The 57671-nt window shown below is 54.4% G+C and carries 52 protein-coding genes and 3 pseudogenes (2 of these 55 cut by a window edge); 17 read left to right on the forward strand and 38 right to left on the reverse strand.

Annotated features, from left to right (window positions below; genetic code table 11):
- From REH51_RS08320 to REH51_RS08330, 3 genes are all read left to right on the forward strand, one after another.
- Positions 1-1084, forward strand: the 3' portion of a protein-coding gene (locus REH51_RS08320; RefSeq protein WP_009723200.1) for a TonB-dependent siderophore receptor. Its footprint begins 1019 nt before the window's first position; 1084 of the gene's 2103 nt are visible here — the last part of the coding sequence; its start codon lies off the left edge, out of view; the stop codon is at positions 1082-1084.
- 179 nt (positions 1085-1263) lie between these two features.
- On the forward strand, positions 1264-2157 hold the full coding sequence (locus tag REH51_RS08325; RefSeq protein WP_498937549.1) for an ABC transporter substrate-binding protein: 894 nt from the start codon (positions 1264-1266) through the stop codon (positions 2155-2157).
- Between the two features lie 84 nt (positions 2158-2241).
- Positions 2242-3750 (forward strand): YifB family Mg chelatase-like AAA ATPase, encoded by a 1509-nt coding sequence (locus tag REH51_RS08330; protein WP_498937551.1) that lies wholly within the window; start codon positions 2242-2244, stop codon positions 3748-3750.
- Here REH51_RS08330 and REH51_RS08335 read toward each other — a convergent pair.
- A complete protein-coding gene (locus REH51_RS08335) occupies positions 3747-4715 on the reverse strand; it encodes an alpha/beta hydrolase (protein WP_234667971.1) in 969 nt (322 codons plus the stop codon). The genes REH51_RS08330 and REH51_RS08335 overlap by 4 nt on opposite strands.
- 207 nt (positions 4716-4922) lie before the next feature.
- Here REH51_RS08335 and REH51_RS08340 point away from each other — a divergent pair, with 207 nt between their 5' ends.
- Both REH51_RS08340 and REH51_RS08345 read left to right on the forward strand, forming a co-directional pair.
- Entirely contained in the window at positions 4923-7097 is a 2175-nt protein-coding gene (locus tag REH51_RS08340; protein WP_498937554.1) for a malate synthase G, read from the forward strand.
- A gap of 67 nt (positions 7098-7164) precedes the next feature.
- Positions 7165-7599: a PaaI family thioesterase gene (locus tag REH51_RS08345; RefSeq protein ID WP_009723205.1), complete on the forward strand. Its 435-nt coding sequence runs from the start codon at positions 7165-7167 to the stop codon at positions 7597-7599.
- Here REH51_RS08345 and REH51_RS08350 read toward each other — a convergent pair.
- Positions 7596-7973: a DUF423 domain-containing protein gene (locus tag REH51_RS08350; protein ID WP_009723206.1), complete on the reverse strand. Its 378-nt coding sequence runs from the start codon at positions 7971-7973 to the stop codon at positions 7596-7598. The genes REH51_RS08345 and REH51_RS08350 overlap by 4 nt on opposite strands.
- Before the next feature lie 216 nt (positions 7974-8189).
- Here REH51_RS08350 and thiS point away from each other — a divergent pair, with 216 nt between their 5' ends.
- The 3 genes and pseudogenes from thiS to trmB all read left to right on the forward strand — a co-directional run bounded on the left by thiS (position 8190) and on the right by trmB (position 10029).
- Positions 8190-8411: a sulfur carrier protein ThiS gene (thiS, locus tag REH51_RS08355; RefSeq protein ID WP_009723207.1), complete on the forward strand. Its 222-nt coding sequence runs from the start codon at positions 8190-8192 to the stop codon at positions 8409-8411.
- A gap of 40 nt (positions 8412-8451) precedes the next feature.
- Positions 8452-9243 (forward strand): annotated as a pseudogene (locus REH51_RS08360) (thiazole synthase); the annotation flags it as partial.
- Between the two features lie 15 nt (positions 9244-9258).
- Positions 9259-10029, forward strand: a complete 771-nt coding sequence (gene trmB, locus REH51_RS08365) for a tRNA (guanosine(46)-N7)-methyltransferase TrmB (RefSeq protein ID WP_498937737.1) — start codon at positions 9259-9261, stop codon at positions 10027-10029.
- 30 nt (positions 10030-10059) lie between these two features.
- Here the strand turns inward: trmB and REH51_RS08370 are convergent, their stop codons facing one another.
- Positions 10060-11061 (reverse strand): 2-hydroxyacid dehydrogenase, encoded by a 1002-nt coding sequence (locus tag REH51_RS08370; RefSeq protein ID WP_498937556.1) that lies wholly within the window; start codon positions 11059-11061, stop codon positions 10060-10062.
- 845 nt (positions 11062-11906) lie between these two features.
- Entirely contained in the window at positions 11907-12821 is a 915-nt protein-coding gene (locus tag REH51_RS08375) for an AEC family transporter (protein ID WP_009723212.1), read from the reverse strand.
- Between the two features lie 106 nt (positions 12822-12927).
- On the opposite strand from REH51_RS08375, the gene REH51_RS08380 reads away from it, so the two are divergent.
- Both REH51_RS08380 and REH51_RS08385 read left to right on the forward strand, forming a co-directional pair.
- Positions 12928-13431, forward strand: coding sequence for a hypothetical protein (locus REH51_RS08380; RefSeq protein WP_009723213.1), 504 nt, complete (start codon positions 12928-12930; stop codon positions 13429-13431).
- Positions 13432-13436: 5 nt separating this feature from the next.
- Positions 13437-14045, forward strand: a complete 609-nt coding sequence (locus tag REH51_RS08385; RefSeq protein WP_498937558.1) for an SCO family protein — start codon at positions 13437-13439, stop codon at positions 14043-14045.
- Positions 14046-14115: 70 nt separating this feature from the next.
- On the opposite strand, the gene REH51_RS08390 is transcribed toward REH51_RS08385, so the two are convergent.
- The 7 genes from REH51_RS08390 to REH51_RS08420 all read right to left on the reverse strand — a co-directional run bounded on the left by REH51_RS08390 (position 14116) and on the right by REH51_RS08420 (position 20538).
- Positions 14116-15165: an alpha/beta fold hydrolase gene (locus REH51_RS08390; RefSeq protein ID WP_498937560.1), complete on the reverse strand. Its 1050-nt coding sequence runs from the start codon at positions 15163-15165 to the stop codon at positions 14116-14118.
- Positions 15166-15846, reverse strand: coding sequence for a BamJ family beta-barrel-assembly machinery protein (gene bamJ, locus REH51_RS08395; protein WP_009723216.1), 681 nt, complete (start codon positions 15844-15846; stop codon positions 15166-15168). It abuts the gene before it with no gap.
- A 134-nt stretch (positions 15847-15980) separates the two neighbouring features.
- Positions 15981-16424 (reverse strand): universal stress protein, encoded by a 444-nt coding sequence (locus REH51_RS08400; protein WP_009723217.1) that lies wholly within the window; start codon positions 16422-16424, stop codon positions 15981-15983.
- 21 nt (positions 16425-16445) lie between these two features.
- The gene (locus tag REH51_RS08405) at positions 16446-17729 is read right to left on the reverse strand and encodes a TRAP transporter large permease (protein ID WP_009723218.1); all 1284 of its coding nucleotides are present in this window, start codon (positions 17727-17729) and stop codon (positions 16446-16448) included.
- A gap of 28 nt (positions 17730-17757) precedes the next feature.
- Positions 17758-18336 carry a TRAP transporter small permease gene (locus REH51_RS08410; RefSeq protein ID WP_009723219.1) on the reverse strand — a complete coding sequence of 193 codons (579 nt, stop codon included), beginning with the start codon at positions 18334-18336 and terminating at the stop codon, positions 17758-17760.
- Between the two features lie 297 nt (positions 18337-18633).
- Positions 18634-19680, reverse strand: a complete 1047-nt coding sequence (locus REH51_RS08415) for a TRAP transporter substrate-binding protein (protein ID WP_009723220.1) — start codon at positions 19678-19680, stop codon at positions 18634-18636.
- Positions 19681-19935: 255 nt separating this feature from the next.
- Positions 19936-20538 (reverse strand): TIGR02444 family protein, encoded by a 603-nt coding sequence (locus REH51_RS08420; protein WP_234667970.1) that lies wholly within the window; start codon positions 20536-20538, stop codon positions 19936-19938.
- On the opposite strand from REH51_RS08420, the gene abc-f reads away from it, so the two are divergent.
- The gene (abc-f, locus tag REH51_RS08425) at positions 20537-22483 is read left to right on the forward strand and encodes a ribosomal protection-like ABC-F family protein (protein ID WP_498937561.1); all 1947 of its coding nucleotides are present in this window, start codon (positions 20537-20539) and stop codon (positions 22481-22483) included. The two genes, REH51_RS08420 and abc-f, sit on opposite strands and share 2 nt — an antisense overlap.
- A gap of 24 nt (positions 22484-22507) precedes the next feature.
- Here abc-f and dtd read toward each other — a convergent pair whose 3' ends face one another.
- The 10 genes from dtd to REH51_RS08475 form a co-directional block, all read right to left on the reverse strand.
- On the reverse strand, positions 22508-22945 hold the full coding sequence (dtd, locus tag REH51_RS08430) for a D-aminoacyl-tRNA deacylase (protein WP_009723223.1): 438 nt from the start codon (positions 22943-22945) through the stop codon (positions 22508-22510).
- A 78-nt stretch (positions 22946-23023) separates the two neighbouring features.
- Positions 23024-23605, reverse strand: coding sequence for a chalcone isomerase family protein (locus REH51_RS08435; RefSeq protein WP_009723224.1), 582 nt, complete (start codon positions 23603-23605; stop codon positions 23024-23026).
- Between the two features lie 73 nt (positions 23606-23678).
- Positions 23679-24524 (reverse strand): universal stress protein, encoded by an 846-nt coding sequence (locus REH51_RS08440; protein ID WP_009723225.1) that lies wholly within the window; start codon positions 24522-24524, stop codon positions 23679-23681.
- Positions 24525-24681: 157 nt separating this feature from the next.
- Positions 24682-25512 (reverse strand): bifunctional hydroxymethylpyrimidine kinase/phosphomethylpyrimidine kinase, encoded by an 831-nt coding sequence (thiD, locus tag REH51_RS08445; RefSeq protein ID WP_498937563.1) that lies wholly within the window; start codon positions 25510-25512, stop codon positions 24682-24684.
- Positions 25513-25669: 157 nt separating this feature from the next.
- Positions 25670-26779, reverse strand: coding sequence for a TRAP transporter substrate-binding protein (locus REH51_RS08450; RefSeq protein WP_498937565.1), 1110 nt, complete (start codon positions 26777-26779; stop codon positions 25670-25672).
- 185 nt (positions 26780-26964) lie between these two features.
- A complete protein-coding gene (locus REH51_RS08455; RefSeq protein ID WP_498937566.1) occupies positions 26965-28368 on the reverse strand; it encodes a TRAP transporter large permease in 1404 nt (467 codons plus the stop codon).
- Positions 28368-28928, reverse strand: coding sequence for a TRAP transporter small permease subunit (locus REH51_RS08460; RefSeq protein ID WP_009723229.1), 561 nt, complete (start codon positions 28926-28928; stop codon positions 28368-28370). The genes REH51_RS08455 and REH51_RS08460 overlap by 1 nt, the downstream gene beginning before the upstream one ends.
- 102 nt (positions 28929-29030) lie before the next feature.
- Positions 29031-29861, reverse strand: coding sequence for an endonuclease/exonuclease/phosphatase family protein (locus REH51_RS08465; protein WP_009723230.1), 831 nt, complete (start codon positions 29859-29861; stop codon positions 29031-29033).
- A 2-nt stretch (positions 29862-29863) separates the two neighbouring features.
- Positions 29864-30496 (reverse strand): thiol:disulfide interchange protein DsbA/DsbL, encoded by a 633-nt coding sequence (locus REH51_RS08470; RefSeq protein ID WP_009723231.1) that lies wholly within the window; start codon positions 30494-30496, stop codon positions 29864-29866.
- 105 nt (positions 30497-30601) lie between these two features.
- Entirely contained in the window at positions 30602-31231 is a 630-nt protein-coding gene (locus REH51_RS08475; protein ID WP_498937568.1) for a c-type cytochrome, read from the reverse strand.
- 310 nt (positions 31232-31541) lie between these two features.
- On the opposite strand from REH51_RS08475, the gene yihA reads away from it, so the two are divergent.
- Positions 31542-32177, forward strand: a complete 636-nt coding sequence (gene yihA / locus REH51_RS08480; RefSeq protein WP_009723233.1) for a ribosome biogenesis GTP-binding protein YihA/YsxC — start codon at positions 31542-31544, stop codon at positions 32175-32177.
- Positions 32178-32285: 108 nt separating this feature from the next.
- Here yihA and REH51_RS08485 read toward each other — a convergent pair whose 3' ends face one another.
- The 8 genes from REH51_RS08485 to REH51_RS08520 all read right to left on the reverse strand — a co-directional run bounded on the left by REH51_RS08485 (position 32286) and on the right by REH51_RS08520 (position 40835).
- Positions 32286-33023 carry an HAD family hydrolase gene (locus REH51_RS08485; protein ID WP_009723234.1) on the reverse strand — a complete coding sequence of 246 codons (738 nt, stop codon included), beginning with the start codon at positions 33021-33023 and terminating at the stop codon, positions 32286-32288.
- Between the two features lie 2 nt (positions 33024-33025).
- Positions 33026-33934, reverse strand: coding sequence for a tyrosine recombinase XerC (locus tag REH51_RS08490; protein WP_498937570.1), 909 nt, complete (start codon positions 33932-33934; stop codon positions 33026-33028).
- Positions 33927-34637, reverse strand: coding sequence for a DUF484 family protein (locus REH51_RS08495; protein WP_009723236.1), 711 nt, complete (start codon positions 34635-34637; stop codon positions 33927-33929). Before REH51_RS08495 ends, REH51_RS08490 begins: the two co-directional genes overlap by 8 nt.
- A gap of 16 nt (positions 34638-34653) precedes the next feature.
- On the reverse strand, positions 34654-35487 hold the full coding sequence (gene dapF, locus REH51_RS08500) for a diaminopimelate epimerase (protein WP_009723237.1): 834 nt from the start codon (positions 35485-35487) through the stop codon (positions 34654-34656).
- Complete coding sequence (gene lysA / locus REH51_RS08505; protein ID WP_498937572.1) at positions 35487-36758, reverse strand: diaminopimelate decarboxylase; 1272 nt, start codon at positions 36756-36758, stop codon at positions 35487-35489. Before lysA ends, dapF begins: the two co-directional genes overlap by 1 nt.
- Positions 36758-36889, reverse strand: coding sequence for an LPS translocon maturation chaperone LptM (gene lptM, locus REH51_RS08510; protein WP_009723239.1), 132 nt, complete (start codon positions 36887-36889; stop codon positions 36758-36760). Before lptM ends, lysA begins: the two co-directional genes overlap by 1 nt.
- Positions 36886-38289 carry an argininosuccinate lyase gene (gene argH / locus REH51_RS08515; RefSeq protein WP_498937574.1) on the reverse strand — a complete coding sequence of 468 codons (1404 nt, stop codon included), beginning with the start codon at positions 38287-38289 and terminating at the stop codon, positions 36886-36888. The genes lptM and argH overlap by 4 nt, the downstream gene beginning before the upstream one ends.
- A 95-nt stretch (positions 38290-38384) precedes the next feature.
- The gene (locus tag REH51_RS08520) at positions 38385-40835 is read right to left on the reverse strand and encodes a sensor domain-containing protein (protein ID WP_498937576.1); all 2451 of its coding nucleotides are present in this window, start codon (positions 40833-40835) and stop codon (positions 38385-38387) included.
- Positions 40836-40972: 137 nt separating this feature from the next.
- Here REH51_RS08520 and hemC point away from each other — a divergent pair, with 137 nt between their 5' ends.
- The 4 genes and pseudogenes from hemC to REH51_RS08540 all read left to right on the forward strand — a co-directional run bounded on the left by hemC (position 40973) and on the right by REH51_RS08540 (position 45450).
- Positions 40973-41917 carry a hydroxymethylbilane synthase gene (gene hemC / locus REH51_RS08525; RefSeq protein ID WP_009723242.1) on the forward strand — a complete coding sequence of 315 codons (945 nt, stop codon included), beginning with the start codon at positions 40973-40975 and terminating at the stop codon, positions 41915-41917.
- Positions 41914-42693: a uroporphyrinogen-III synthase gene (locus tag REH51_RS08530; protein ID WP_009723243.1), complete on the forward strand. Its 780-nt coding sequence runs from the start codon at positions 41914-41916 to the stop codon at positions 42691-42693. The genes hemC and REH51_RS08530 overlap by 4 nt, the downstream gene beginning before the upstream one ends.
- A 16-nt stretch (positions 42694-42709) precedes the next feature.
- Positions 42710-44188: pseudogene (locus REH51_RS08535) on the forward strand (uroporphyrinogen-III C-methyltransferase).
- Positions 44185-45450, forward strand: a complete 1266-nt coding sequence (locus REH51_RS08540) for a heme biosynthesis HemY N-terminal domain-containing protein (protein WP_498937578.1) — start codon at positions 44185-44187, stop codon at positions 45448-45450. The pseudogene REH51_RS08535 and the gene REH51_RS08540 overlap by 4 nt, the downstream one beginning before the upstream one ends.
- Positions 45451-45518: 68 nt before the next feature.
- On the opposite strand, the gene mscL is transcribed toward REH51_RS08540, so the two are convergent.
- Positions 45519-46016, reverse strand: coding sequence for a large conductance mechanosensitive channel protein MscL (mscL, locus tag REH51_RS08545; protein ID WP_498937580.1), 498 nt, complete (start codon positions 46014-46016; stop codon positions 45519-45521).
- Between the two features lie 395 nt (positions 46017-46411).
- Here mscL and REH51_RS08550 point away from each other — a divergent pair, with 395 nt between their 5' ends.
- Positions 46412-47440, forward strand: coding sequence for a linear amide C-N hydrolase (locus REH51_RS08550; RefSeq protein ID WP_498937582.1), 1029 nt, complete (start codon positions 46412-46414; stop codon positions 47438-47440).
- Positions 47441-47644: 204 nt separating this feature from the next.
- On the opposite strand, the gene gad is transcribed toward REH51_RS08550, so the two are convergent.
- The 8 genes and pseudogenes from gad to aroQ all read right to left on the reverse strand — a co-directional run.
- Entirely contained in the window at positions 47645-49024 is a 1380-nt protein-coding gene (gene gad, locus REH51_RS08555) for a glutamate decarboxylase (protein ID WP_498937584.1), read from the reverse strand.
- A gap of 165 nt (positions 49025-49189) precedes the next feature.
- Positions 49190-51130, reverse strand: coding sequence for an aspartate:alanine exchanger family transporter (locus REH51_RS08560; RefSeq protein ID WP_234667967.1), 1941 nt, complete (start codon positions 51128-51130; stop codon positions 49190-49192).
- 114 nt (positions 51131-51244) lie between these two features.
- On the reverse strand, positions 51245-52219 hold the full coding sequence (locus REH51_RS08565) for an MliC family protein (protein ID WP_009723251.1): 975 nt from the start codon (positions 52217-52219) through the stop codon (positions 51245-51247).
- Positions 52220-52322: 103 nt separating this feature from the next.
- Positions 52323-53864 (reverse strand): TolC family protein, encoded by a 1542-nt coding sequence (locus REH51_RS08570; RefSeq protein WP_498937586.1) that lies wholly within the window; start codon positions 53862-53864, stop codon positions 52323-52325.
- Positions 53854-55686 (reverse strand): FUSC family protein, encoded by a 1833-nt coding sequence (locus REH51_RS08575; RefSeq protein WP_498937588.1) that lies wholly within the window; start codon positions 55684-55686, stop codon positions 53854-53856. Before REH51_RS08575 ends, REH51_RS08570 begins: the two co-directional genes overlap by 11 nt.
- Complete coding sequence (locus REH51_RS08580) at positions 55679-56782, reverse strand: HlyD family secretion protein (protein ID WP_009723254.1); 1104 nt, start codon at positions 56780-56782, stop codon at positions 55679-55681. Before REH51_RS08580 ends, REH51_RS08575 begins: the two co-directional genes overlap by 8 nt.
- Positions 56779-57084 carry a YtcA family lipoprotein gene (locus tag REH51_RS08585; RefSeq protein ID WP_009723255.1) on the reverse strand — a complete coding sequence of 102 codons (306 nt, stop codon included), beginning with the start codon at positions 57082-57084 and terminating at the stop codon, positions 56779-56781. Before REH51_RS08585 ends, REH51_RS08580 begins: the two co-directional genes overlap by 4 nt.
- 463 nt (positions 57085-57547) lie before the next feature.
- Positions 57548-57671: pseudogene (aroQ, locus tag REH51_RS08590) on the reverse strand (type II 3-dehydroquinate dehydratase); it runs 314 nt beyond the window's last position.

Raw genomic sequence — 57671 nt, forward strand, 5'->3', positions numbered from 1 at the left:
TGGCAGTGATGAATCTCTAGAAGCCTGGACTATCGACAACCAGCTTGAAGCCACCATCAGCAGCGGCTTTATGGATCACACCTTGCTCGTTGGGGTCGATTATCAACAGCGAGAAAATGACGTGTCATGGCCTTCTGGGTATTTCCAACCCATTAATGCTTTCAATCCTGTCTATGGTAGCGGCCCGATTGAATTTTACGCCCCTATCCGTGAACGCCATGAGATAGACCAAACGGGTGTTTATCTACAGGATCAAATCGCCGTCGATAACTGGCGCTTCACGCTAGGCGGCCGCTACGACTGGGTGAATATCGACAATACCAACCGTGATAGCGGTGACACCAGCTCACTTAGCGATACCCAGTTCAGCGGCCGTGCTGGTGTGGTGTACCTGTTCGATAACGGTGTAGCGCCCTATGCCAGCTACTCGACCGCTTTCACGCCTACCAGTTTTGTGGATGAAAACGGCAACTTGTTAGCGCCGATGGAAGGTGAGCAGTGGGAGGTTGGCCTAAAATTCCAGCCTAACGGCAGCGCTAGCCAGTTCAGCGCAGCGCTGTTCCATATCAGCCAAGAAAACGTCGCAACCAAGGAGCAGCCATCCGACCCTTATCGCGCGGTAGGTGAAATTGAATCCCAAGGGCTGGAGCTGGAAGCACAAACCCAGCTAACCGAGGCGCTTTCTTTGCAGGCTGGCTATAGCTTTACAGATATTACCTACGCAAAAAGCGACGACGGCAATCAGGGCAACAATGCGATCTATTCGCCGCGCCATCAAGTGCAGCTGTGGGGTCAATACGCGATTAACGATGGCTGGCTGAACGGTGTAGATGTCGGGGTTGGCGTACGCCACTACGCAGATATTGCCGCCGACCGAGCCAACACTGAAACCGTCCCTGACTACACCCTGGTCGATGCCACCATTGGCTACGATCTAAGCCACATTGGCGTTGAAGGGGTCGAAACACGCCTAAATGTGAACAACCTGCTGGATAAAGAGTACGTGGCTTCCTGCAACTCGCTGGAGTACTGCTACTTCGGCGCAGAACGAGGCGTTACCGCCAGCGTTCACTATCGCTTCTAATCCATTGTTTATAAAACACTGCTTCTAAAACACTGCTTCTAAAAACGTCAGCGTCAGTGATGCCCAGGTATAGCGCCTGGGCATTTTTTTACTCAAGTTTTTCCCGAAACCAATGTTTGCAAACAATAAACATTATCGTTTAAATATACGCCTTACTTCTTGGATGGCTCCTCACCACCATGCGTCACTCCAGCTTGCTCTCTTTGCTCGCCCGCGGCGGGCTATTTGCCTTTTGCCTGCTGGCGTTTTCTACCGCCAAAGCACAGTGGGCAACTGTCGATTGGACTATTGCAGAGACCTTATTGGCGATAGACGCCCCTGTCAGCAGCGTTGCCCAGCAGAGCGACTACCACGCATGGGTGGGCGAGCCACGAATACCTAACAGTGCCACCGATATGGGGCTACGTAACCAGCCTAACCTGGAGCTATTGGCCCAAGTGCCTCCAGAACAAATATTGATATCCCCCATGTTTGCCGGGTTGACGCCGCGCCTGGAGCGGATTGCTCCTGTCAGCACCTTTTCGTTCTACTCACCGGGGAGCGATACGTGGCAAGAGATGCAGACATTAACGCGCCAATTGGGTGCGCTAACCGGACGTGACGCCCAGGCAGAAAAGCTGATCAACGACACTCAAACCCTAATGGCCAAACTACGCGACCAGCGCCCTGATAGTGCGCCGTTGCTGATGGTGCAGTTTATGGACGCCCGCCATGTACGAGTGTTTGGGGAAACCAGCCTCTACAACGCCGTACTTCAGCAACTGGCACTGCCCAATGCGTGGGATCAACCCACCAATGCGTGGGGATTTTCACTGGTGGGGATTGAAGCCTTGGCCCGCTATCCGGAGGCAACGTTAGTGATTATCGACCCACTCCCTTCAAGTATTGAGGAACAGCTCGAAAGCAGCGGTCTATGGCAGCACTTACCCAGTGTTCAGAATGCTCAACTACTACGCCTACCGCCCGTCTGGAGCTTCGGAGCACTGCCCTCTGCCCAGCGGTTTGCCCGAGAGCTGTTCGCTGCACTCGAGCCACACAGCCCAACTCAAGCGGCCGATCTAACTATTAACTAAGGTTTCTTTTCAAGCGCACGCTATTTTTAAACGTTCCAGATACCGTAGGGTTAGGTTAGGAATAAAAACTAGCGAGGGAGCGCCATGACACTAGCCATTGTGGCCACGCGCGCAGGCGTCGGGCTGGAAGCCCCCGCCGTGCATGTCGAGGTACATCTAGCAAACGGGTTGCCGGGGTTAACGCTAGTGGGCCTGCCTGAAACCGCCGTCAAAGAGAGCCGCGAGCGGGTGCGCAGCGCGCTCATCAATGCCGGATTTGATTTTCCCAATACCAAGCGGATTACCCTCAACCTTGCCCCTGCCGACCTGCCTAAAGAGGGTGGTCGCTTCGATTTGCCGATTGCGCTCGGCATTTTGGCTGCCTCCGGCCAGATTCCCGTAGATGCGCTAGAAGGCATGGAGTGCGCTGGCGAACTGGCGCTGGATGGCAAACTACGCGCCGTGCCCGGCGTATTGCCTTTTGCCCTTGCCACACGGCGCGTCAATAAAGCACTGATTATTCCACGCGCCTGTGCCGATGAAGCCGCACTAGCGGGCGATTTACCGGTGCTACCCGCCGACACCCTATGGCAAGTCGTGGCTCATTTGCTGGGGCAAGAGAAAATCCCGCCCCACCAGCTGTCTGCCTCGGTGAGATCCACTGCCCCCATTGCCGATTTAGCCGACGTGCGCGGCCAGCAGCAGGCACGCCGCGCGTTGGAAGTAGCGGCCGCTGGCGGTCACAACTTGTTGTTAGCTGGGCCTCCTGGAACCGGTAAAACCATGCTCGCTAGCCGCTTACCGGGCATTTTACCGCCGCTTTCCGAAGACGATGCGCTGCAGGTGGCTGCCGTGCGTTCGGTATGTGGGCTGCCCCTGGAAGCAGACTGGGGCCAGCGGCCGTTTCGTCAGCCCCACCACAGCGCCAGCGCCGCCGCATTGGTAGGCGGGGGCTCAAAACCCAAACCTGGGGAAATCTCGCTTGCTCACCACGGCGTGCTGTTTTTAGACGAGCTGCCAGAGTTTTCCCGCAATGTATTAGAAGTTTTACGGCAGCCACTAGAAACAGGGGGAATTCACCTCTCACGCGCCAGTCATGAGCGCCGTTACCCAGCGCAGTTTCAGCTCGTTGCCGCCATGAACCCCTGCCCCTGTGGCCACCTGGGGGATCCACGCCAGCGCTGCCAGTGCAGCGCCAGCCAGATTCAGCGCTATCAGGCACGGCTTTCTGGTCCGCTGCTAGACCGCATTGACCTGCAAGTAGAAGTGCCCGCTCTACCGCCCGAACAGCTCACCGCCCAAACTCAGGGTGAACCTTCCAGCGCCGTGCGCGAGCGGGTGATGGCCGCCCGAGAGCGGCAGATGGCGCGAGGTGCACTCAACAGCCAACTTAGCGGCAAAGCCCTAGAAGCCGCCTGCGCGCTGAACGATGAAGAGCGCGCCTGGTTGGCAGGCGTGCTGGAAAAACTCAAGCTCTCTGCCCGCGCCTATCACCGTGTTCTGCGGGTCGCGCTTACCCTGGCCGACCTACAAGGCGAACCCAAGCCCACTCATCCACACTTTATCGAGGCTATCGGCTACCGGCAGTTGGATAGGCTGCTAAGGGGAGCCTAGTGCACATTTTCAACAAAGTTATCCAAGGCATCAAACAGCACTTGCCGAATCGGCTCAGCTTCGTTAACTAAGTGGTGTCGGGCTTCTGGATGGCGGTGGATCTCGGCATTGGGAAATTTCTCCTCCAATACCGCCAAATTCCACTCCCAATCGACGGTTAAGTCTTGCTCACCCTGCAAAATAAGCGTCGGCAACGGGTTAGGTGCTAGCGCCAGCAAACGCGGCATCCAGCGTCGCATCGCGGTTATCCACGTAACGCTTAACCGCTCGGGTTGAAGTGGGTCTTGGTCACGCAAAAACGTCGTGAACTGCTCGTCAGTAGAATTAGGGCGATATTTACGCGGTAGCTCTTTTAAAAAGGGGCTGGCAATAAGGTGCAGCCAGCTAGACTGACTCCAGCGCCAAGGACGTACCAATGGCGCCAGCAGCACAATACCTGCCCAGCCTGCCGCCTCACGGCGGGTAAGCGCATCGGTCGCCAGGATAGCCGCCCCGGTGCTCTGCCCGACACCTAGCCACGGCATAGGGGCCATGCCCTGGAGCTGCAATGTCGCCTGCAAATGCGCAAGGCAGTGCTGGTAGTCGTCAAAATCTTCAATTTCGGCGCGTGGGCCGCTGGAAAGCCCATGACCAGGAAGATCCCACAACACCACACGCCACCCTTTAGCCAACAGGCAGCCGAGCAAATGGCGGTAAAGGCCCAAATGATCAAAGTAGCCGTGAATCACAAACGCAGTGCCGGTTGGAACAGGCGGGCTCCATACTTGGCACCAAAGGGCAAAGCGTCCAGTATCAATAAATCCCGCGTGCACTTCACTGGTGTCGTTTAATAGCGTTTCTAAGCCGTAGTGGCGAAAATAGTCGTGCACGGCGTCCGTTAGCGCATCGCCCGGCCTTAGTCGAGAGAGTGATGACTTGCCTGCTGCTTGCCGAAACAAGCCTTCCAGGTGTTGGAAATTATGCATTAACGTCTCTCCGTGAACGCCACCTATCCATTGGCTGAATGACAGCGGAGACCACTACCGCTCTCATCATTTGGTCGAGCATTTTGCTGCTTTACGGCATCGACTGTTTACATGCCAGTTCAGTTGTGGAAGTATTTTCCACAAATATACATTTAACCTGACCGTGGCACGATAATATCCCACGGGCACCTTTCATAGGAGAACCCCATGAGCGAGCGTATCACGCGTCACCGTTTACAGGTGTCAGCAGACCTGGACCGTTTCATCAATGAACAGGCTTTACCGGGCACTGGTGTTGACGAAAACACTTTTTGGGCTGGCGTTGACGCCCTGTTCCATGATTTGACACCGAAAAATCGCCAACTGCTTGAAGAGCGCGACACGCTACAAGAAAAACTGGATGCCTGGCACCGTGAGAATCCTGGCCCGGTTAGCGATATGCCAGCTTACCGCAGCTTCTTGAAAGAAGCAGGTTACCTGGTTGATGCGCCAAATAGCGTTAAACCCACCACGGCCAATGTAGACCGAGAAGTGGCTATTCAAGCAGGCCCGCAGTTGGTAGTACCTGTGAGCAACGCCCGCTATGCTCTGAACGCTGCTAATGCCCGCTGGGGCAGTTTGTACGATGCCCTGTACGGCACCGATGCGATTTCGGAAGAAGACGGCGCTGAAAAAGGCACCAGCTTCAACCCGAAGCGCGGTCAAAAAGTTATCGCTTATGCTCGCGGCGTGCTCGATCGTGCAGCTCCACTGGCCACAGGTTCTCACCGTGATGCGGTGAAATACGCTATTCGTGACGGCCACTTGGTCGTTAGCCTGGAAGGCGGTCGCGAAACCGGCCTAAAAGATTCCGGCAAGCTGATCGGCTTTAACGGCGACGCATCTGCCCCGGAAGCAATCCTGCTCGCCAACAACGGCCTGCACCTGGAAATCCAGATCGACGATAGCCACCCGATCGGTAAAACCGACCCTGCTCACGTGAAAGACGTGGTTGTCGAAGCGGCGCTGACCGCGATTATGGATTGTGAAGACTCCGTTGCTGCTGTCGACTCTGAAGATAAAGTCGGTGTTTACAGCAACTGGCTTGGCCTGATGAAGGGCGACCTGGAAGAGAGCATCGACAAAGGCGGCAAAACCTTCAAGCGGACGCTGCACGCTGATCGTACTTGGCAAACCACCGATGGCAGCACCGTTAAACTGCCGGGTCGTTCGCTGATGTTCGTGCGCAACGTTGGCCATTTGATGACCACGCCTGCCATCCTAGACGAAAACGGCAACGAACTGCCGGAAGGTATCTTGGACGCAGTAGTGACCTCACTGCTGGCGCTGCACGACCTGAAAAAAGACGCCGATCAGCCGCGTAACTCACGCGCTGGCTCAGTGTATATCGTGAAACCGAAAATGCACGGGCCGAAAGAAGTAGCATTCGCCAACGAGCTGTTTGGTCGCGTTGAAGACATCTTGGGCATGAGCCGTGACACCCTGAAAATGGGCATCATGGATGAAGAGCGCCGCACTACCGTCAACTTGAAGGCGTGCATTGCTGAAGCGGCTTCTCGGGGTGTATTCATCAACACCGGTTTCCTTGACCGCACCGGTGATGAAATGCACACCGCCATGGAAGCAGGCCCGATGGTTCGCAAAGGCGATATGAAGAGCGCTGCGTGGATCACCGCCTACGAGAAGAACAACGTGCAGGTAGGCTTAGCCTGTGGCCTGCGTGGTCGTGCTCAAATCGGTAAAGGCATGTGGGCGATGCCGGATCTGATGCATAACATGCTAGAGCAGAAAATTGGCCACCCGAAAGCGGGTGCTAACACGGCATGGGTGCCCTCTCCAACGGCGGCTACGCTACATGCGCTTCACTATCACCAAGTCAACGTAACGGATGTACAGCGCGAGCTGGAAGCCCAGGGCGAACCCGATTTCTTGGATGACCTGCTCACCGTGCCAGTCGCCGAAAATGCCAACTGGTCGGATGAAGAGATTCAACAAGAGTTGGATAACAACTGCCAGGGCATTCTGGGCTACGTAGTGCGCTGGGTTGAGCACGGCGTGGGCTGCTCGAAAGTGCCAGACATTCATAACGTAGGCCTGATGGAAGACCGCGCTACGCTGCGTATTTCCAGCCAACATATTGCCAACTGGCTGCACCACGGCATTGTCGATGCGCCGCGAGTGGAAGAAACGCTTAAGCGTATGGCTAAAGTGGTTGATAAGCAGAACGCTGGCGACCCCACCTACACTGCTATGAGCGCCGACTTCGAAGGCTCAACCGCCTTTAAAGCAGCCTCTGACTTGGTGTTCAAAGGCCGCGTTCAGCCTTCTGGCTACACTGAGCCGCTACTCCACGCGTGGCGTCAGGTGCACAAGGCGAAGTAAGCCCGTTTTACGGTATCATCAGCCTCGAGGCGCACGCCTCGGGGCTTTTTTATAAAGGACAATAATAATGACCGTAATGACTGCCGAGCAGATTGAACACTTTTTAGATGAGGTGTTTCCCCAGCGGATGGGCAGAATTGAAAGCGTTGGCCCGATGAGTGCCACCCTGCGACTAACGATCGGTGATGAACACCTTCGCCCTGGCCCTCGGGTATCTGGTCCAACCATGATGGGCTTTGCTGATGTGGCACTGTATGTGGCCATTTTGGCACAAATAGGCCCCGAAGCCATGGCGGTCACCAGTGACTTAAACTGCCATTTCTTACGCGCGGCCTCTGGCGAACACGATATTGTTGCTCACGCCAAACTCATCAAGTTAGGCCGCCGTCTAGCGGTAGGCGAAGTGCAGATATTCTCGGCCTGCGATGACACTAAGCCGGTTGCGCATATTACCGCGAGCTATGCGCTGCCAGACAACCCAGCTGGCCAACCACCGCGCTAACGGCTGAGCAACGCAGTAACGGCTAAGCCTAACCAGCCTGCCATCAGCAGCAAACCACCGATGGGCGTCACAACACCAACGCTAAGCCCCACTAGGGCCATCAGGTAAAGCGAGCCTGAAAACGCCGTGATACCCAACGCCCAAAGCGCCAGCACTATTCGCTGTCCTGGCTGAGGGTCCTGGCTGCGCCAAGCCAGCATCGCTAACATGGCCAACGTATGCCACGCTTGATAACGCACGCCAGTTTCAACGATGTCGACCATGGCAGCAGTGGTACGCGATGCCAACCCGTGAGCCGCATAAGCTCCTAGTATCACCGTTAATGCTCCTGAGAGGGCCACTAAACACCACCAGGGTTTGTCTGCTCGCTGCATGGGTTACTCCTGTTTATAACTATTTATTGTAAGCACTTGAGATAAGTACCTGAGATAAGTACCTGAGATAAGTACCTGAGATAAGTACCTGAGATAAGTACCTGAGATAAGCACTCGATATTTCACTGAGATGATTAACGTTGTCACATACCTTGAGCGGTGCGAAACCGCTACAATAGACAATGTTTTGCCTCACCGAATGGGACACTTACCGTTATGCCTACTCCTAATGAGTCGATACAACTGACGCTCAATGGCGAATCGCATACGCTGGCAGCTGGCCTTAGCGCTGCTGATCTGATTGAGCAATTAGGCTTGACCGGGCGCCGTATCGCTGTGGAAATTAACGAACAGATCGTGCCCAAAAGCCAGCTTGCTCAAACGCATTTAGCCAATGGCGACCAAATAGAAGTCGTTCACGCCATCGGCGGCGGCTAGCTTAGCCCGTCACCCGTTTTTGCTTTCACAAGGAACCGCTATGACGCCACTGACTGATACACCGTTTACCGTTGCTGGGCGCGAGTTCAGCTCCCGTCTGCTGGTGGGTACTGGCAAATACAAAGACTTTACCGAGACTGGCGCGGCCATTGCCCAAAGCGGCGCGGAAATTGTCACCTTTGCTGTGCGCCGCACCAACTTAGGTCAAGATGCCGACGCGCCTAACCTTCTCGATGTCATTTCACCTCAACGCTACACCTTGCTGCCCAACACCGCTGGTTGCTACAACGCCAAAGATGCGGTGCGTCCCTGCCGTTTGGCGCGTGAGCTGTTAGAGGGCCATAACCTAGTCAAACTGGAAGTACTCGGCGACGACCACACGCTCTACCCCAATGTGGTCGAGACGCTAAAAGCCGCCGAAACACTGCTGGCTGACGGTTTCGACGTGATGGTGTACACCAGCGACGACCCCATTGTGGCACGTGAACTAGAAGCCATGGGCTGCTGCGCTATCATGCCGCTAGGTTCGTTGATTGGCTCGGGACACGGCATTCAAAACCCGCATAATGTACGCCTGATTGTTGAGCAAAGCAGTGTGCCCGTGCTGGTCGATGCGGGCATTGGCACTGCATCTGACGCCGCCATGGCGATGGAGCTAGGGTGTGACGGCGTGCTGCTCAACACAGCGATTGCTCACGCCCGCGACCCGTTGCGTATGGCTAACGCCATGAAGCTTGCCGTAGAAGCTGGCCGCGATGCCTTCTTAGCAGGCCGTATGCCTCGCCGCCAGAGCGCCGACCCCTCTTCGCCTTTTGCAGGCCGAATTAACGGCTGGTACAGAGACATCATGACCGATACGAACGACACCACGCCTGAAAGCAACGCTGCCGGCTCTGAGAGCAACACCACTGGTCCTGAAAATGCTGATGCCCCGCTACACCGGCGGGGGGTTAAGAGCTACGTGATTCGCGCAGGGCGCATGACCCCAGCACAAAGCCGCGGCTTAGAAGACGTTTGGCCACGCTTAGGACTAACGATTGCCAATGGGCGACAGGAGTTGGATACCCTGTTTGGCCGCCAAGCACCGCGCGTGGTGGAAATTGGCTTTGGTATGGGTAACTCACTCATCGAGCAAGCCGAACGCCACCCAGATACTGACTTTATCGGTATTGAGGTTCACGCGCCTGGTGTGGGCAAGCTGCTAGACGAGGTAGATAAACGCGGCCTAACCAACCTGCGCGTTTACCGCGAAGATGCCTTAGCGGTGCTGGAGCAGTGTCTACCTGAAGACTCATTAACCACGCTACAGCTTTTTTTCCCCGACCCATGGCCGAAGAAGAAGCACCACAAGCGACGCATTGTGCAACCCGCGTTTGTTGAGCTGATTCGTACGCGCTTAAAACCTGGAGGCACCTTTCACATGGCGACCGACTGGGAAGCCTACGCCGAGTGGATGGCCGAGGGGATGGACGCCGCGCCCGGCTACGTGAATACCGCTAGCTCAGAAACAGCGCCCTACGTGCCGCGCCCAGACTTTCGCCCACTCACCAAGTTTGAAGCCCGCGGCGAGAAACTTGGCCACGGCGTATGGGATTTGATCTACCGCCGTGACGTTTAAAAATAGCAATTAAAGGTAGCTAAGCGTCGTTTACGTTCGCTTATCGTAAACGACGCGATGCAGCGTACCGCTACCGCTTTCAAAGGCATCAATATTCGCCAATGTGGTCTCGGCGATATTGGTCAGCGCCTCGGCGGTAAAGAATGCCTGGTGGCCGGTAATCAGCACATTGTGAAAGGTCGTCAGGCGCATGAACTGATCATCGTCGATCACCCCATGAGACAAGTCTTCGAAGAACAGCTGCTCCTCCTCTTCGTAAACATCTAGCCCTAAACGGCCAATTTTGCCGCTTTTCAGACCAGCGATCACCGCCGGGGTATCGACCACTCGGCCGCGGCCAGTGTTGATCAGCATGACACCCTGCTTCATTTGCGCGATGGCATCGGCGTTAATCAGGTGATCAGTATCGGGTGTTAATGGGCAGTGTAGCGAAATAATATCTGCTTGAGCATAAAGCGACTCAAGCGGCACGTACTCCACAAACGGCTCGGCATTCGGGTTTGGAAAAGGATCGCTGGCAACTACTCGGCAGCCAAAGCCATGCATGATATTGGCAAAGATCAAGCCAATCTGCCCAGTACCAATCACGCCCACGGTTTTGCCATGCAGATCGAACCCCAGCAGGCCATCCAGGGCAAAGTTGCCCTCGCGCACTCGATTGTAAGCGCGATAGGTCATACGGTTCAGACTTAACACTAAGGCCACCGCGTGCTCTGCTACGGCATGAGGTGAATAAGCGGGCACCCGCGCCACGGTAATTCCCAACCGCTCGGCCGTCGCCAAATCGACATGGTTGAAGCCTGCTGAACGCAGCGCCACTAAGGTCGTACCATTGTCATGTAACTGCTGTAACACGGCCGCATCAAGGCAATCGTTAACAAAGGCACATACCCCATCAACCCCTTTCGCTAACGGAGCCGTATCTGCCGTCAGGCGCGCATCGAAAAAACTTAATTCATGATGCCTTGCTGCATTGGATCGAGCTAGAAAGGTTTGGTCGTAAGGTTTAGCGCTAAAAACGGCAATGCGCATGGCATTTCTCCTGACTCTGGATGGATGATCAGCATAGGCAATTTGCCCATTATCTGCCTAAACGTCAGAAGAGGTATTCACCGAGGTCAAAGAAAGATGCCGCTAGAAAAAAGAAAGCCGCTCCAAGCGGGAGCGGCAAAAGACCGTGACTAGCAATGAAAGGGAGAAACCATGACAGGAAACTGGCGCTGGTCTTTGAAATAGCGTCGTGGTTGCCAACGCCTCATCAAACGCTGACCACAGCCTACGCATGGCATCTCAAGGAAAATCACAAAAACGTAGCGCATAAAAAAAAGAAAGCCGCTCCAAGCGGGAGCGGCAAAAGACCGTGACTAGCAATGAGAGGGAGAAACCATGACAGGAAACTGGCGCTGGTCTTTGAAATAGCGTCGTGGTTGCCAACGCCTCATCAAACGCTGACCACAGCCTACGCATGGCATCTCAAGGAAAATCACAAAAACGTAGAGCATAAAAAAAAGAAAGCCGCTCCAAGCGGGAGCGGCAAAAGACCGTGACTAGCAATGAGAGGGAGAAACCATGACAGGAAATTGGCGCTGGTCTTTGAAATAGCGTCGTGGTTGCCAACGCCTCATCAAACGCTGACCACAGCCTACGCATGGCATCTCAAGGAAAATCACAAAAACGTAGCGCATTAAAAAAAAGAAAGCCGCTCCAAGCGGGAGCGGCAAAAGACCGTGACTAGCAATGAGAGGGAGAAACCATGACAGGAAACTGGCGGTTTCTGTCGTGGTTGCCAACGTCTCATCAAACGCTGACAATCACAATATAATCATTCTCATTTACCCCGTCAACCCAAATGCGAATACTTTTTATTTATTTTTAGATTAGCCCACCAACTGCAACCAAAAGGGCAACGTCAGCATCGCTAACAGCGTCTGGCCGGTAATAATTGCCGCCATCAGCTCAGCATCACCACCCAGCTGTCGAGCAAGAATGTAGGCAGACGTGGCAGTAGGCAGCGCTGCAAACAGCAGCGCCACATCGCGGCTGATAGGGTCCAGCCCCACCAGCCACGCTAATAACAGCACCACCGCAGGCATTAACATCAGCTTTATGCTATTTGTCGCTATCACGCCACGATCAAGCCGTAACAGTGCCGCTGGGCGAAGCGCCACACCCACGGCAATTAGCCCTAGCGGCAGCGCCGCACCACCCAACAGCCCTACTGTATCCTGACTCCAACCGGGCAAGCCAACCCCCGAAAGATTGAGCCCGATACCCGCTAGACAGGACAAAATCAGTGGATTTTTAGCCAGTGCAAGGGCACTTTGGCCAAGGCTTCCACTACCCAGCGTACCTGCCGCGACAAAGCTTGCGACGCACATTACGTTCACCACCGGCACCATAAGCGCCACCGCCACTGCAGCGGTAGTCGCCCCCATGCTGCCATGTAGCGCCGCTGCCCCCGCAACGCCCACGTAGGTGTTAAAGCGCACGGCGCCTTGGAACACCGACGTGAACGCCGCTGGCGTTAAACCAAGGTAACCACGACAGCGCCATAGCAACAGACCAAAAACCCCCATAGTGCCGAGTAGTACCAATGCTATGCGTCCAACCGGCACTTGGCTGACATCAGCAGTGGCCAACGTACCTATCAGCATTGCTGGAAATAGCACAAAGTAGATCAGACGCTCCATTTGCGGCCAAAACGTAGCACTTGGCCAGCGGCCATAGCCAATGGCAGCGCCCAGTAAAATCAATAAAAACAGTGGCCCAAGTGCGCCAGTAATACTCTCCATTGTTATTCCTTGTTAACTGCGACATCCCAGCACAGCGACATCCGTGCGATTACTGTTACCATGAAACTAACTTCCACCTTACGGCCTGCGTAGTGACCATTCTGCCATGAAGAATTTGCCTAAACCTGTCTACTTTACGGGTTTTCCAGCACTGAAAGTGCTTATCCTCATCACTGGCATCTCACTGGCCGCCTGCACGTGGTACGTGTTTGCCAATTGGCTGCGCGATGATGGTGATATCACATGGTTTACGCCGAATGCCGACTGCAATCTACATTCCAGCACGTGCTCGGCAGTCCTGGGAGATAAAGGCCGCTTAACACTAACCATTGATGCCGACGGCCGTATCGACGCGTTAGATATTCTGCCACTGGATGTAGAGGTCGAGGGCCTCAACCCAAGTCATGTAACGGTCGACTTTATTGGTCGCGATATGGATATGGGCTTACACCGCTTTGGCTTAACCGCCACGGCACCTGGGCACTTTCATGGCCAAGGGCAAGTCGGTATCTGCACGCAAGACGTGATGCCCTGGCGGGCACGGGTTATTCTGGAGACACCGGAAGGCAAGTTGGGCAGTTGGTTCGACTTTGATGTGATTAGGAGTTAATACGCATGGCCGTTAAACCAAACAATCGTAAATCACTCTGGCTGGGACTAGCACTCATACTCGTCATGCTGACCGTTTCCGCTATCGGCCTGTACCAGTTTGCCTTTCAGCCTGACAGTGACGACGTGACGGGAGGACCAATAGAAATGCCCTCTACTCAAGGTGATTTCTCTCTCTCCCAGCTAGATGAAGACGACATTGCCATTGTTTCATTTGGCTACACCTACTGCCCCGACGTTTGCCCAATGAATCAGGCCGTTAAGCGTCAGGCGTTGGCCCAGCTAAGCGACGCTCAGCGCGAACGCGTGGTGCCTGTCATGGTAACGGTTGATCCTGAACGCGATACGCTGCCACGCATGGAAGAGTATATGCAGTTCTTTGGTGATGCCTTTATCGGCTTTGTGGGTAGTCAAGAGCAGCTTGAAGATGTTGCGGCACGCTATGGCGTTATTTGGCGACGAGTAGAGGCACCCGACTCAGCCATGGCCTATACCATTGACCATAGCGCATCGCTTTTCTTAGTTAACCGTAACGGTAAGATTTTACAGAGAGTGCTCTACTCCCCAGCACCACACGGCTTAGTGTCAGCGCTGGAGAATGAGCTAAACAACTAGTAAGAAATACAGCAAAGCAGTACTGACCAAGTACTTGGATTTAGAACCTGGAATTAGGATGTGCTTAGGTTTAAGGCGTACTTTGTAGGTGCTCAAGCATCGCCATTAGCGCTCTGGCTTGAGTGCCATCACGCGTGTCATGCAGCGGATTGAGCTGCCAAGTGCTTTCGGCAAAGCCCCACCAATCCCAACACCCCTGCGGATTAGCCATGCTACTTTCCGCCTGCGGGTATAGCACCACTTGACCATAGTCTGCTGCCCAGCGATTTAAACCACTGTGGCGCATAAACGTGTCGCCAATGGCGTCTACACTCATTTGACAGCCATGCAACGCTATCGTGACAGGGCAGCCCCCCGCCTCGCACGCCTCAGGAATAAACAGATCCCCCACGTCGGCCAAGCCTTTAACAGCGAACTCCGACTGATCAAAGGCAACTACTTCGCCCTCGCTAGCATTTGCATCACGCTCAGGGTAAAGCCATGAAAGCATATCGCCAGCCACATTCTCATCACAAGCAAGCACATGGCTGCCCCCGCCCTGTCGACAACCGCCAAATGTCTGGGGGCTAGCGTTGGCCTGCTTCGGCAGTTTTATGGGCCAACCATGACCAGTGTTCTCACTGCGTACGAAACGCAGCTGCTCTGAAGATGCCAGCCAGCCCTGCCACTGTTCTGCCAACAAGCTACCCAGCTCTGGAGAAACAGTGTCATCTTCATCACCGTGCCATACATAGGCTCGCAGCTGGCTTAGCGCATCGCGCTCACCCACCTGCTCAAGCGACTCATAACGCTCGCGCCGGCGATCCAGCTCATCCAGAGAAGGCAACCCACGTCGGGTGCTCATACACTGGCTAAGAGCCAAACTAAGCGCACCTTGGGCACAGCTCCAGGGGCCCGCCGCTAATACGCCTACGCCACTAAAGCGTTCAGGCCAAGCAACCGCCAACTGTGCGGCCATGTAGCCGCCAGACGACACGCCGACCACGCTAGCGCGGTCACTCGCTGCGCTTAATGCAGGTAAATCTCCAGGCACGTCCTCTGCTTCAGCGTGAACAGCCGCGCTGCCCAGCAGTAAAAGCGCGCCAAAAAGGCAAGACGTAGAAGCGGCGGAACGTATCATTTACTCAACGCCTAACAGTTCAACGCGGAACGTCAGCATTTCATTCGGGCCAATAGGACCTTGACCACCTTCACCATAAGCCAGCTCAGCAGGGATATATAGCATCCAGCTATCGCCGACGCTCATCAGCTGAAGCGCCTCCTGCCAACCTTCAATGACTTGATTTACCTGGAAGCTCACCGGCTGGCCACGCTCAAAGGAACTGTCGAATACGGTGCCGTCCAGCAGCATGCCTTCATAATTCACTTCAACGGTGTCTTCAGCGCCAGGAGTTGCGCCGTCACCGGACTCAAGTACTTCATACTGCAAGCCAGATTCGGTAACTTCAACTTCTTCACGCTCAGCGTTTTCAGCCAAATAAGCTTGGCCTTCCTCTAGATTAATCTGAGCAATTTCAGCGGCTTCTTGCTCGCGCTCCGCCATAGAACGTTCTTGGAAAGCGACCAGCGCTTCCATCATCTCTTCCTCGCTTAACGCTAACTCATTGCCATCAAAGACATCGCGCATGCCGTCCGTAAATGCATCAAGGTCGAGGTCTTCAATATCGGCCTGCATGCTCTCGCCCAGGGTCACGCCTAAGCTGTAAGCAAGGCGCTGTTCGTCGGTTTCAGGGGCCGCTGCTGCAAAAGGAGCGACCAATAACAAACTCGCCAAAGCGGTGGAAGAAAATAATGCTTTCATGAAAAGAACCTTATCCAAGGCGCAACGCGCCAAATGTTTGAGTGCTTCAAAGACTAACACCCGCCACCCCAGGCTGCATTACCTGAGACGACGGGTGCTAGTAAGACCACGATCAAGTGCAGTAGTTTGGTGTCTTAAACGACCAACGTAGGACAGTGTGCCGCACCCGCCACACGTTGGGAGACACTGCCCAACAGCAGATTTTTCTCGCCGTTGGTTCCCTGAGCGCCAATCACAATTAAGTCGCACTCCCGTTTACGGGCAAAGCGCACAATGGTTCGCGAGGGGCGCCCGCCTTTCACAAACGCCCTTATTCGCGCGCTGTCTGCCCCCATCTCTATGGCATAGGACTTGGCGTGTACTGCAATTTCCGTGGCGTACTCTTTCAGTGCATCATCGGGCAAATCAAGTTTATTCGGCCGCACCATGGAAAGCGATGCTTCCAATAAGCTGTGGTGCTTAAAGACACACAGCAAATAAAGTTCTGCACCGGTAAGCATATGCAGGCCAACCGCTTTATCCAGTGCCTTAATCGCCCCTTTTGAGCCATCAACGGGAATTAAAATGCGATTAAACATCCGCGATCTCCTTGTGACTGCTTAGCGGAAGGCAACATCACGCAAGAACAGCGCAATTTGCGGAAACATGATCAGCAGCGCCGCCGCTAAAATCAGCATAAAGATGAAGGGCGGTGTGCCTTTGATGACTTCCCAGTAAGGCCGCTTAAAGATCGCAATCGCGGTAAATATATCGCAGCCAAAGGGCGGGGTCGCCGAGCCAATGGCCACCTGCAGCGTGATCAAAACACCCACCAGAACAGGGTCCAGGCCGGTCGCCGCAATCGCAGGCGCGAAAATGGGCGTAAGCACCAGAATGACCACAATCGGATCAACAAACATGCAAGCAACAAAGAAAGAAATACAGATCGCGATCAGTACGCCTGTAGGCCCGGCTTCATTTACACCTACCGCTTCCAAAATCATTTGTGGAATCTGCGCGAACGAGATTATCCAGGAGAACCCATTACCCACGGCGACCAATATAAACACCACCGCGGTAATTAAGCCGGTGGATTTAGCAATCGCATAAATATCGTTCATTTTGAGGGAACGGAACACCACAAATTCGAGCAGTATTGCATACAACACACAGGCTGCTGCTGCTTCCGTCGGGCTAAAAACACCACCGTAAATACCACCAACGATAATGACTGGAAAACCTAACGGCCATAGCGCTTTTTGCACTGCGATGGCGCGCTCTTTCCAGCTAGCGCGAGGCTCAGTAGGCACGCCTTTTACCACGGCATAAATAATGCAATAGATTGAGAACATAAACAGGATTAAAAGCCCTGGCCCAATCCCCGCGATAAACAGCTCGCCAATCGATGTACCCGAAATAACCCCGTAAATGATCATGCCAATACTTGGGGGTATCAAAAAGGCGATATCACTAGCGTTAATGATTAGCGCCAGTGTAAAGGGGTCAGAGTAGCCCGCTTTCAGCATCTTGGGCCGCAGAGGTGAGCCCACCGCTACCACGGTTGCCTGGGTAGAACCAGAAACCGCGCCAAACAGCGTACAAGAAGTTGCTGTACTGACCGCAAGACCACCTTTGATATGGCCTATAAAGGACATCACCATATCGATTAGGCGATTAGCAGACTGGCCGCGCGTCATAATATCTGCCGCCAGAATAAACATCGGCACCGCAATCAGCGAGGCAGGCCGGATGCCCGCCATCATCTGCTGGATCAACGTATCCATTTGGCCGAAGCCGTTAAACATCATATAAAAACCGATCACCGCCGCCGTAATCAGCGGGATCATCATAGGAAAGCCCAGCAGCAGCAGGGCAATCATGGTGACTACCATTATCGTCGTCATAGCGTTCCCCTAGGGTGCAAGCCCTGCTTTACACTTCTGTTTCGGTGTCTTTGTAACCGTCGACTACCCCTGTAGAGAGATATACATCCCGAGAGGTAAGGTTTTTAATTGCCGTTAACAGATACTGAATGCCCGTAATTAGGAAACCCATGGGTACCCAGACATAAATGATCCAAATAGGTATCCCTAGTGACGGCAACACACGACCTTTGCTTTGAAGGTCGAGGATGTACACGACGGAGTAGTACAGCAGGAAAAACATAACGAGGGAGGTAAATAACGAAATACCTATCATCAACACCTTGCGCCCCCCAACGGGCAAAGCATCGTAGATTGCTGACATGCGAATATGGCGGCCGTGTCGAGCGGCGTAACCAATACCCGCGAAGGTAATCATAATGATCAAAATACGGTTTAATTCACCTGAAAACATAATGCTATTGCCAAATACAAAACGGGCAATAACATTGGTGACCGTATTCAGCGCCATTAGCAAAACCCCCAGCGCCAGTATGACTGACTCGATTTTGCTAATTGCAGTGTCGATCACCCCTAGTATGCCGGGCAAACCAGAGCTGTAATTCTTTTCGGATTCTTCTTCGGTCATGGCCGATCTCCTCTTATGCAGCGTGGCAGCTAACTATTTAAGACAACCTAGCGCCTCTTCCTTCACTGACCACCGAACGGAGCATGTCCGGCCCTACTCATTTTGTAGCGTAACGGTTAATAACTCTTTCCGCTTCAACGCTGGATGTACGTAAATTTTTCTGTCTTTTGCGTAAGGTAACGCGCTTTTTTTGTTAGGTGGCTGTCAGCACCAGACGAGCGTGTAGGAATAGAAAAGGGGCAGCGCTGGCTGCCCCCTAGGTGATTGTCCGTTAAAGCGAGCGTGCTAAACGGTGAATCACTCGTTAGTTACGGCTTCGAGATCGGCTTTAAACTGCTCAAGCAGCTCAGCACCACGCTCCCCCGTCATGCCTAGGAAGGCCTCTTCCACCTGCGGAGCACGCTCACGGAAAGCCTGAATTTGCTCTTCATTCAAGCGCGTCACAGTGACTTCATCCGAAGCTTCTTGGATTTTAGCTAATGCCTCGTCGGCTAGCCCTTTGATGTGCTCAATTGTGTGGTCATAGGCAGCATCAGACGCTTCTTGCACCAGCTCTTTGTCTTCATCAGACAAGCCTTCATAGAAGTCTTGATTAGCCATCATCGCGGTAGTGAACCAACCATGGCCTGTGAAGGTAAGGTGCGGAGACACTTCATACAAGCCGCCAGACTCGATCCAGAAAATCGGATTTTCTTGGCCATCGATAATGCCAGTTTGCAAACCACCATATACTTCACCCCAAGGCAGTGGCGTCGGTGTTGCACCAAAGGCATCGTAGGTTTCTGAAAGCAATGGGTTCGTCATGGTACGAATTTTTTTGTTATTCATATCTTCCGGCGAGCTAATTGGCTCGTCGGTGGTAACAACCATTTCACCTTCAGGGTACATCTTAAGTAGCTCAAGGCCTTGCTCGGCATAGAGCTCTGGGAACATTTCGTTGATAGCCTTACTTTCGTCGAAGAAAGTAAGGACGGTTTCTTCATCTGTTGGTAACAGATAAGGGATAAAGAAGATTTGCGCTTCTGGAATAAGAGAACCCGTGAAACCAGGCGACTGGTTTACGAACTGGAGAATGCCGTTTTGAGTCTGCTCCATGATGTCATCAGACTCACCTAACTCACCAAAACGATAGACCTGAACGCTGTGATCAGAATTCTCTTCGATATATTCTTTGAATGCGTAAGCGAATACGTCTTGGACATCGCCTTCGTACTCTTCGTGGGCGTAACGCCAATTATCTGCTTGAGCGGCTGCGCTGAGGCCAAATAGTAGTGCACCAATGCTCGCCGTCGTCATTAACTTGGTCGTTACTGAACGAGTCGAAATTAACTTGCTTGCCTTCATGCAGAGTTCCTCTAGCAGTGGTAAGCGCGCTATGCGAGTGCGCCAATATTTAATTTTTGTATAATGCGTGCCGCTCTTAAAACGCTCTGTTAATTGTCACAGACTTTTAGAATCACTATTCATAAAAGCACTATTCATAAAGCATGTCTTTTTGAACACATCTAGAATAACTTTTAGAAGTAGCTTTTAGAAACAGTGTCAAAAGTAATAACAAACCTTGAAACACGCGTTATTCAAAAATAGCTTAATTTCAGGCTAGCGCGGTCGCTCGTAGCGGTCAAGCTGTGTCGCAAGCATATTAAGTGCCTCGCTGACGTTCTCGCGCTCGGGTGACACAACCTCTTGATCAAAGGCAAGAACATTCGAAAACAGCTTACTTTGCAGCCATTGTGCAACATCTTGCTTACTTATAGCGCAGTTTTTTAACCGCTGGTTATGTTTAGATGCTTGCAATATCCATTGCTGCCAGCGTTGAAGATTCTCACGCTCAGCCTGAAGCTCAGCCTGCTGAAGCGTCTTTCGCAATTGAGCAACGCCCTCATTTACTGCGGCTTGTGGCTTTAGGTCACGGCGCAACTGTCGCAAAACTACTGTGACCGATTGCTGCCAATGCTCACGTGCTTCGCGCTCCACTGCCAGCGCACTTGGCGTTGCCTGAAGGCCGTACTGGTAGAGCCAGCCATGCACTAGAAGCTCACACACATCAACCCCTGCACTGTCCTGCAGAACAAGGCATGCCTGCTCAACCCCAGGCTGGGCATAAAACGTCAGTGCAAAATCCCACAGCGGAGCCTGCTGTAAGCGCTGGAATCGGTTAGAATCGAACATTGATTTACCCACTTTTTCGGGAGAATGCATGATCGCACTGCGCCAAGTCGCCCTGCAACGGGGCACACAAACGCTACTCGATAACGCCGACCTTACGCTCCACAGCGGCATAAAGGCTGGCATTATCGGGGCAAACGGCGCCGGTAAGTCGAGCTTATTCAAACTCCTGCTAGGCGAACTTGGCCCCGACCAAGGTGACGTTGAAATGAGCGGTGGCCAGCGGATCGCTCACATGGCCCAGGAAGTTGAAGCACTGGATCGCCCCATTGTGGAGTACGTTCTGGATGGCGATCATGCGTTGCGGCAAGCGGAAGCTGATCTGCTGGCCGCTCGCAAAGCAGATGATGCGCACCGTGAAGCCGAGTTACATGGGCTTATCGAAACTCTGGATGGCTACACAGCCGAATCACGGGCGTCGCAGCTGCTGGTGGGGCTCGGTTTCGTACAAGCAGATCTTAAGCGGCCCTTGTCGGACTTTTCCGGTGGCTGGCGTATGCGGGTGAATCTAGCTCGCACGCTGTTTATGCCTTCCGATTTATTACTGCTTGATGAGCCAACTAACCACCTGGATCTCGACGCCCTGCTTTGGTTAGAACAGTGGCTGACCCGCTACCCAGGCACGCTGCTGCTGATTTCTCACGACCGCGACTTCTTGGATGCTGTGTGCGATCACATCGTGCATATGCATCACCAAACGCTCGAGCTTTACCGTGGCAACTACTCTCGCTTTGAGCGCACACGAGCTGAAAAGCTCGCCCTACAGCAAGCCGAAGCGGCCAAACAGCAGGCCCGCCGCGAGGAAATTGAGCGTTTCATAGCGCGCTTCCGCGCCCAGGCAACGAAAGCAAAACAGGCGCAAAGTCGCGTGAAAATGCTGGAGCGTATGGGCGACATTGCCGTCGCTCATACGGATTCGCCTTTTCACTTCACTCTACCTGCCGCAGATAAGACTTCGCACCCGCTGCTCGTGCTGGACCAAGCCACCCTTGGCTATCGTGGAGACGCGGGCGATGTCGCCCAATTAGAGAAGGTCAACATTACGCTATTACCCGGCAGCCGTATTGGTCTGTTAGGCCCCAACGGCGCGGGTAAATCAACGTTGATCAAATCACTGACCGGTGAGCTTGCGCTGCTAGAGGGCAAGCGTGTGCCAGGTGAGCATTTAGCCATTGGTTATTTTGCCCAGCACCAACTGGAAAGCCTGGACGTAACCACGACGCCGTTTGTACACGTTCAGCGGCTCTCGCCCACGGCCAGTGACCAAGAAATTCGCAACTTCCTCGGTGGATTTGGCTTTAAGGGCGATGACGCTTTTGGCGAAGTGGCCACCTACTCCGGCGGTGAAAAAGCGCGCTTGGCACTGGCGCTGGTCGCCTGGCAGAAACCAAACCTGCTGCTGCTCGATGAGCCAACCAACCACTTGGACTTGGAAATGCGCGAGGCACTAACCGAGGCGCTGGCAAGTTTTGAGGGTACCGTCATTCTGGTATCTCACGACCGTCATTTATTGCGCGCCACGGTTGATGAGTTCTGGCGGGTTGCCGATCATCGTGTGGAACCCTTCGATGGCGATCTCGACGACTATCGGGTATGGCTAAAGGCGCGTTTAGAAGAGGGCCGCCGCGATGCACGTAGCGAAAAAAGCGAACGCCAAAGCCAACAGCCTAGCGGTGACCGCAAAGCCGCTCGCAAGGCCGCAGCGGAACTACGCGAGAAGCTAAGACCGCTGAAAAAAGAGCGCGATCAAGCTGAAAAAGCCATGGAGAAAACTCAGCAAGCACTTGAAGAAGTAGAAGCTATTCTGGCTGACCCAACACTTTATACCGACAGCGCTCGTAAAGCAGAACTTACCGAAGCACTTGCCCAACAGGCGAAAATCAAAAGTCGCTTGGACACCGCCGAGCAGCAGTGGCTGGCAGCCGAGGGAGCACTGGAAACGATGGAAGCAGAGCTATTGGCCAGCGAAGACGCCTGACCTAACCTGCATGTAATAAGCCGGTTAGCTTTCAAGCAAGAACGTTACCGGCCCATCGTTAACCAGCGCCACCTGCATATCAGCGCCAAATTGGCCGGTAGCAACGTTAGGCCAAGCAGCGCGTGCATTAGCCACTAAATAGTCAAACAGACGCTCGCCTTCGGCGGGCGGTGCCGCGCTAGAAAAGCTGGGGCGCAAACCTTTGTGGGTATCGGCAGCCAATGTAAACTGTGATACCAGCAATAAGCCCCCGTTGGCCTGCTGAAGGTTATTATTCATTTTGCCTTCATGGTCACTGAAAACACGGTAGTGCAGCAGCTTATGCAGTAGTTTTTCAGCATCGGCCTCGCTGTCGCCTTTTTCAACACCCACTAGTGCCAGCAGGCCATGATCAATAGCTCCTACCGTCTTACCCTCGACCGTCACGCTGGCATTTTTTACCCGTTGAATCAGTGCCTTCACACTAGCCCCTTGCGATGTCATCCAAAGAAGAGACAGTGTAATCGCTGGCATAGGTTTCAGACAAAACCCACCTATGGGCTAGCTCTGGCCCAGCAGCGCATCACGAAAAGCATCGCTTAGCGGGCGCTCGCCCAGCCAAATACCAAACATGGCGCTGGCGAACTCAGCACTGTCATCCTCAAATACCACATCACCGTTGAGGGCAAGACGTAGCCACTCTCCATCCCAACTGAGCAGATAGCGATCGCCGGGCGTTACATCACGATAGCGCTGATTCAGCCGCTCCAGGTCCTGTTCAATCTGGTTAAATTCATAGAGTGTCAGCGACTCTTTTAGCGTTTTCTCAGTCGCTTCCGCAAAGTCGGCAGCCTCAATGTCATGAAAGTAAGCTAACTCAAGGCGGCGTGGCACATCACTCAACGGCTGTGGCTCAGTTTCTCCTTCAAGCTGATAATAGGCACCCGCATAGGCAGTCCAGATCATGTAGCGAAACACCCCGCTGCCCATTAACGCGTAGCGCTGACCATCAATTTCTACGACTCGCTCAAAGCGTTCTCCCCGCTCAGTCACACTATCGGCCAGCACATTAGATGCTGATAAGAACGTGCCCACTGACAGCAGCGCGCCTAGCGCTAAATGTTGACCGTGTACAGATAGCATAGCGAAAACCTCCTCATTTCCCGGAACACTAGCTATACATACACAAAACAAAAATAAAGGTTCCGTACAACAACTACCAAGAGCGACACAGCATGAGGTCGCAGTGAGGTTCTCCTAACAGCATTTCGGTCACTTGGCTGGTGTGTTGGGGCTGGCCACGGCTACCAATAATCACCAAATCGGGAGAGTGTCGCTTCATATAATCTTGAAGCACATCACAGGGTTGCCCTGGCTCGAGCACTAGCTCGACATCAGGAACGCCATCAAGATCACGCATTAAGCTCTCAACCTCGTTATCCAGCGTTCTACGTAGGCGCTCTACTTCGTGATCTCGCCACTGCGCGAAATTAGCCTGAGAGCCCAACTCACGCTCTCCAGGCAAGCTCCAGGCATGCAGTAGCGTCAACTTCGCTTCTGGAAAGCGAATGAGTGCTTCCCGGAGTGTCTGTCGGGCGGTAAGCGAAAAATCGATCGGCACCAGGATATGTTGCCAAGGCTGTGTCGGTAGATAAGAAGCGACCACCACCGGACAAGGCGCACTTCTCAGCACACGCATCACGGTGGTTCCCAAGAGGAGATCTTTCTGACCGCGCTTACGGTGCATGCCCATAATAATTAACGAGGCATTGCGTTCGTGGGCTTCTCGCACAATTTCAACATGAGGCGCCCCCACAACGGTTTGAATAAGCAACGAAGGCGCTTCCAGCGCGTAATCTTCGCGTAGGTCGGTCAATGTGGCGCTAATATCTTCATTAACCGCGCTTTCAACGTCGTGAAGAACACGTCGAGGCAAGTAAGGGTCCAGGACATGAAGAATGTCGAGCTGTGCTCCTTGGGCATAAGCCAGCCGTAGAGCGCGGGCAAACGCAGCGCGGTTATCCTGAGAAAGGTCCGTAGCGAACAGCAGCGTGCGAGACATGGCGCAACTCCTTGGCCGATCAAGTCGGCACCGTCAGTAGGCACTTTGGACGATCAAGCGGGCACCTTTCAGCATGGTGTCCGTTTGTGCATACCGCAAGGTGTGTCTTAGCTTTTCGACTGCTGCTCTGTACGCTTATTGCGCTAGGTCATTTACATCACCACCACGCATGAAAGTGGTGCACTGGCCCACGGCCATGACCGACATTTAGCCGAGTGCTAGCCTCTAAAGCGGCGTGCAACCACAGTTTTGCTTCGCCAATCGCTTGTTTAGGGGCGCTTGGCGAAGCATCGGCGGGTAGTTTTGCTAGGCACGCAGTAATCGCAGATGAGAGTGCACAGCCCGTGCCGTGCAAGTTGTCAGTATCAATACGTGAAGCAGGAAGCCATGCATGCCCATTCGGGGTTGCTAGTAAGTCAGGACAGGTATCACCGCGCAGATGGCCACCTTTCAGCACCACGTAAGGTGCTCCCAACTCAACCAGCGCTGGCAGCATCGCCTCCATGTCATCCAATGAAGCCGGTGGTTCGGCGTCTAAGAGCACAGCAGCTTCAGGCAAATTGGGCGTAATGACGTCTGCTAAAGGCACCAGTATATCGCGCACGGCACGAATGCCAGCGTCATCGACTAGAATGTCACCGCTTTTGGCAACCATCACCGGGTCCAATACGATCCAGCGGGGGCGGTTTTTCCGCAATACATCAGCGATCACCTCGGCAACCTCACGACTAGCAACCATACCGATTTTAACGGCATCTAATGCCACATCCTCTATCAGGTGCTCTAACTGCTCGCGAATAGCGTGAGGCGAAACCGGATACACAGAGGCCACACCGCAGGGATTTTGGGCGATGACCGCGGTGATCACATTGGTGCCGTAGACACTCAGCGCCGAAAAGGTTTTCAAATCCCCCTGCAAGCCAGCACCACCCGAGGGGTCAGAACCAGCGATGGTGAGCACATTGCGAAGGCGGGAATCGTTGGACATGGGGCTCCTTACTTAACGGTTCAGTAGTTCTCTAGAATACCCAAGTACAGCGCTAAATAGGGGCTTCTTAACTAAAACAATGGCCGCCTGAGAGGCGGCCATTGCGTATTCAACGAGAGCAGAATGCTCATAGCATAGTTACATCGCTATTGAGCCGCTACTGCGTTGTGTCACCATCTGGATTACGTGCGTTGTAGTACGCCTGTTCAGAAATCGCATGGTAGTTTTCGACCTTATCCTGGAAGGTACGATAGGACTCATAAATACGTGTACCTAACTCGCTTGATTCAGCCAATTCAGCAGTAACGTCTTCTGAATACTCACGGGCCTGAGCCAACACGTCGTCAGGAATGCGGCGCAATTCAACCTCATGCTCGTTGACCAGAGTCTCTAGCGCATCGTTATTACGCGCGGTGTACTCATCAAGCACGTTTGCGTTGATATCGCGCACTGCGGTCGTCAAGATCGCCTGCAAATCAGCGGGTAACTCGGCTAATGCTTCCTCGTTGACGATGGTTTCAAACATCACCGTCGGTTCGTGCCAGCCTGGGTAGTAGTAGTAATCGGCGGCCTGATGCAGGCCAAAAGCTAAATCATTATAGGGGCCAATCCACTCAGTCGCATCAATGGCACCCGACTGAAGTGATGTGAATATTTCGCCGCCAGGCATGTTCACAATGGCAACGCCCATACGGCTCATCACTTCACCGCCTAAGCCTGGCATACGCATTTTCAGGCCATTAAGGTCCTCAATGGAATTGATTTCCTTGTTATCCCAGCCTCCCATTTGGACACCGGAGGCCCCAGCCACCATGACCTCTACACCAAAGGGCTCGTAAACTTCGTTCCACAGTTCCATGCCGCCGCCAAAATACAGCCAAGCATTCATTTCCTGTGCATTCATACCAAACGGTACGGCAGCGAAAAACTGTGCTTCAGGGGCTTTGCCCTTCCAGTAATAAGAAGCCGAGTGGCCAAGCTCAGCGGTGCCATCAGATACGGCGTCAAACACTTCAAACCCAGGCACCAACTGGCCAGCGCCAAATACTTCAATGGTCAGGCGACCATTGGACATCTCTTCCACCAGCTGCGAGAGCCGCTCAGGCCCCTGCCCCACGCCAGGGAAGTTTTTTGGCCAGGAAGTGACCATTTTCCAGCGGAAGTTTTCTTGTGCCTGGGCCTGATTATCAAAACTTGAAACCACCAGCAAGCTAGCGGATAGAGCAGTCGTCATCGCAATGGCGACAGGTAGCGCTTTGGCTTTCATACATTAACCCTCTGGCTTCTATTGTTGCTGTTATAGGTAGGGGGAGGCCGCCTAGCCCTTTTGACTAGGCGGTTTGTTGCAAGCCGTTAGTTGATGCAGCTTGGCTGCTTTTAATTAAGGTTGCCACTTAGTTGCGTTGATAGTAACGATAGTTTTCAACTCAGCGCTAATCAAAATGACCCAGGTTAAAATTGAGCAGGTAGCCATGTCGCTAGTTGGGGGAAGAACGTTAGCACCAGCAGCATGCCAAGCTGCATAAGAATAAACGGGATGACCCCGCGGTAAATCGCCGAAGTCGGCACCGAGGGTGGCGCTACGCCGCGCAGATAAAATAGCGCAAAGCCAAACGGTGGGGTTAAGAACGATGTTTGCAGATTAATGGCGATCATGATGCCCAGCCAAATCGGATCCAGCCCCATGGCCAACAGAATCGGCCCAACGATGGGCACCACCACGAAAGTGATCTCGATAAAGTCGAGAATAAAGCCAAGCAGGAAGATGACCAGCATCACGATAATGGTCGCACCCACCCCCCCGCCGGGCATACCTTCGAACAAGTCGGTGACCATATGCTCGCCGCCGTAGGCTCGGAAGACCAGCGAAAACAGCGCCGCACCAATCAAAATCATAAACACCATGGTGGTCACATGGGTGGTTGAACGCAGCACATCTTTCAGCGTTGCCCAATCCAACTGCCGATAAGCAATGGCCAGCACCAGAGCACCAAAGGCGCCGACGGCTGACGCTTCTGTGGGCGTTGCAAACCCACTTAAAATCGAGCCAAGCACCGCGACAATAAGTACCACGGGAGGCACAAGGCCTTTCAATAGCAGCCATCCAAGACCTGAGGTATGACCAAGCTCTGCCATTAGCTCTTCACGGTCAGCAGCAGGCGCCATTTGCGGGCGCAGCCACGCGACCATGGCAACGTAAATCATATACATAACCACCAGAATCAACCCTGGCACCAGCGCCCCCATAAACAGATCTCCCACAGAGACCGTTTTAGGACTAAAAATGCCCATCGAGAGCTGCGCCTGCTGGTAAGCGGACGACAACACATCACCAAGCAGTACCAGTGCAATGGAAGGCGGTATAATCTGACCTAGCGTGCCAGTCGCACAAATGGTGCCGGTCGCGAGCGAAGTGCTATAGCCACGCTTTAGCATGGTAGGTAGCGACATAAGCCCCATGGTAACCACGGTGGCCCCCACAATGCCGGTAGACGCCGCCATCAGCATACCGACCAATGTCACGGAAATACCCAAACCACCACGCATAGCACCAAACAGTAGCGCCATCGCATCGAGCAGTGTTTCGGCTACTTTTGACTTCTCAAGTAAAACACCCATTAAGACAAATAATGGCACCGCCAATAACGTTTGGTTGGTCATAATGCCGTAAAGCCGATTGGGCAGCGCAGCAAGATATCCACTGTCGAAATTGGCGTCGACGCCGATGGCTTCAAGGCCTAAGCCCATTCCTGCAAACAACAGCGCGGTGCCCGCTAACGAAAGCGCCACCGGGAAGCCGAACATCAGTACGATACAGATGGTGGCAAATAAAATAAGCGGCATAAATTCCAACATTAAACGCGCTCCTCAAGGTGGTTATCATCACCAACAGATGGGGGTATCCGGCCAGTAAATACGTAGCCGTTGCGCACCACTTCAATGATGCCTTGTACGATCATCAGCGCGGCAAAGAGCGGTATTAACGTTTTCAGTGCAAAGACGGCTGGAATACCACCGTAGTCTGAGGAGGTCTCCATAACACGCCAGGAGTTAGCAACGTAGCCCAAGCTGGAAACAATGATAAAAGCCATCACTGGGATCAAGAGCGTGATAATACCCACAATGTTAACTACCGCTTGGCGGCGGGGTGTCATTCCACGGTAGAAAATATCGACCCGCACATGGCCATCGTGGCGAAAGGTGTAGGCCGCGGCGAGCATAAAGACACTGGCATGCATATACATCACCAGCTCTTGCATAAAAATGCTGTTAACGCTGAAAGCGTAACGAAGCAGTACAATCGCGAACTGAATCAACATCATGATGATGATCAGCCACGCAAGGCTACGCCCGAACCACTCCGAGGCGCGGTCCAGCGCAGCGATAAACGCAGGTAGTTGTGTTGTGTCCGACATGGAGGTGTCTCGCGTAAAAACGGCTAAGGGGAGTCAGCGCTCCGACAATAGCGTATATACGCAGACAATGCAGCGCCCGTAAACCACTAAGCACGCTTATCGTTAAACGCTTTGGCGAATCGCCGCCAGACAGGCTGCAGGTAACGGTAAATCGACAGCGATCGGTAAGTGGTCAGAAAATAAGTGATCCAACACACGTACATCCGCAGCTTCAAGGGTTTGGGACAGCAAAATATGATCCAGGGCGCGACGGGGTTGCCAGGAAGGATAGCTAAGCAGTGGCTTAACCGGGTGAAGCGGCAACGACGTACTAAAGCGTTCATGTGCATGAAGCTGATCAGGCGTGCAGTTTAGATCGCCCATGACCACCACATGGCGCAGCGGCTCGATAATGTTGCTCAAATAATTTAGCTGGCGCACACGCCCACGGTGGCTCAGCGCCAAGTGGGCTACAAAGATATGCAGTGCATCCGGCCCTTCACCATAGCGCGCGTGAATTGCACCACGTCCTGGCAGCATACCTGGCAAACGATGCTCTTCGATGTGACTAGGCACGATGCGCGACAATAGCCCATTACTGTGCTGAGCAAACTGTCCTAGATTACGATTAAGCTGTTGAAAGTAGTGGGGAAACCGCGCTTTAGAGGCAAGGTATTCAACTTGATTAACACGACCAGAACGGAAACTACCGCCGTCGACCTCTTGCAGTCCCACCACATCAAATGGCTCTAGCACATTGCCCATTTGCGCCAAGCGTTTAAGGCGCTGAGGGTGGGGCAACACATGTTGCCAACTACGAGTGAGATAGTGATGATACGCCGACGTTTGAATACCTACCTGCAAATTGAACGTCAGCAAGCGAATATGGCCACGTTCAGCCAATGATGACGCAGGCGAGCCTATCTGCCCCCCTGCGTGACCATGCTCTAACACCGTTATTGTGCGCGCTCGTTACGCACGCGCTCGACAAGCGCATCCGCAATTTGCGGCATATTTTCCAAGCTCCCTGCCGTACTTGGCGACACAAGGTAGCGCCCATCAATAATGAGCGCCGGTACGCCCATCAGACGCATTTCACGCATGCGGCTGTTGGCTTTATTAACTTCGCTGCGAACGCCAAACGCCGTCAGCGCCTGCTTAGCTTTCTCTTCGCTTACGCCGTAATTAGAGAAAAACTCAGCGATTTCATCCGCATCTGTCAGTGAGCGACCATCTTCATGAATAGCTTCAAAGAAATCAGTGTGCAGTTCGTCTTCGATACCCAGAGATTCTGCTGCATAAAATGCTGTCGCGTGGGTATTCCAGTCCCCGCCCATGGTGGCCGGCATGTGAACAACGCTAACGTCGTCTTCAAGCGTTTCATACCACTCGTTTGCAGGTGTTTGCAGCCGGTAGCAATGCGGACAGCCAAACCAAAACGCTTCGGTCACTTCAATCTGCCCCTCTTCGACCTGTGTCGCCACCGGCGACTCGAGCAGCGTGTAATGCTGACCTTCTACCAGCTCCTGGGCACTTACGGCCGCAGATAAGCCTAAGCCGGCCATCGCGACCATTAACGTTTTTAACATAGCGATAATTCTCCAAAAATGAGCGAGACTGTGACCGCTGGTTATGCAAAGAGGTTCCCCATCTCTTTAATTACCAGTGAGATAGGGCACCTTTATTAGCAGCGACTAGTTCAAGCCTAATAGGTAATTCGCTACGGCTTTCATATCGCTATCGCTCATTTTAGAAGCGATATCGCCCATGATGTTATTCGGGCTGTTAGCACGTTCACCGGAAGCAAAGTCTTGCAACGTAGACACCGTATACTCGGCGTGCTGGCCTGAAAGCGCTGGATATACTGCGCTTCCAATACCAACCCCCGTAGGCGTATGACAAGCGCTGCACGAAGGGATGCCTTTGGACATATCGCCTGCCCGGTACAGCTCTTCACCGCGAGCTAAAAGCTCTGCGTCTTCATCGCTTGTCTGACCAAGGTTCGCGTTTTGCCCTGCAAAGTGACCTGCCACATCCCAAGCGTCTTGATCTGAGAAATCATCGACTTGACCGGCCATGGTGGGAACTAAACGGTCGCCGTCACGGATATCCATGATTTGCTTGGCCAGATAGGACATTTGCTGCCCTGCTAGGTTTGGAAAAGCGCCCGATGGACTAATACCTTGCTGGCCATGACAGGCTGCGCAGGTTTGAGCCAGTTCACGACCAGCCGCTGCATCCGCGTCAGCTTGGTGGTCGGTTTGGGCGTGTACGGTGCCAACGGCACCCATGGTAATTGCCAGGCTTGCCAGTAACTTTCTCATTGCTATTCCACTATGCCGTTTGATTATTGACTGGTACGCACCCTGGGCGCTGCCCAGGTTCAGCACTTTACCAGGGTCAGCTCCGCCAAAACGAACAACATGTCGTGTTGGTCGCTGCTGGCTAGAGCGCGATGGTACACTAGCGCCCCAGGTCGCAGTTATAAACCGCTTGCATTATAACGAATCACCCTAGCGGCGGGGATGCAAGTCCAGGTCTGCTTTTGGGGTAATTCGTCGCGGTACCGTCATTTACTCACGTTAACGTGGTGAAACGGGCCGTCTTATACGTCTGTTTTTCAGGATTAACACCATGTCTACTGCCAATGATAACCCAGTCGCTCGACTGAACTACCCCACTGCCCGCTTTATGATCAGCGCCCCTACGCTTGCGCTGTGCCCAGACGATACCGGTGCTGAAGTCGCGTTCGCTGGGCGCTCGAATGCGGGTAAATCAAGCGCGATTAACGCGCTTACTCAACAGAATGCCCTTGCCCGCACCTCGCGCACACCAGGCCGCACCCAGTTGATCAACTTTTTCAGCGTCATGAATGACGAATCGCGTCGCTTAGTCGACTTGCCCGGCTACGGCTACGCCAAAGTGCCTGAAGCGGTGAAGCTAGAGTGGCAGCAGCATCTGTCTGACTACCTGCGTGGCCGCTTCAGCCTACGTGGCCTTGTACTGCTAATGGACGTGCGCCACCCGCTAACCGAGTTCGACCAAATGATGCTCAACTATGCGGATAAGCGCGAAATGCCCGTGCACATTCTGCTTACCAAGTCCGATAAATTAAAAAAAGGTCCTGCTAGCGCCGCGCTGCAAAAAGTCCGTTCGCGCCTTAAAGAGTGGGAAGATTTTGTCTCGGTTCAGCTTTTCTCATCGCTCAAGCGCGACGGTGTAGATACGCTTTCTCAAAAACTAGACCAGTGGCTGCATACCCCTGAGTAAACCAAGGATTGCCGAACAAGCCAAGTTTTCCCAAACAGCCTGAAGCTTGCTCAACACAGACAGCCTTGCCAAATAAACCCAGGTTCCTTAAGCACACCGCGGTGTCTGTCAGGAGCGTCGTTCCAACCAATCGATTAGCTCGGGCAATTCTTTCACGTGGGCAATTCGGTGAATGCGTGTTGGCAAAGCTTGATCGCCTTGCGCGGCGATCCATACGGCATGCATGCCCAACCGCTGTGCAGGTAACACGTCCTCTTGCCAGGAATCACCTACATGCATGGCGCGGTGCGGCACAACATTCAGACGCTCCAAAGCGGTGAGAAATGGCTTAGGGTCTGGTTTTGGTGCCAGTAATTCGCCTGCAGCAATAGCCACCGGAAAGTACGCCGCTAACGGCTGACGCTTGAGGTGAATATTGCCATTGGTAATAGCGGCTAGCTGGTAACGCTCGCTCAACGCGGATAGTAGCCCAGCGGCTTCAGGGTGAGGGGTTACCTGCACCCGCAGTCGATGAAACTCATTCATGGCAGCGGCAGCCCACAGCAACGCACAACTGCGTGTTAAGCCTTGGGCCTCTAGCTGTGCTTCTAACGCCCGTAGACGTAGCCAGGTAAAGTCTCCGCGCCGTTCCGGAACTTGCTTGGCCCACGCTTGGCGGCGCTCCAGGTAGTCGGCTAGCCCTTGCTCGTAACTCAGCGTCAATGGCGCTTCATGGCGGGCTTTGCGCCACGCCGCCAGCGCTTCAATTAGCCATCGATAGTGGCCCTCTTCCGTTTTTAACATCACGCCTTGGTTGTCCCACAGCGTATCGTCAAGATCAAACGTAATCGCTTGTAGAGAAGCCATGGTTAACTCCGTGTCGTGCGGCGTTTAGCGCGGGGGTGAGCGGCATCATAACTTTCGGCCAAATGCTGCCAATCCAGGCGGGTGTAGACTTGGGTCGTCGATAAATTAGCGTGGCCCAGCAATTCCTGAACCGCCCGCAGGTCTTGGCTGGACTCCAACAAATGACTTGCAAATGAGTGACGCAGCCGATGGGGGTGGAGGTGTTCAGGCAAGCCACGCACAACAGAAAGCTGCGCCAACCGCTTTTGAATACCCCGATGTCCAAGACGCTGCCCACGCTGACCGACAAATAACGCCATTTCCCCCATTGCCGCCAGTTCAGGTCGACACGACAACCACTCCTTAATCGCCTGATCCGCTCGCCTGCCAACAGGCACTTGCCGCGGTTTACTGCCCTTGCCCATCACCCGCACATGGTGGGCATTTAAGTGACCTAAATCCAGTGCGGCGAGTTCCGCTAACCGTAGGCCACTGGAGTAAAACAACTCGAGCATGGCTTGGTCACGTATTGCCAGCGGCGTGCCATCGTGAGGCGTATCTAAAAAGCGTGATAGCGCATCCACATCAAGCGGTCTTGGTAAGTGGCTTGGCTGCTTTGGTGTGCGCAGCAACCCCACAGGGTTGTCGACAAGCACGTGATGCTGCACAAGATAGTCAGCAAAACGTGATAGCGCGGCGCGGCGGCGGGCTAAACTTCTCGGCGCGAGCCCGCGGCTGCGCTCTGACCCTAAAAAAGCGCGCAGAAATGCAGTGTCTAACATCGCCGCATCGGTTACGCCACGTTGCTCAGAAAAACGCTGCAAGGCAATTAAATCCTGACGATACGCTGCCACCGTGGCAGGGCTTGCGTGGGGAGCAAGCTTACGTAAATACGCTTCGACCTGCGTCGTCAATGAGCATGGGCTATCCATGATGTTCCAGACGAAGCAGTAGCCGTGCCACGATATCGCTCAGATACTCTGTAAACAACGTATCCATACTGGCGCGGTAACAGTCGGGATCAGGGCTTGCGAGAAGCAAATATCCCAGCTGCTCGCCCGCCGAAAGCCGCGAAATGGCACAGGAACCCGACCGTCGGGGTGCTTTGGTATGCGGCAACAGACATTTCCAGTCGCTAACACTGAGCTTGACACAACGGCTGGTGCGCCCATCTAACAGCGCAGCTAAGCGAGCGCTGGCATGCTGATCCAACACGTGACGCGGTGGCTGAGGCGGCGTTGGCTCATCGTCACTTAATGAAGATGGGCTCCATAGCGCCATTGCAGGCGTTTGAAAGTGCTCGCTTAGCTGAACAGCTAGCGCTTGGGCCAACGTATCGCGATCTTCTGCTTCAACCAGATTGAGTAGCGTCTCACGCAGTCGACGGTACTGGGCTTCATTATGTCGTGCCGTTTCTAGAAGATGCTCAAGCCGCCCCTCTGCTGTTTCAGCACGCTGGCGTAAATCAATCACCAAGCGCTCTAACAGCGATACCGCCCCATCGATATGGGGATGTGGCACCTTGAGTTGCTGCAGCAAGCCTTCACGACCAACAAAAAAATCGGGGTGGCGTGCCAGCCAAAACGCCACTTGATCAGGGTCGAGCGTTTTGCGCGGCTCGGGGGCTTGAGACATCGCCGTTCTCCTAGAATTAGTTGAGTGTAACTCGACCGTCGAAGACACGTGTGGCAGGGCCCACCATCACCAACGGCGCTTCAGGGTCGGGCCACTCAATGCTTAACTGGCCACCCGGCAGGTGAACGGTTACCGGGCTTTTCAACAGCCCTTGGCGAATACCGCTAGCCACCGCAGCACAGGCCCCCGTGCCACAGGCAAGCGTCTCACCGCTGCCACGCTCATACACCCTCAGGCGAATTTCGCTGGGCGACACGACCTGCATAAAACCTACGTTTACCCGCTTGGGAAAGCGAGGGTGAAACTCAAGCAGCGGCCCAAGATGCTCAACCGGTGCGCTGTCAACACATTCAACCTGCAGCACAGCATGGGGATTCCCCATTGAAACAACCCCTAGTTCCAGCGTGCCGCCGTCGACGTCAACAGCGTGTAGTGGTTGGTCACCCGGTGCTTCAAACGGCAGCGTGGCCGGATTAAAACGCGGCCTCCCCATGTCAACACGCACCATACCGTCGTGCTGAACATTGAGGACCAGCGGCCCACCGGCAGTTTCCACATGAATTTCATGCTTATGTGTGAGGCGCTGATCGCGAACAAAGCGAGCAAAACAGCGCGCACCATTACCGCAATTTTCAACTTCGCTGCCATCAGCATTAAAAATACGGTAGCGAAAATCCATCTCTGGATCTCGGGGCGGCTCAACCACCAATAATTGGTCAAAGCCAATGCCAAAACGCCGGTCTGCTAGCTGGCGAATCTGTTCATCACGCAGGCGCGCTCGCTGAGTGACTAGATCCACCATCATAAAATCATTACCCAGACCATGCATTTTGGTGAAGTGCAACAGCATCAGCGCTCCCCTTCCGGCAGCAGTGCTTCACCGGCCCACAGACTTTCCAGGCTTTCCCGAGCACGTACCACATGGTAGCGACTGCCATCGACCATCACTTCCGGTGGGCGCGGACGGCTGTTGTAATTCGACGCCATCACAAAGCCGTAAGCGCCCGCTGATCGAACGGCTAGTAAATCGCCCTCAGCAATCGCCAACTCGCGCTCTTTACCGAGGAAATCGCCGGTTTCACAGACAGGGCCCACGACATCATAGACCGCACACTTACGTTGCTGGCGGGTATCCACCGGCACAATCCCCTGCCATGCCTGATACAGCGCAGGACGGATTAGGTCATTCATGGCAGCATCAACAATCGCGAAATTTTTGGTTTCGCCGGGCTTTAAGAACTCTACGCGGGTTAGCATTAGGCCTGCGTTAGCCGCAATCGAGCGGCCCGGTTCAAATAGTAAAGTAAGCGCTTCACCGCCCTCCCAACGAGAAAGGCGCGCCAGCAACTGGCTCGCGTAATCAAACGGCTGAGGTGGTTTTTCATCACGATAGGGAACGCCTAGCCCACCACCCAAATCCAAATGATCAATCTCAATACCACGCTCACGCAGCCGCTCCATCAGCATTAAGAGGCGCTCAAGGGCATCTAAAAACGGGGCGGTTTCGGTTAGCTGAGAGCCAATGTGGCAATCAAGCCCCTTCACTCGTAGGTGGGGCAAGCTGGCGGCCAGCGTGTAAACGTCCAGCGCTTCATCGACAGGAATGCCAAACTTGTTATCTTTTAGCCCAGTCGAAATATACGGGTGGGTGCCTGCATCTACATCCGGGTTTACCCGCAGCGATACCGGTGCCACCTTGCCCAGTTCCGCCGCAACGGCGTTTAGCCGCTCAAGCTCGGGACGGGATTCAACATTGAAGCATTTAATGCCGACGTCTAGCGCACGGGCCATTTCATGAGGCTGCTTGGCAACGCCCGAAAACACGATTTTTGACGGGTCGCCGCCCGCTTTCAGCACGCGCTCAAGCTCACCAATCGAAACAATATCAACCCCAGCCCCTAACCGTGCAAGCAGGCCCAACACCGCCAAGTTGGAATTGGCTTTCACCGCATAACAAATCAGGTGAGGATGACCACCCAGGGCTTCGGTATAGGCCCGGAAATGGCGCTCTAACGTCGCTTTTGAGTAGACATAACAAGGCGTTCCCAGATCGGCGGCAAGCTGAGTAAGCGGGACGTCTTCAGCATAAAGCACGCCATCGCGGTAGTTAAAGTGATCCATTATCCCTCCTGCTCGGCAGCCGAACCATTAGTGTCTTCGTCAGGCAAATAAAGCGGCCCTTTCTGACCGCAACCAACTAGCAGCAGCGTGATCAACAACACCGCACTAAAGGTGGTAACCCAGCGTTTCATGCATCACCTTTCAGCGCTGCCAACGCCTCGCGGGCACGGCTGGCAGCAGCGCGAACCTGCTCAGGCGCGGTGCCACCGATATGGTTACGGGCGGCCACGGAGCCTTCTAACGTAAGTACCTCGAACACATCCTGCTCAATCGTGGCAGAGAACTGCTGCAGTTCTTCAAGGGTCATTTCAGACAGATCTTTCTTAGTCTTCAAACCGTAGGCCACTGATTGACCGACAATTTCATGGGCATCACGGAAGGCTACGCCCTTGCGCACCAAGTAATCAGCAAGGTCCGTGGCGGTCGAGAAGCCGCGTCGTGCGGCTTCATACATGCTGTCTTTTTTCGGCTCAATAGCAGGCACCATGTCGGCAAAGGCTTTTAAGCAATCTCGCACGGTATCAACGGCGTCAAACAGCGGTTCTTTATCTTCCTGATTGTCTTTATTGTAGGCCAGGGGCTGAGACTTCATCAGCGTTAATAGCGCCATTAAGTGGCCATACACCCGGCCCGTTTTACCGCGAACCAGCTCGGGCACATCCGGGTTTTTCTTCTGCGGCATGATAGAAGAACCCGTGCAGAAGCGGTCAGGCAGGTCGATAAAGTCAAACTGGGCGCTGGTCCACAGCACCAGCTCTTCGCTCATGCGCGATAGATGCATTAGCAGAATGCTGGCAAAGCTGGTGAATTCAATAGCGAAGTCACGATCGGAGACGGCGTCCAGTGAGTTTTCTGCTGGGCGATCAAAGCCGAGTAGCTCTGCAGTGACATGGCGGTCAATGGGATAGGTCGTGCCCGCTAACGCCGCTGCGCCAAGAGGCATTACATTCACGCGCTTGCGGCAGTCCAGCAGGCGCTCATGATCACGGGTTAGCATCTCTTGCCATGCCAATAGGTGATGGCCAAAAGTCACCGGCTGCGCCGTTTGCAAATGGGTAAAACCAGGCATGATGGTATCGGCTTCACGGTCGGCAAGCTCAATCATGCCTTCACGCAGACGAACCAACTCTGCTTCAATCACGTCAATCTCATCGCGCATAAATAGGCGGATATCGGTCGCTACCTGATCATTACGTGAACGACCGGTGTGTAGCTTCTTGCCCGTAATACCGATTTTATCCGTCAACCGTGCTTCGATATTCATATGCACGTCTTCAAGCGGGATCGACCAGTTAAACTCGCCTCGCTCAATTTCGCCCTGAATCTCGGTGAGGCCGGTGATAATGGTATCGCGCTCGTCATCGGTCAGCACACCGACAGGAGCCAGCATAGTGGCATGGGCAATAGAGCCCTGAATATCCTGGCGCGCTAAGCGCTGGTCGAAAGTCACAGACGCGGTGAAGCGTGCAACAAAAGCATCGGTGGGCTCGCTAAAGCGACCGCCCCAAGACTGGTTCGTAGCTTGGCTCATCGGAGGCATATCCTGCTGACTAAACTAAAGGAATCGTTATCAGAAAGTGTACCAGAGTCACCGCACTCAGCGGCATGCCGTTTTATAGTCGTTTCTCAAGTAGAGTGCGGCTCAGAATCACTAACCGGATAAGGAGATTGGTGTAAGAAGGCACGGATGTCTGAAAGGGGCATCGGTCGAGCAAAATAAAAACCCTGGAAATACGTGCTGTAGTGGGCATTGAGGTACGCATACTGCTCTGCCGTTTCCACGCCTTCGATTAATACCTCAAGGCCAAGCTTGGCTGCCATGGTTACCACGCCGTCTACAATCGCCGCATCCCGAGAGTCATTGACCACGTCTCGTACAAATGAGCGGTCAATCTTAAGCTTGTTAATCGGTAAACGCTTGAGATAGCTAAGGCTTGAAAAACCGGTACCGAAATCATCCAGCGCAATATGCACGCCCAGCGAGCGCAGATCCTGAAGTGTTTGTATGGCATGCTCCGTACTATCCATTAGCACGCCTTCGGTAAGCTCCAGCTCCAATAGTTCGGGAGCTAGACCGCTCGACTCGAGTACCCTCTGAATAGACGCCAGAAAACCTGAGCGCTGAAACTGCATGGGCGAAATATTACCCGCCATTGTAACGGGCATATTTGCGCTCGCATTAAGCCTGACAGCATCACAACACGCCCTCTCCAACACCCACTCACTGATCGGCATAATCTGCCCGGTGTCTTCTGCCAAACTAATAAACTGGCCAGGAGGAATGTTGCCACGCTCAGGGTGATACCAGCGAATCAGTGCTTCCACACCAGAGACTCGGCCAGTGGGGCCATGTATTTGCGGTTGGTAATGCAACTCAAATTGCGACTGTTCTATAGCTTGTTGCAACGCATGACGTAAATTTACCCGCTCGGAAACTTTGCGATTGAGTTCATCGGTATACCACTGATAGGTATTACGCCCTTGCCGCTTGGCTTTATACATCGCCAGATCTGCTCGCTGTAGAAGCTGGCGCGGCTCACTGATCGTTCCATCATTAGTGGCAATGCCCATGCTGGCAGTAATACGCAGCTCACTGTCTCGATACCAGTAGGGCGCAGAGAGACAAGCGAGAAGTCGCTCAACCACCTGCAGAACATCTTTTTCCTGTGCCAAGTCAGGCAGTAAAACGATAAATTCGTCGCCCCCAAAACGCGCCACGGTATCCCAAGGACGCAGCTCTTTTTCAAGCCGCTTAGCGACCTCAATTAAAATATGGTCGCCCACGTCATGCCCTAGCATGTCGTTGATCGGTTTAAAGTCATCTAGGTCGACAAATAGCACGGCGATGTAGCGGTGATAACGCTTGGCCAGTAGGCACCCTTTCGCCAATCGCTGATCAAGTAAAAGCCGATTAGGTAACCCCGTTAATGCATCATGGCTGGCATTATGCCGAAGTTGTGCCTGGTATTCGCGCTGGGCCGTGATGTCATTTTGAACACCAACAAAGTGCGTTACAGCACCGGTTGCATCACGCACAGGGGAGATATACAGATCATTCCAAAACGGCATCCCATTGCGGCGATGATTGCGTATAACGACATGGACTTCTTGCTGACTGTAGATCCCTTTGCGCAACTTCTTCAGGGTCGCTGGGTCTGTCTCTTCCCCCTGAAGAAAACGGCAGTTTTGGCCGAGTGCCGTATCGCGAGAATACCCAGTAATGCGCTCGAAAGCCGCGTTCACATAGACAATGGGTAAATCATGCTGTTGAGCATCTACTATGACGACGCCGTTAGTGCTTGATTCAACGCTACGCTCAAGCAGCGTGAGCTGTCGCTCGGTCGCTTTGCGCTCAGTGATGTCTTGGGTTGAGCCCTGTACCTGAATAACCTCCCCCAACTCGTCACGTAAGGCTTTGCCGATCACTCTTACCCAACGCCGGACATCTTGCCGAGTGATAATCTCCAGTTCTTCATCAAAACTAATCCCTTGTTCGCAGCAGGCTTCAAACACCTGACGGATACGTGGCCGAGAGCTCGGCGTATAAAAGTCAATCGCTTCTTCAATGGTGGGCTGAAATCCATCAGGAACACCATGCAGGCGACACACCTCGTTCGACCAAATGGGCATCCTTTCGGACATATCAACGTACCAGCCGCCAATCAGCGCGGTCTCGCCGGCAATTTGGAAGAGTCTCTGATTACGAAGGAGCTGTTTCTCGACGGCTTTTCGTCGCGAAATATCACGGGCGATCACGTAAATGACGTGCTCTCCCACTGCGGCGGTGACTTCCAGCCACACCATTTCTCCTTCTGCCGTTAGTGCTCGAACGTCAAACGGAGTTACTTTCTTTTGTGATTGGAGACGCGCCAACGCCTCCTCAATAACCGGGATATCGCGTGGGTCCACCACTTTGCCACATGATTTACCTATCCACTCACTCGCGGAATAGCCCAGCAACGTTTCGAACATCGGATTAACGTTAAGTAAGATGCCCGCAAAATCAATGCAAAAGAATAAATCTTGCGATAACAAAAAAAACTGATTTAGCTTGCCTTGAGATTGAACAAAGGGCATGGCATCACCTAAACGTGTGGATTGCCTTACAGCACTGACCATAATTTCGGCCGGTTATTTTTACTGTGTAGCTGGGTGCTTTATGATGAGACTTATCATAGTTCGTCGCGACCTGTCAGCGGCAAAGGGAGAATCACGTGTCATCCATCACTAAATTGCGCATTGCTACGCGTAAAAGCCAGCTTGCTATGTGGCAAGCCGAACACGTCCGCGACCGCTTGATGGCGGCACATAGCGGCCTTGAAGTCGAGCTTATTGCGCTCTCCACCAAAGGAGATAAAATTCTTGATACGCCGCTTTCCAAGATTGGTGGTAAAGGACTCTTTGTGAAAGAGCTAGAGGACGCCATGCTCGATGGGCGTGCGGATATCGCCGTGCATTCAATGAAAGATGTTCCCATGCACTTTCCTGAAGGGCTCGGACTTTCTGTCATTTTGGAAGGTGCCGATCCAACAGATGCGTTTGTTTCCAACCACTATAACAGCATAGAAGAGCTACCGGAGGGTGCGCGAATCGGCACCGCCAGTCTGCGCCGTGGCTTGCAAATGCGCGAAGCCCGTCCTGACCTGCAGATTCTTAATCTACGCGGAAACGTGCAGACTCGCCTAGCTAAATTAGATGCGGGCGAATTTGATGCCATTATTCTCGCCACCTCTGGTTTGAAGCGCTTAGGTCTCGATGAGCGCATTGCCCAAGCACTGCCGCCTGAAATATGCCTTCCCGCTTGCGGCCAAGGGGCACTAGGCATTGAGTGTCGTCTCCATGATCCAGAGTTAATTGGAATATTAGCCCCACTGGATGACCCCGACACCGCTACCCGTGTGCGTGCCGAACGCGCCATGAACACGCGTTTGGAAGGCGGCTGCCAAGTGCCTATCGCGGGGCACGCGGTGCTGGATAAAGCCAATGAGACCATTTGGCTGCGGGGATTAGTGGGCAACCCAGAGGGCACTGAGGTACTGCGTGCAGAAGGCAGTGGCTCTATTCATGAGCCCGAAGCCCTGGGTATCCGAATCGCCGAAGAGCTGTTGGATCAAGGGGCAGGCGATATTTTAGCCGAGGTGTATGGCCGCAACGTATGAGTCAACCGGTACTGATCTGCCGCCCTGGTGAACGGGGAACAGCCTTAGCAGACTCGCTGCGTGCTCAGGGAGCCTCTGTTGAGCAACTTGACGTTATGCGCTTAGAGTCGTTGCCCGAGGATCACGTTCAGCGCAGTATTTGGTTAGATATTGATCAGTACCATAAAATAGTGGTGGTCAGCCCCTTTGCCGCTTACTGTTTAAGCGAAGCGCTTGATCGCTATTGGCCCCAACTGCCGGTGGGCATTAACTACTATAGTGTGGGCCGTGCAACGGCAAGCGTACTATTTGAACAGCTGGGTGTGCGTGTCCATATTCCTTCGCCTGACCACGGAGAAGACACGAGCGAGGCGCTGTTGTCACTTGCCTCACTCAAAACGCTTACGCATCAGCGTGTCTTGCTAGTGGCTGGTGAGGGTGGTCGCTCATTATTAGCAGAGACACTAAGCGCTCGCGGGGCCAATGTTACCCGCACCGCGGTGTATCGACGTGTATATCAAGCGCCAACGCCGGCCATGCAGCAACGTCTATTATCAGGCGATTATCGAGCGTTAATCGCTACCAGCGGCGAACTGCTTCAACATCTGGCAAGATGGTGTGAACAAGCAGCGTTGAACCAACCGCTAATCGTTTCCAGTCACCGTTTAGCTAAACTGGCCGGTAAACTGGGTTTTCGTGACCTCAAGGTGGCGTCGGGAGCAACGCCAGCTGCACTGGCAGCAGCGTTGGGGCGGTCCTGCAACCCAAAGGGTGCCGATGTCGATCAAGGAACTTAATAAGGGCTAGCGACAGATGAGCAAACAACCAAACGATCAGGAAGGCGTACACAACGCGTCTGCCGATGAATCTCAATACGACGCCAAACCAAGCGACACTGCCGCGTCAGACTCGTCGAGCAGCGAAACATCAACGGCAGGGAATACGGCAGCGTCTTCTTACGCTGCTAAAAACAGCCGCTCGCGTCGCCGCAATAAAGGGGGCAATAACGCAGCTAATGCCAGCACCGTGTCGGCGAACACCAATAATGGCCAAGCTTCGACCAAACCAAGCGCTGACCCCCAACAGGCAACTGATACGAAGTCTTCAGCAGAACCTAAGTCTTCAACAGACGTTAAATCGTCAGCAGGAACCAAGCAGACGGCCAGCACTAAACCAACAAGCAGTAGCGCATCTGGAAATGCTGCGCACGTTCCCCCTTCTTCCACGAATAGCTCCACGAACAGTGGCAGTGGTGGTGGCAAAGGCAGTGGGATTGCCATTGCGCTGGTGATTATCCTGGCACTCGCCGTCGCGTTTGCCGCTTGGCAGGGCTGGCAGCGCTTGGATAATCAGCAGCAGCGTATAGACGAGCTCGCCCAGCAGGCGCAAAGCAGTGCCTCACAGCAAGCGGTTAGCGACCTAGCATCGCGTATTGAGAACAGCGAAGCCGAGCGCAACCAAGCGCTGGACAGCACGATGAGCGAACTGCGTAGCGAGCTGGATAGCTACCGCGGAGAGGTCAACAGCACACTAGACAACGTGCTAGCACAGCTCTCTCAAGAGCAAGAGACCGACGAGCGTGACTGGCTGCATGCTGAAGCCGCTTACCTGTTACGGCTAGCCAACCAGCGCCTGCAGTTGGAAGGTGACGTTGAAGGTGCTGCCGCCCTGCTGCGCACTGCCGACGCTCGCTTGGTCGATGCCGACAATCCGGCATTAACGCCAGTACGCCGTGAAATTGCGAATGAACTTGCCGCCCTGGACGCCGTACCGCAGGTTGATCGCACCGGTATTTATCTCGCGTTGAACGCTCAGCAAGAGCGTATCGCTGCCCTACGCCTGTCACAAGAGATAGAAGAGCGCGCCGTTACCTCTAGCATTGAGCAGCCGCCCACTGGCACTTTCCAACGTCAGTTGGCCCGCTTTGGTGAAGAGTTAAAAGATCTTGTGGTGATTCGTCAGCACGACGAAGCGTTAGAAACACTGATTACACCAGAGCAAGAGTCCTACTTGCGTCAAAGCCTGCGCCTGATTCTTGAACAGTCTCAGTTGGCACTGCTGAAAGAAGAGCAAGCGCTTTTTGAGGCAAGCATCGATAAGTCACTAGCGCTGCTCAACGGCTAATACGACACCGAACGTGAAGAGACCCAAAGCGTTATTGCTCGCCTGCAAGAACTGAAGCAAACCCAGGTGCAACCTGAGCTACCGGACATTAGCGCTTCGCAACAGGCGCTAGCGGGGTTTATTGAAAACCGCTTTGAGTCGCGTCGCCAAGGTGGAGGTGATGCATGAGAAAACTAATTCTCTTAATTGTTGCCGGCTTGGCGGGCGGCGCATTGTTCGGGCATCTGATGATGTCGGTGCCTGGCTATTGGTTAATACGCGTTGGTGACACCTCGGTACAAACGTCATTCTGGTTCGGCTTGGTGCTACTGCTGGGTGCTTTCATCATCTTGCACTTTGCATTGCGCCTGCTCAGCGGCATTATTCGTCCGGTGGGGCGTTTTCGCACCTGGAATAGCCGTGCCCGCAATCGTCGTGCAATGAAACGTACCGTGCGCGGTTTGGTTGCCTTAACCGAAGGCCGCTGGAAAAAAGCCGAGAAAACGCTGGTGCGAGCGGCTGACGATTCCAGCACACCACTTGTAAACTACCTTTCTGCGGCACTGGCGGCGCATTACCAAGGCCACCATGAGCAGTCTCAAGAGCATTTAAACCAGGCTCAGCTCACTACCGAAGGGGCTGATACGGCCATTGGTCTGATGCAGGCTCAACTGATGGTTGATCGTCAGCAACCTGAAGAAGCACTGGCCATTTTGAATCGCTTGGATAAGAAGCTGCCCAACCACCCGCAAGTGCTCAAGCTTCTTAAGCAAGTGCACCTAAGCGTTAACGATTGGGAAGGCTTACGCCAGTTAATACCGCGTTTGTCTGCGCAAAAGCTGATTACACAGCAAGAGCGTGAGCAGTTGGAATTCAAAGCGTACCGTGAATTGATTGTTTTTGAGGCCAAAAACCCCACGAATATCGAGCGGGTGCGCGGGCTATGGGCCGATATGCCGGACTATCTACGCGGCAATACAGAGCTAATCGTGCTCTATACCGAGGCACTTTTACAGGCCAACGAAGAGCCTATCGCCGAGCGCTTGCTTAACCACTCGCTTGACAGCCACTGGGATGCGCGTTTGGTGAAACGCTACGGCCTGCTTAACGTAGATGCCTCACGCCAATTAGCAAAAGCGGAGAAATGGCTGCAAGAGCGCCCCAACGACCCTGAACTATTGCTTGCCTGCGGCCGCCTTTCGCTGCGTACTGGCAAGTGGGAAAAAGCGCTGGAGTACTTTGAAGCCAGTCAACGTCAACGCCCCAACGGTGAAGTATGCGCCGAGCTTGCTCGCCTCTATGCAAGCCTTGGCGAACACAACAAAAGCCAGCTCTACTACCGCCACAGTGTGGATATGCTCGCTAAGTCACTGCCCTCGCTTCCACAACCAAGCGACGCCAATGACAGCAAGCAAAGTGAGCCCAAAAAAGCCGTGAAGAACAGCGCTTAACGTCGTCAGAAAGCCGTCAATCAAAAAGGGTGCCCAATGGGCACCCTTTTTCTTTACCTATTAACGCGTTATTTAACCAAACCTGACGTCATTTCAGCCGCGTCCTCAGCGGTTAATTCAGACGTGCAATGGCCGCAGCGCACTGCTTTAATAGGCACCACCATAAAGCAGTATGGGCAAGGCTTTTCAGTGGGGTCAGCAGGCGCACCCGCCTCTTCCCGTTTCATTCGGTTAATCGTGCGAACCAGTAAAAACACCACAAACGCGACAATCGCAAAGCTCACCACCGCATTAATAAATAACCCAACGTTAAGCGTTACTGCCCCTGCCGCCTGAGCGTCAGCAAGCGTGGCATAAGGCCCCCCAATACCTCCTTCTCTTAGCACGACAAAGAGGTTCGAAAAATCAATCCCACCCACCATCAGCCCAATCAATGGGTTCATAACATCGGCGACCAGACTTTTCACAATCAGCGTGAATGCACCACCAATAATGATGCCGACGGCCATATCAACTACGTTTCCCTTCACCGCAAACTCGCGGAATTCCTTAAAAAATTTAGACATTTGCCGATATCCCCAACGTTTTCAAACCAGAACTCGGATATAGAACCGAGCAATTTGCGCTGATTAAGCAGCAAACGCTCTTCCAACATCAAGTGGTTTTAAGGGAGATTAAGATACATCGTAGTCGTTATTGCTATCGGCAGGCAGACTCCCTTAAGTCATAAAGAATCTCCCTGAGCGCGATTCTCGACGTCAAACTCTCGCTCCCAGTCCGCCGCTGAATTTATCAGCAGCATTGTGATTGGCATAAACAGAGAATCTGTCCCAGTTTGGGTAGGGTAGCCCAATCTGGTCGATCTCCCAGAAGGTGGCTTATACTGCCGATACACGGCGGAGACGATGCGGGACCTATTCTGGCAATGTGTCAGTTGCAATGTAGCGAGAGGAGTAGCCGTATGTGCACGCGAGTGGTTTGGCCAAACGCCAACGGGTCGGTCATTGTTGGCCGTAACATGGACTTTCACAAAGACCTGATGACAAATCTGTGGACGCAGCCGAAAGGCATCACACGCGACGACGGGGTGCAGGGAAAGCTGACATGGACATCGAAGTACGGGAGCGTCGTTGCGACCGCCTTCGACATGATCTCGGTCGATGGCCTGAATGAAGCCGGCCTGGCGGGTCACGTGCTGTGGTTGGCGGAGTCGGACTACGGCCCCCAGGACGACAGCCGCACTCAGTTGAGTCAGGCCATCTGGATGCAGTACTTCCTCGACAACTACGCCACCGTAGCAGAAGCCGTCGAATGGATTGAAAAATCTGGCGTTCAAGTGGTGCAGATGATAGATCCTACAGGCGGGACGCCGCCAGCGATTCACTTGGCTCTCGATGACGCCACGGGCGATTCGTGCATCATCGAGTACAGTGATGGGAAGCCCAAGGTCTACCCCAGCCGCGAGTACTGTGTGATGACGAACTCACCCACGTACGACCAGCAACTTGAACTGGTCAAGACCATCAGTGGACTTGGCGGCGACCAACCGATCCCTGGGTCGACCCTCGCGAGCGACCGATTCGCCCGTGCGGCGTATTACGTGAGTCGCTTGGACCAGCCGCAAACGCAGCTACAGGCCATCGCGGCCATGTTTAGCGTCATCCGTAACGCCGCACAGCCGTTCCGGATCCCGGATCCCGGCAAGCCCGATGCGTCCCAGACCCTTTGGCAAACTGTCAGCGACCTGACCAACAAGCGCTACGTCTTTGAGTCGACCACCCGCCCCAACATCGTCTGGGTCGACCTGAGCGACCTAGACCTCACCGAGGGCGCCCCCCAGCTGAAGCTCAACCTCGTGAACGAACTGACTGTCGAGCACGGAATCGCCGGCGAAGTCAGCGGCAAGTTCGTCGACAGTGGGATGCTGAACTTCCTCACTCTCGAACTCGAAAGGCAATTGGTTGCAGCTGCGGAGAAGGTCAAACAGTAGTCCATCGAGGCCGCACACTTTAAAGACACGCCCCCGATAAAGCGTTGGTCTACTGTGCAATCTCGTTCCGCCTGCCTTCTCACTCTGAAGCGGATCCGTTGAAACCCGCGATCCGCATTCAAAGACAGTAAATTCGAGCGTTAGCAGGTTTCGACAGCAGCTCAAAGCTCCGAAGCTATAGAATGGGAGCTATAGAATGGTGCATTAGTGATGGAACCCTGAGGCGTCTTCTTCTGCAAGGGGCACCTGTTTGGGATGAGCCGAAATATGCGCCAATGCCGCTTTCATGTCATCGATCAGTAGCGCGCATAAATCCCCGCTGACACCGTTGCGCACAAGAATGCGCTGAATCGCCTGATCCTCGCAATTAGAGGGCAGTGTGTAAGCCGGCCCCTGCCAGCCACGCACCCGCAAACGGTCGGCAAGATCAAAAAGCGTGAAGCCTGGATCACTGCCGTCCTTCAGCTTCCATGACACCGCTGGGATGCCGCGGCTGCGTTCCCCGTCGAAAACGATCTCGAACGGACCCAATGCGGCGATCTCGGCGGCGAGGAACGCCGCGCTGTCATAACAGGCCCCGTGCACCTTTTCGTAGCCCTCGCGGCCGAGCCGGACAAAGTTGTAGTATTGGCAAACAATCTGCCCGCCAGGCCGCGAGAAATTAAGGGCAATGTCCTTCATGTTGCCGCCCAGATAATTGACCCAAAAGATCATTTCCTCAGGCAGATCGCTTTCCTGGCGCCACAGTACCCATCCAACACCGAGTGGCGCGAGGCCGAACTTGTGGCCTGACGCGTTGATCGAGCGCACCCGCGGAAGGCGAAAGTCCCATTCCAGTTCCGTTGCGCAGAATGGTGCTAAAAATCCTCCGCTGGCACCGTCCACATGAATTGGGATATCAAGACCGGTATCGCGCTCCAACTGATCGAGCGCGTCGCTGACGGCTTTTACAGGCTCATACTCACCGGTAAAGGTCACACCGAGGGTCGGAACCACGCCGATCGTGTTCTCGTCGCAGTATTTCAGAGCTTCCTCGGGGGTCATCAGCAACCGCCCCTGCTCCATAGGAATCTCGCGATGCTCGATATCCCAGTAGCGGGTGAATTTGTGCCAGCAGACCTGCACAGGACCCGTCACGAGATTAGGCTTATCGGTTGGCTTGCCATCCGCGCGGCGTTTGGCCTCCCAGCGGCGTTTCATGGCCAGCCCACCCAGCATAGCGGCCTCGCTCGAGCCTGTCGTCGAACAGCCCGTTGCCGGCCCTTCGGGCGCGTTCCAGAGATCAGCCAGCATGTGGACGCAACGTGCCTCAATCTCAGCAGTCTGCGGATATTCATCCTTGTCGATCATGTTCTTGTCGATGCATGCATCCATCAGCTCGTGCACTTCTGGTTCTTCCCAGGTCTGGCAGAAGGTTGCGAGGTTCTGGCGTGCATTACCGTCCAGCATCAATTCGTCGCGCACGGCAGCGCAGACCCAGCGCGGCGATTGCTCATCGTCGGGGAACCCGGATTTGGGTAGCGGCTTCGCCAACGTGCTAGATCCGTAGATTTCATCATCCATGCTGTGAGAACGATTTGTCATTGCTTATCTCCAATCTGTGGTAGAGGCCACGCTCCGGAACCGCCCGGCGCAGGCTGGGTCATGCAGCTTTTGCCTTTTCCAGGGTGTCGGCTTAATTGCCCGACAGGTGATAGAGTTCGCCAAGTGCAATAATGCAGGGAGCGCCAGCCTCTGCTCCCTGGCACGTCAAGACAAGATCTGCGCGATGTAGCCGCCGACAAGGGCAAGCACGGTCGTTATGGCGTAGGATACTGGGTAAGGCACCGCAGCCACCTGACTTTTAGACTGTTCAAGCACTGCATTCAGGCTCGGCGTCGAATTACGCCCGCCCGCGCATGCGCCCGCGTTAATCACAGAGTTCAGTTTGAAGAATTTGTCAGCAACGAAAAAGGCCACGACTACCGGTAGAAGGGCCGCTGTGGTACCTATCAGAGCGAGCCAAATGACAGTGTCCCCGCCTAGCGCCGAAATTATTTTCGGCCCGGTATTCGCACCCAGCACAGCGACGAACACATTAAGGCCGATATCCTGCAGAAAACTGCGCGCACCTTCAGATACCGGCCCGCCGAATTGCGGGTTACGGCTGCGCAAATATGCAACCATGATACCGGCAAGCAGGCAGCCGGCCGAGGTACCAAGTGCGAAGGGAATGCCCGCAATCGTGACACTCAGCGTCCCTGCAATGAAGCCGACCACCATGGCGATCGCCATATACATGACTTCGGTCGTCGCCAGAGTCTGTTCAGTAATGACTTTGCTGCCCAGGGCTTTGCCCGCCCGCTCGATACAACTGTCCGGCCCGGTCAATCGCACTACGTCACCTACGCGGATATCGGTTTGCGGCCCGATTGGAATCTCTTGTCCCGCCCGGAAAACCGCAATCAGCCTAAGACCGTAGGCGAGCGAAGACTTCGCAAGCTCCTCAACGGTCTTGCCTGCGATCTCGGAAGACGATACCGCGATATCTGCAGACTCGATGGTTATATCGCGAGCAACCGGATCGTCGACCTCCGGGCCGACCTCGTTGCCGTGCAGGATCATGTCATGCACATCTGCGCGCACAGTCACGATGTCGCCTTTACGAATTGTCGGGTTATCGAGCGCATCGATAGCCTCACCGTCGCGCTCCACACGCAGGATAGGCGCCTGCGGATGGGCCTCGAAAAGTTCATTGACGCTCTTTCCGATTAGGTTCTCGTTCTCAACCTTGTAGGCGCGGATGTCGAACGGCATGTAGCCGAGCAAGAACGCATGCGGTGTGCCCGGAAGAGGATGGGTGCCGGAACCAGCAAAGGCGTCTTCGGCCTTTTTAGCATCTGAGACAGGGTCGTGCCCAAACATCGCGGGCAGGTAGCGCATAAGCAGGATGATTCCGATGCTCGACAGGATGTAGCTAACGGCATAGCCCGCCGCCATGTTGGCCCCAATCTCATCGGCGGTCATGCCCGGCGGCACCGCTGCCGAGCCGCTTTGCACGGCAGATTCCGCGACCCCAAGGACGGCGGTGATGGTGTAGCTGCCCGAGATCAGACCCGCTGCGAAGCCGGATTCTAGCCCGACGAGATGTGCGCCACCGACGCAAATCACCCAGTTCAACGCCCAGATGATCACCCCACAGACAATCGCCGCTAAGCCACCGGATTTTAGACCTGCAAAGAATTTTGGCCCGACCCCGAGCCCCAGCGCATACATGAAGAGCGACAGGAAGATGGTCGCAACAATACCTGGGATCGCATAAGTCATGCTAAAAGCGATTTGCGCAGTCATCGAGATTACGACGGCGACAAGCAGCGTGCTGGCGGTTGAACCAAGAGAAATGGGGCCGAGTTTGAGTCGCCCGAGTGGGTACCCAATGGCAAGCGCGAGCAGAATAAACACCCATTGCTGCGCGTCGAGGAAAGCAAAGGCACCTTCGATACCACGTTCCGTCACCGGCTCGATGAACTCGAAGACACTACCGATAGCCCGCTCGCTCACCTGCTCGAAAGATCGCAGGGTTCCGCCCTCTGCTGTTCCCCCATCTTGCGCATGCGTGGTAGTACTTACAGAGGCGAAAAGTGCAGCGGCTGGAAGCGCCCAAAATCTGGCGCTTATCAAGGCAATTGGCAAAGAAGAAACGTTGAGCATGCAGTTCCCCCGTTCTTAAAAAACTCGCCAAAGGGGCCCGATTCTGCCGCCGGACACGGCCTCGACAAAATCGGGGCTCAATAAATACCCGTGGCTACGGCCTCCTCTGGGAGCTCAGCGCAGAAAGCGTCCGCAGGCCTGCAGTGTCTGCTCGTTGCGATCAAGGCTGACCGTGAGTGGGAACGTCCACCCCACCATGCTGTCCTGGCAAGGCTCCGAGGCAAGCGTGACCTTCACTTCGTGACCCGAGGATTCAGCATGGTAGCCTGCCTGGTCGGCCAACACCTCGACATCCTCGAAAACGTGGCGATTGGCGCCATGGTCAAGTGTCAGGAACATTACTCCTTCTTCCTCTATGACTTCGACGTGCCAGCCCGGCTCGTTACCCACGGCCCTGAAATCAACCCCGTCGAGCATCGCCTGGGTCCAAGGAGAAACGCTGTCGCGCAGCGAGCATTCGACACTGTCATCATCGGCAATGGTCAAGCGGGCCTGATCGGTACCTCGGGTCCAAAACTCAATTTCACCGTCGTCATATCGAGCCCCTGATGCAGCGGGCACCAAAGGCAGCTCGGCTTTGCCCCAGGGCAAGGACAGGGTGGCTTGATCGCCCATCTCAAAGTTTGCGTCCACAGCAATATCACCGCACTGGAAAGAGTGCCATTCGACGGCCAACGTTTCTGAGCCCATGCCCTGTGCACTGGAATCGACGCCGATCAGTCTTATCTCCGATACGTTGGTCTGATTCGATGAAACCGGCACCTCAGCTGCAAATCGCGGAGTAGCATCGGGCAAGTATAGGGTCAACTGCAGCAGATATTGATTATCGGAGCTCATCAGGTCTTGATCGATGCGCAAGTCAAAAGGATAAGGCGGCGCCCCCACATCTTCCATTCGCTCGACAACCAAGCGGTCACCGCTAACCTCATCAACCAGTGCGATCTCGAGAACCGAGTCGGGCGGCATCATAATCCGCTCCATGTAATGCGCCTCACCAGAGATCTCGACCTCCGTTGTCGGTTCCGGCTCAGGTTCCCCGCTACAGGCGGCCAGGAATACAACTGTTGTTACCCACAAAAGCTGCTTCATCTCATGCACTCCAATGCTTGTTAATGGTGCAGCTAGGCACAGTGTGCCCGCATTTATATCAACACTTTAGTCCAGAGTGCTGATCCACACGTCGTTCCCAACATCACAATTGGGCTGGCACATCGCGGTTGGTGAGACGGCCAGTCGCGAAGGCGAGGCCGGTCGCAGCAGCGAAAGTATCAGCAAAGGCTTGCTCACGGAGCAAACGGACGTCGTTTAGCCCGATTTTAGACTGACTGACCTCAGCCAGCGTCGCGAGACCATTTTCGTAAAGTCCTAGGGCCGTCTCATAGGTTTCTTGCCCAGCTTCGAGCAGTGGGCCGGAGGCCGTGTAGGCCGCTAAGCTGCTGTGCAGCAAACTGTAGGCTTCTACAATTTCCTGTGCGGCCAAATTGCGGATCTCAAGGAGATCTTGTTTAGCCGCCTCGGCCTGCATACGCGCTTGCCGCTCCTGGGTCTGGCGCAGCCCCCCATCGAAAAGGGGCATGGTAAACACAACGCCAGCTATAGCCTCATCAAGTGTTCTATTCATCGAGGCACTTCCGCCGAAGCGACTATCGCGGAGGCTAACGCCGCCGATTGCCCTTCCAACTTCTGCCACTGCCGCGATCTTGGGTCTCGATGCTGCAGCCACCAGATCCACTTCCGACCGGGCGGCTCGCCCCCGAGCCAAAGCAGCCTGAATATCAGGCCGCTGGGCCAGCGAGGTTTCGATCAGTTCGTCAAGCGGCATAGGTACCTCTTCCGGCAACTGCCTATCAGAGAGCTCCGCTACCCGCATTGTGGTTGCTGGCGATAAGCCCATGGCGTGCATCAGCGCCATCCGAATTTTTTCTTCTCGACTTTCGGCCAGCGTCAGATCGAACTGGGCTCGGGCCTCGATCTGTCGTGCCTGAGCGACTTCTGCCCGAATCGCCAAGCCTTCTCGAAGTCTGCCTTCAGCAACTCTGCGTAGGGTTTTGGCATCCTCCACCCGTTCTTGGTCGATGCGTGTTTCCGCGCGTGCTGCGGAATACTGAAAGTAGGCCTCGCTGACTTCGAAGATGACCCTTTGGTGGACGCCGTGGAAAGCGATATTGCCGCCGATAGCAGCCTGTTCTGCAATTTCCAGAGCGGCGTCTCGCGCACCAAAATCGAACAGCAGCCACTCTACGGCAAGATGGGGTATTACTTGGTATCCGGTCGCTGTCAATCGCCCTGTTCCGATTCCGAGTTCCGGAATTGCCTGTTCGGGACGTGACACGGTTTCATAACCCGCTAGCACATTGGCTGACAACTGTGGCAAGTAGGAAGCTTCAACGACATTCACTGCGAGTGCGGCTTCACGGGCGCGCAGCCAAGCAGCACGGGTCGCCGGCTTGGTGCGCTGCGCGATGTCGATCAACTCCGGTAGAGTGTAAATCCGCTCCGGATCGATAGCGACCGACGGTTCAGTCGGAAGCTGCTGACCGATGAAGGTAGAGGCCTGGTCTTCTGCCAACGACAGATCGGCAGGTAGAGAAAAATCCATGGCGCCGGTTGCCGTTTGCGACGAACCCAGGGGTGTCGAGGCGTCGGGCGAGGTCGGGTGGATCGTCTGTTGCGCGCAGCCCACTAACCCAGCACAAAGCGTGACAAGTGCGATTCGATGAAGCTCAACTCTCATTCACTTTCCCTTCCCCTGTCAGTATCCCGACCAGAACTCGTGCGCGGTCGTATATGGCGTCACTGGTACCGTTGGCTGTATAGGAACCAGCCGGTTGGTGCTCAGTTGATGTCTCTAGAGCAGCGGCAAGGAGGCCTGCATTCTTCCCACTCATGAGCGGCAGCAGCCGCGCTAGCTGCTCGGTGGCAGCGAGTCGCTTGGCGCCGGCTGTTTGCCGGTCAGTAGCAGACCCAAGCCACTCGAACGTCATGACCTCCTCGGCGTGGCGCGCAGCACCAATATGGCGGTACATATCATCAAGACGATCCTCGCCGCGTAGCACCTCGGTCATTACCGCGAGCGCGGCGTCAGTCTCGCTATCGCGGATATCGTTCGCACTCTCCGGCCAGATCAAGGAGAACACGAGCCCCATGATGCCGATGCCCACGAGAATGCCGAGCACTCGATAGCCCGCGTCTGAGAGATCATAGTTCGGTCCGAATTCCAGCGGTGATCCTGGCAGCACGCAGATGAAAAAGGCGAGTGCCATTTGAAAGCCTGCATACTGCACGCGGTACGACCCTGTCGCTACCCAGCCAGCGATCAGGCTGCCCGTGGCGATAAGCAGGAAAAGGTGTCCAGGGTCATTAAGGTGCGGCATCACGAAGATAACGGCGAACGCCCCCATCGCCGCCCCTATCAGACAGCCAATGACCCGCAGGGTACTTTTGTGGAAGGTTTCGCCAGAGGTGCCGAGTGCGACGACGAAACAAGTGACCATCGCCGTATGGATCTCGAACAGACCGATGCTGGTGTACAAGGCATAGGTCAGAAAGACAGCAAGCAGCACCTTGAGCGCAAACTGGGTGTAAGCAGGATTCTCAAAAGCATCCGGTTTCAGAAACGAGCTTTCGGCCTCGGATCTCGCGGGGGTAGTTACGCTAGCGGCGTTGCGGGCGGCAACAAAGGCACGGGCAGCATCGGCGACCGGGCCAGTACCCGCGGGCAGGGGCGGCGCCGAACCCCCCGCCATCCGGCGCAGCAAGGGCGCCATGTCGGGTTCGGGTCGACCTGCTGCTGTAGCCGCCTGTGCTGTAGCGAGCAAATCGAAGCTCGCCGCGAGCTCCGCTACGAGCCGGTCGTGCTCCTCTTTCGATGCCAGAGCAAGCAGACGCGCCATACCAGCATGCTTTTCGGCCGCCTCATTGCCTTCCTGTAGCAACCGGTCGGTTGGAGCAGGATCACCACCTTCAGCAAGGCGCGCAGACTCGCGCAGTCGATCACGCACCCGCTCGCGCACTAGGCGCAGGGGGCTGCGGCCGAAAAACACGTTGAGGGCGACTAGCAGTACCATCGGCACAAAGACCACCATCCACACCCAGGCCAGGCCACGCAGCACCAATTCCGGCATGGAGATGTAATCGTAGAACGTCAGGATAAACACGATGATGAAACCCAGCAGACCGGCGGGGTCACCCAGCTTGCTAGCCCGTGCCAGCCACATGAAGCCAAAGGTAACCGCTCCCATCATCGCCAGCCGCAGTGCAGGCGCATCGGCGACGAACATCATGAGGAGGATACTTAAAGCGATGAGGACTGTCGCCGCAAGGATCAGGCCGACGCCAATCCCAATGTTCTCGCCCGCATTGTCTCGGTACATCAGGAAGATCAGATAACACGAGAGCAGCGCCAGAGGCACCTGCAGGGCCATTGCAACACCCGCCGTCAGTCCGCATAGCAACGCAATGTGCAGCGTCATCTCCAAACGCCCGTCATAGGGGCGCAGGTCGTCGATAATTATCTGCAACATACCGTTCGACGAAGTGTCGGCGTGGCTACTCATGCTCTTCAGCCGAGTGGATGGTGACGGAGGCGGAGGCACCAACGCGCATTAACTCTTCGGGTGGCTCCTCAAGGCGGATGGTGACCGGAAACCGCTGCGCGACCCGTACCCAGTCGACTGAACTGTCGATGACCGGCAGGCCGAGAATACTGATGCTATCAGTGGTTCTGACCCCATAGCCGAGGCTCTGGACACGACCGCTCAGGCGCTGCGTTGGGGCCGACATTACGAAGACATCGACCGGCGCGCCGACGCGGATGCGCGGTAATTCGGTTTCACGAAACAGAGCCGTGACCACCCAGTCTTCGGTGTCGATGAGCGAGAACAGCGAAACACCGGTCACCACATACGTGCCGACACCGAGATCAAGCCCAGTGATACGGCCCGAAATTGGTGCGCGCACTTCAGTCCTGCGCAGTTCGCGTTCGGCCAGTGCCAGGCTGGTGCGTGCCAGATCCACTTGAGCCTGAGGGGCATCGAGCGTCCCGATCATGGTTTGCGCTGCCAACTGCTGGCTCAATGACTCATCAAGCGAGATTAAAGCATCCCCGTGAACCGTGCGCGCGGTATCAACTTGCTGGGCGGTCACCATGCCTCGCGGCAGCAGGTTCTCCAGTCGCTGCAGCGACTGACGAGTGAGATCAACGTGATTGCGGGCACGATCGATCTGGCGACTGGCAATCTCAGCATTGGTCTGTTGAACGGAGAGTAAGCGACCACCGGTCTCGAGTTCGGCTTCGGCAGTGCGTAGCATTGCGCGCGCCTGTTCCACTCGCAGCTCGTAAGGTTCTGGATCAATGCGAAACAGTAGATCTCCAGCTTCTACGAAAACATTGTCCTCAATGAAAACCTCAGTTACATGCCCCGGCACGTTGGTCGATACTGGTGCAATCGTGGCGCTCACCTCGGCATGGTCTGTACGCAGGGTAGTTGTGCGCTGCATAGCCACAAAGATGATAGCAACAATGGCACTAGCGATCAGCGCGAAGCCGATCAGGCGCGCGAGGAGTATTCGCATTCTGGGCCCGCGTGGTGCGGGTGTATCATTCTCGTTACCCGTGTCGTTCTGGTTGCTCATATCGTTCTGGTTGCTCATAGCGCCAGCACTCCAGTCCAAAACGCCCATATCATGATGCCGCTGAAGATTGCCGCACAGAGATAGGTCAGCGGCGGCATCGGCAGATGCTCGTGCAGCCCTATGCGGATAAACAGTAGCCGCAGGACGACTGTACAGATCACTCCGAGCAGGGCCGCCATTAGCCAGACAGGAAAGAACGAACCGTACAAGGAAAGTGTCGGCGAGTGGGCATTCATTGAGCACCCAGCAAGCATCATTGGCAGCAGCAGGATCGCCGACCAAAAATGAAGGGGGTGGCCTACTCTACCGGCTAAAATCATGCGTTCACTTCTCCTTTAGATGCTTGATATGCCTGGACATAGACGCGGGCGATAGATCGAACCGAACGTCCGATGGCGTCGTAGGACTCGTCATCTAGATTGGCGAAAGACACTCGCGCCAACTCAGTAATTCCCGGCAAGCGTGAGAAAAATTGCCGATTCCGTACGCTCGCGGAGCATTTCCAAAATCCATTCCCACATGGCCATATTGCATACTCCCTTTTATTATTCTGCAAATAACGGCGGGTTCCGATCGACCTCACCAGCTATAGCGGGTATTTGTTGCGTTCTTATTTCAGCGTATTGCGTGCAACCTTATCGGGCAATATAAAGTTTTATTAGGCGCTGCTACCACATGTAACCATACGTGGCTGTCAACTCTTGAAATTCTACAGACGGGCCTAGTTAGTTAATGTTTACTTACTTGTGTTGCAAAACAAAGCCGCGCAAATACGTTTGCATATTAATTAGCCATTACCGCGTCTAGTGCGGCGCGATACCCTTGTACGCCCAGTCCGGCAATCACGCCGTCAGCACGAAGTGAAACATAGGAGTGGTGCCGAAAGGTTTCACGCTTATGAACATTA

The organism is Halomonas bluephagenesis, assembly GCF_054790765.1.

Excerpts from the sequence above, each read along its gene's own strand:
- REH51_RS08340 (WP_498937554.1), top strand. The coding sequence starts at position 4,923 with ATGAGCGAGCGTATCACGCGTCACCGTTTACAGGTGTCAGCAGACCTG.
- REH51_RS08565 (WP_009723251.1), bottom strand. The coding sequence starts at position 52,219 with ATGAAGCAGCTTTTGTGGGTAACAACAGTTGTATTCCTGGCCGCCTGT.
- REH51_RS08350 (WP_009723206.1), bottom strand. The coding sequence starts at position 7,973 with ATGCAGCGAGCAGACAAACCCTGGTGGTGTTTAGTGGCCCTCTCAGGA.
- REH51_RS08470 (WP_009723231.1), bottom strand. The coding sequence starts at position 30,496 with ATGTTAAAAACGTTAATGGTCGCGATGGCCGGCTTAGGCTTATCTGCG.
- dapF (WP_009723237.1), bottom strand. The coding sequence starts at position 35,487 with ATGCTGTTGCACTTCACCAAAATGCATGGTCTGGGTAATGATTTTATG.
- REH51_RS08415 (WP_009723220.1), bottom strand. The coding sequence starts at position 19,680 with ATGAAGGCAAGCAAGTTAATTTCGACTCGTTCAGTAACGACCAAGTTA.
- REH51_RS08530 (WP_009723243.1), top strand. The coding sequence starts at position 41,914 with ATGAGTCAACCGGTACTGATCTGCCGCCCTGGTGAACGGGGAACAGCC.
- REH51_RS08520 (WP_498937576.1), bottom strand. The coding sequence starts at position 40,835 with ATGCCCTTTGTTCAATCTCAAGGCAAGCTAAATCAGTTTTTTTTGTTA.
- REH51_RS08400 (WP_009723217.1), bottom strand. The coding sequence starts at position 16,424 with ATGTTTAATCGCATTTTAATTCCCGTTGATGGCTCAAAAGGGGCGATT.
- REH51_RS08410 (WP_009723219.1), bottom strand. The coding sequence starts at position 18,336 with ATGACCGAAGAAGAATCCGAAAAGAATTACAGCTCTGGTTTGCCCGGC.
- REH51_RS08345 (WP_009723205.1), top strand. The coding sequence starts at position 7,165 with ATGACCGTAATGACTGCCGAGCAGATTGAACACTTTTTAGATGAGGTG.
- REH51_RS08550 (WP_498937582.1), top strand. The coding sequence starts at position 46,412 with ATGTGCACGCGAGTGGTTTGGCCAAACGCCAACGGGTCGGTCATTGTT.
- REH51_RS08370 (WP_498937556.1), bottom strand. The coding sequence starts at position 11,061 with ATGCGCATTGCCGTTTTTAGCGCTAAACCTTACGACCAAACCTTTCTA.
- REH51_RS08570 (WP_498937586.1), bottom strand. The coding sequence starts at position 53,864 with ATGAGAGTTGAGCTTCATCGAATCGCACTTGTCACGCTTTGTGCTGGG.
- yihA (WP_009723233.1), top strand. The coding sequence starts at position 31,542 with ATGTCTACTGCCAATGATAACCCAGTCGCTCGACTGAACTACCCCACT.
- REH51_RS08420 (WP_234667970.1), bottom strand. The coding sequence starts at position 20,538 with ATGCATTCTCCCGAAAAAGTGGGTAAATCAATGTTCGATTCTAACCGA.
- thiS (WP_009723207.1), top strand. The coding sequence starts at position 8,190 with ATGCCTACTCCTAATGAGTCGATACAACTGACGCTCAATGGCGAATCG.
- REH51_RS08485 (WP_009723234.1), bottom strand. The coding sequence starts at position 33,023 with ATGGCTTCTCTACAAGCGATTACGTTTGATCTTGACGATACGCTGTGG.
- thiD (WP_498937563.1), bottom strand. The coding sequence starts at position 25,512 with ATGTCCAACGATTCCCGCCTTCGCAATGTGCTCACCATCGCTGGTTCT.
- abc-f (WP_498937561.1), top strand. The coding sequence starts at position 20,537 with ATGATCGCACTGCGCCAAGTCGCCCTGCAACGGGGCACACAAACGCTA.
- REH51_RS08375 (WP_009723212.1), bottom strand. The coding sequence starts at position 12,821 with ATGGAGAGTATTACTGGCGCACTTGGGCCACTGTTTTTATTGATTTTA.
- REH51_RS08380 (WP_009723213.1), top strand. The coding sequence starts at position 12,928 with ATGAAGAATTTGCCTAAACCTGTCTACTTTACGGGTTTTCCAGCACTG.
- REH51_RS08575 (WP_498937588.1), bottom strand. The coding sequence starts at position 55,686 with ATGAGTAGCCACGCCGACACTTCGTCGAACGGTATGTTGCAGATAATT.
- argH (WP_498937574.1), bottom strand. The coding sequence starts at position 38,289 with ATGAGCCAAGCTACGAACCAGTCTTGGGGCGGTCGCTTTAGCGAGCCC.
- lysA (WP_498937572.1), bottom strand. The coding sequence starts at position 36,758 with ATGGATCACTTTAACTACCGCGATGGCGTGCTTTATGCTGAAGACGTC.
- REH51_RS08460 (WP_009723229.1), bottom strand. The coding sequence starts at position 28,928 with ATGTCGGACACAACACAACTACCTGCGTTTATCGCTGCGCTGGACCGC.
- REH51_RS08385 (WP_498937558.1), top strand. The coding sequence starts at position 13,437 with ATGGCCGTTAAACCAAACAATCGTAAATCACTCTGGCTGGGACTAGCA.
- REH51_RS08540 (WP_498937578.1), top strand. The coding sequence starts at position 44,185 with ATGAGAAAACTAATTCTCTTAATTGTTGCCGGCTTGGCGGGCGGCGCA.
- REH51_RS08405 (WP_009723218.1), bottom strand. The coding sequence starts at position 17,729 with ATGACGACGATAATGGTAGTCACCATGATTGCCCTGCTGCTGCTGGGC.
- gad (WP_498937584.1), bottom strand. The coding sequence starts at position 49,024 with ATGACAAATCGTTCTCACAGCATGGATGATGAAATCTACGGATCTAGC.
- lptM (WP_009723239.1), bottom strand. The coding sequence starts at position 36,889 with ATGAAACGCTGGGTTACCACCTTTAGTGCGGTGTTGTTGATCACGCTG.
- REH51_RS08325 (WP_498937549.1), top strand. The coding sequence starts at position 1,264 with ATGCGTCACTCCAGCTTGCTCTCTTTGCTCGCCCGCGGCGGGCTATTT.
- trmB (WP_498937737.1), top strand. The coding sequence starts at position 9,259 with ATGACCGATACGAACGACACCACGCCTGAAAGCAACGCTGCCGGCTCT.
- REH51_RS08475 (WP_498937568.1), bottom strand. The coding sequence starts at position 31,231 with ATGAGAAAGTTACTGGCAAGCCTGGCAATTACCATGGGTGCCGTTGGC.
- REH51_RS08440 (WP_009723225.1), bottom strand. The coding sequence starts at position 24,524 with ATGTCTCGCACGCTGCTGTTCGCTACGGACCTTTCTCAGGATAACCGC.
- REH51_RS08455 (WP_498937566.1), bottom strand. The coding sequence starts at position 28,368 with ATGTTGGAATTTATGCCGCTTATTTTATTTGCCACCATCTGTATCGTA.
- bamJ (WP_009723216.1), bottom strand. The coding sequence starts at position 15,846 with ATGAAAGCATTATTTTCTTCCACCGCTTTGGCGAGTTTGTTATTGGTC.
- REH51_RS08560 (WP_234667967.1), bottom strand. The coding sequence starts at position 51,130 with ATGCTCAACGTTTCTTCTTTGCCAATTGCCTTGATAAGCGCCAGATTT.
- REH51_RS08390 (WP_498937560.1), bottom strand. The coding sequence starts at position 15,165 with ATGATACGTTCCGCCGCTTCTACGTCTTGCCTTTTTGGCGCGCTTTTA.
- REH51_RS08330 (WP_498937551.1), top strand. The coding sequence starts at position 2,242 with ATGACACTAGCCATTGTGGCCACGCGCGCAGGCGTCGGGCTGGAAGCC.
- REH51_RS08490 (WP_498937570.1), bottom strand. The coding sequence starts at position 33,934 with ATGGATAGCCCATGCTCATTGACGACGCAGGTCGAAGCGTATTTACGT.
- REH51_RS08435 (WP_009723224.1), bottom strand. The coding sequence starts at position 23,605 with ATGCTATCTGTACACGGTCAACATTTAGCGCTAGGCGCGCTGCTGTCA.
- REH51_RS08580 (WP_009723254.1), bottom strand. The coding sequence starts at position 56,782 with ATGAGCAACCAGAACGATATGAGCAACCAGAACGACACGGGTAACGAG.
- mscL (WP_498937580.1), bottom strand. The coding sequence starts at position 46,016 with ATGTCTAAATTTTTTAAGGAATTCCGCGAGTTTGCGGTGAAGGGAAAC.
- REH51_RS08495 (WP_009723236.1), bottom strand. The coding sequence starts at position 34,637 with ATGTCTCAAGCCCCCGAGCCGCGCAAAACGCTCGACCCTGATCAAGTG.
- REH51_RS08335 (WP_234667971.1), bottom strand. The coding sequence starts at position 4,715 with ATGCATAATTTCCAACACCTGGAAGGCTTGTTTCGGCAAGCAGCAGGC.
- REH51_RS08450 (WP_498937565.1), bottom strand. The coding sequence starts at position 26,779 with ATGAAAGCCAAAGCGCTACCTGTCGCCATTGCGATGACGACTGCTCTA.
- REH51_RS08585 (WP_009723255.1), bottom strand. The coding sequence starts at position 57,084 with ATGATTTTAGCCGGTAGAGTAGGCCACCCCCTTCATTTTTGGTCGGCG.